49 protein-coding genes, 1 pseudogene and 3 riboswitches (2 of these 53 running past the window's edge) are annotated in these 57,671 nt (G+C 57.9%); of the genes and pseudogenes, 41 read left to right on the forward strand and 9 right to left on the reverse strand.

The window, feature by feature from the left end; all coding sequences use genetic code 11:
* The 23 genes from leuC to hisC all read left to right on the forward strand — a co-directional run.
* Positions 1–832, forward strand: partial view of a 3-isopropylmalate dehydratase large subunit gene (leuC, locus tag NMK_RS13435; protein WP_109016267.1) — the 3' portion only. It extends 578 nt beyond the left edge of the window; 832 of the gene's 1,410 nt are visible here — the last part of the coding sequence; its start codon lies beyond the left edge, outside the window; it ends in the stop codon at positions 830–832.
* 19 nt (positions 833–851) lie between these two features.
* Positions 852–1,013 carry an entericidin A/B family lipoprotein gene (locus NMK_RS13440; protein WP_370848813.1) on the forward strand — a complete coding sequence of 54 codons (162 nt, stop codon included), beginning with the start codon at positions 852–854 and terminating at the stop codon, positions 1,011–1,013.
* Between the two features lie 8 nt (positions 1,014–1,021).
* On the forward strand, positions 1,022–1,660 hold the full coding sequence (gene leuD / locus NMK_RS13445) for a 3-isopropylmalate dehydratase small subunit (RefSeq protein WP_109016268.1): 639 nt from the start codon (positions 1,022–1,024) through the stop codon (positions 1,658–1,660).
* 20 nt (positions 1,661–1,680) lie between these two features.
* Complete coding sequence (leuB, locus tag NMK_RS13450; RefSeq protein WP_109016269.1) at positions 1,681–2,736, forward strand: 3-isopropylmalate dehydrogenase; 1,056 nt, start codon at positions 1,681–1,683, stop codon at positions 2,734–2,736.
* 87 nt (positions 2,737–2,823) lie between these two features.
* The gene (gene asd, locus NMK_RS13455) at positions 2,824–3,936 is read left to right on the forward strand and encodes an aspartate-semialdehyde dehydrogenase (protein WP_109016270.1); all 1,113 of its coding nucleotides are present in this window, start codon (positions 2,824–2,826) and stop codon (positions 3,934–3,936) included.
* An 88-nt stretch (positions 3,937–4,024) separates the two neighbouring features.
* The gene (locus tag NMK_RS13460; RefSeq protein WP_181376286.1) at positions 4,025–5,029 is read left to right on the forward strand and encodes a type IV pilus assembly protein FimV; all 1,005 of its coding nucleotides are present in this window, start codon (positions 4,025–4,027) and stop codon (positions 5,027–5,029) included.
* Between the two features lie 130 nt (positions 5,030–5,159).
* The gene (locus tag NMK_RS13465) at positions 5,160–8,309 is read left to right on the forward strand and encodes a motility hub landmark protein FimV (RefSeq protein WP_442417750.1); all 3,150 of its coding nucleotides are present in this window, start codon (positions 5,160–5,162) and stop codon (positions 8,307–8,309) included.
* Between the two features lie 80 nt (positions 8,310–8,389).
* A complete protein-coding gene (locus NMK_RS13470) occupies positions 8,390–9,019 on the forward strand; it encodes an energy-coupling factor transporter transmembrane component T family protein (protein WP_109016273.1) in 630 nt (209 codons plus the stop codon).
* Complete coding sequence (gene truA, locus NMK_RS13475) at positions 9,016–9,795, forward strand: tRNA pseudouridine(38-40) synthase TruA (RefSeq protein ID WP_109016274.1); 780 nt, start codon at positions 9,016–9,018, stop codon at positions 9,793–9,795. The genes NMK_RS13470 and truA overlap by 4 nt, the downstream gene beginning before the upstream one ends.
* A 51-nt stretch (positions 9,796–9,846) precedes the next feature.
* Positions 9,847–10,470, forward strand: coding sequence for a phosphoribosylanthranilate isomerase (locus NMK_RS13480; protein ID WP_109016275.1), 624 nt, complete (start codon positions 9,847–9,849; stop codon positions 10,468–10,470).
* Positions 10,457–11,659, forward strand: coding sequence for a tryptophan synthase subunit beta (trpB, locus tag NMK_RS13485; RefSeq protein ID WP_109016276.1), 1,203 nt, complete (start codon positions 10,457–10,459; stop codon positions 11,657–11,659). Before NMK_RS13480 ends, trpB begins: the two co-directional genes overlap by 14 nt.
* On the forward strand, positions 11,656–12,453 hold the full coding sequence (gene trpA, locus NMK_RS13490) for a tryptophan synthase subunit alpha (RefSeq protein WP_109016277.1): 798 nt from the start codon (positions 11,656–11,658) through the stop codon (positions 12,451–12,453). The genes trpB and trpA overlap by 4 nt, the downstream gene beginning before the upstream one ends.
* 9 nt (positions 12,454–12,462) lie before the next feature.
* The gene (accD, locus tag NMK_RS13495; RefSeq protein ID WP_109016278.1) at positions 12,463–13,332 is read left to right on the forward strand and encodes an acetyl-CoA carboxylase, carboxyltransferase subunit beta; all 870 of its coding nucleotides are present in this window, start codon (positions 12,463–12,465) and stop codon (positions 13,330–13,332) included.
* Positions 13,333–13,341: 9 nt separating this feature from the next.
* The gene (gene folC, locus NMK_RS13500) at positions 13,342–14,688 is read left to right on the forward strand and encodes a bifunctional tetrahydrofolate synthase/dihydrofolate synthase (RefSeq protein ID WP_227871494.1); all 1,347 of its coding nucleotides are present in this window, start codon (positions 13,342–13,344) and stop codon (positions 14,686–14,688) included.
* Complete coding sequence (locus NMK_RS13505; protein WP_109016279.1) at positions 14,678–15,538, forward strand: SPOR domain-containing protein; 861 nt, start codon at positions 14,678–14,680, stop codon at positions 15,536–15,538. Before folC ends, NMK_RS13505 begins: the two co-directional genes overlap by 11 nt.
* A complete protein-coding gene (locus tag NMK_RS13510; protein WP_109016280.1) occupies positions 15,535–16,026 on the forward strand; it encodes a CvpA family protein in 492 nt (163 codons plus the stop codon). Before NMK_RS13505 ends, NMK_RS13510 begins: the two co-directional genes overlap by 4 nt.
* Before the next feature lie 21 nt (positions 16,027–16,047).
* Positions 16,048–17,586 (forward strand): amidophosphoribosyltransferase, encoded by a 1,539-nt coding sequence (gene purF, locus NMK_RS13515; protein WP_109016281.1) that lies wholly within the window; start codon positions 16,048–16,050, stop codon positions 17,584–17,586.
* A 33-nt stretch (positions 17,587–17,619) separates the two neighbouring features.
* Positions 17,620–17,692, forward strand: a riboswitch (SAM riboswitch).
* 54 nt (positions 17,693–17,746) lie between these two features.
* The gene (locus tag NMK_RS13520) at positions 17,747–18,934 is read left to right on the forward strand and encodes an O-succinylhomoserine sulfhydrylase (protein ID WP_181376287.1); all 1,188 of its coding nucleotides are present in this window, start codon (positions 17,747–17,749) and stop codon (positions 18,932–18,934) included.
* 226 nt (positions 18,935–19,160) lie between these two features.
* Positions 19,161–21,800: a DNA gyrase subunit A gene (gene gyrA, locus NMK_RS13525; RefSeq protein WP_109016282.1), complete on the forward strand. Its 2,640-nt coding sequence runs from the start codon at positions 19,161–19,163 to the stop codon at positions 21,798–21,800.
* A complete protein-coding gene (gene serC, locus NMK_RS13530) occupies positions 21,800–22,924 on the forward strand; it encodes a 3-phosphoserine/phosphohydroxythreonine transaminase (protein ID WP_109016283.1) in 1,125 nt (374 codons plus the stop codon). The genes gyrA and serC overlap by 1 nt, the downstream gene beginning before the upstream one ends.
* 3 nt (positions 22,925–22,927) lie before the next feature.
* On the forward strand, positions 22,928–23,992 hold the full coding sequence (gene pheA, locus NMK_RS13535; RefSeq protein ID WP_109016284.1) for a prephenate dehydratase: 1,065 nt from the start codon (positions 22,928–22,930) through the stop codon (positions 23,990–23,992).
* Positions 23,993–24,055: 63 nt separating this feature from the next.
* Positions 24,056–24,155: riboswitch (cyclic di-GMP riboswitch) on the forward strand.
* Between the two features lie 92 nt (positions 24,156–24,247).
* Positions 24,248–25,105 (forward strand): flagellar motor stator protein MotA, encoded by an 858-nt coding sequence (motA, locus tag NMK_RS13540; RefSeq protein WP_109016285.1) that lies wholly within the window; start codon positions 24,248–24,250, stop codon positions 25,103–25,105.
* 129 nt (positions 25,106–25,234) lie between these two features.
* The gene (gene hisC / locus NMK_RS13545) at positions 25,235–26,341 is read left to right on the forward strand and encodes a histidinol-phosphate transaminase (RefSeq protein WP_109016286.1); all 1,107 of its coding nucleotides are present in this window, start codon (positions 25,235–25,237) and stop codon (positions 26,339–26,341) included.
* Positions 26,342–26,344: 3 nt separating this feature from the next.
* Here the strand turns inward: hisC and NMK_RS13550 are convergent, their stop codons facing one another.
* Positions 26,345–26,968, reverse strand: coding sequence for a TetR family transcriptional regulator (locus NMK_RS13550; RefSeq protein WP_109016287.1), 624 nt, complete (start codon positions 26,966–26,968; stop codon positions 26,345–26,347).
* A gap of 99 nt (positions 26,969–27,067) precedes the next feature.
* On the opposite strand from NMK_RS13550, the gene NMK_RS13555 reads away from it, so the two are divergent.
* The 6 genes from NMK_RS13555 (at position 27,068) to NMK_RS13580 (ending at position 37,975) form a co-directional block, all read left to right on the forward strand.
* Positions 27,068–28,264, forward strand: a complete 1,197-nt coding sequence (locus tag NMK_RS13555; protein WP_109016288.1) for an efflux RND transporter periplasmic adaptor subunit — start codon at positions 27,068–27,070, stop codon at positions 28,262–28,264.
* A 12-nt stretch (positions 28,265–28,276) separates the two neighbouring features.
* Positions 28,277–31,459 (forward strand): efflux RND transporter permease subunit, encoded by a 3,183-nt coding sequence (locus tag NMK_RS13560; protein WP_109016289.1) that lies wholly within the window; start codon positions 28,277–28,279, stop codon positions 31,457–31,459.
* Positions 31,452–32,879, forward strand: a complete 1,428-nt coding sequence (locus tag NMK_RS13565) for an efflux transporter outer membrane subunit (RefSeq protein WP_109016290.1) — start codon at positions 31,452–31,454, stop codon at positions 32,877–32,879. Before NMK_RS13560 ends, NMK_RS13565 begins: the two co-directional genes overlap by 8 nt.
* A gap of 91 nt (positions 32,880–32,970) precedes the next feature.
* Positions 32,971–34,131 carry an HlyD family secretion protein gene (locus tag NMK_RS13570; protein ID WP_109016291.1) on the forward strand — a complete coding sequence of 387 codons (1,161 nt, stop codon included), beginning with the start codon at positions 32,971–32,973 and terminating at the stop codon, positions 34,129–34,131.
* Positions 34,092–36,857 (forward strand): ribosome-associated ATPase/putative transporter RbbA, encoded by a 2,766-nt coding sequence (gene rbbA, locus NMK_RS13575; RefSeq protein ID WP_305778757.1) that lies wholly within the window; start codon positions 34,092–34,094, stop codon positions 36,855–36,857. The genes NMK_RS13570 and rbbA overlap by 40 nt, the downstream gene beginning before the upstream one ends.
* Complete coding sequence (locus NMK_RS13580) at positions 36,833–37,975, forward strand: ABC transporter permease (RefSeq protein WP_370848818.1); 1,143 nt, start codon at positions 36,833–36,835, stop codon at positions 37,973–37,975. The genes rbbA and NMK_RS13580 overlap by 25 nt, the downstream gene beginning before the upstream one ends.
* Here the strand turns inward: NMK_RS13580 and NMK_RS13585 are convergent, their stop codons facing one another.
* A complete protein-coding gene (locus tag NMK_RS13585) occupies positions 37,976–39,796 on the reverse strand; it encodes an AMP-dependent synthetase/ligase (RefSeq protein WP_109016294.1) in 1,821 nt (606 codons plus the stop codon).
* Positions 39,797–39,803: 7 nt separating this feature from the next.
* Positions 39,804–40,535 carry a pseudouridine synthase gene (locus NMK_RS13590; protein ID WP_109016295.1) on the reverse strand — a complete coding sequence of 244 codons (732 nt, stop codon included), beginning with the start codon at positions 40,533–40,535 and terminating at the stop codon, positions 39,804–39,806.
* Positions 40,536–40,702: 167 nt separating this feature from the next.
* Here NMK_RS13590 and NMK_RS13595 point away from each other — a divergent pair, with 167 nt between their 5' ends.
* Positions 40,703–40,921: a hypothetical protein gene (locus NMK_RS13595; protein ID WP_227871495.1), complete on the forward strand. Its 219-nt coding sequence runs from the start codon at positions 40,703–40,705 to the stop codon at positions 40,919–40,921.
* A gap of 91 nt (positions 40,922–41,012) precedes the next feature.
* On the forward strand, positions 41,013–41,648 hold the full coding sequence (locus tag NMK_RS13600; protein WP_109016296.1) for a class II aldolase/adducin family protein: 636 nt from the start codon (positions 41,013–41,015) through the stop codon (positions 41,646–41,648).
* Positions 41,649–41,707: 59 nt separating this feature from the next.
* Here the strand turns inward: NMK_RS13600 and NMK_RS13605 are convergent, their stop codons facing one another.
* Positions 41,708–42,214, reverse strand: a complete 507-nt coding sequence (locus tag NMK_RS13605) for a peroxiredoxin (protein WP_109016297.1) — start codon at positions 42,212–42,214, stop codon at positions 41,708–41,710.
* A 292-nt stretch (positions 42,215–42,506) separates the two neighbouring features.
* On the opposite strand from NMK_RS13605, the gene NMK_RS13610 reads away from it, so the two are divergent.
* Together NMK_RS13610 and NMK_RS13615 are read left to right on the forward strand one after the other, a co-directional pair.
* Complete coding sequence (locus NMK_RS13610) at positions 42,507–43,550, forward strand: extracellular solute-binding protein (protein ID WP_109016298.1); 1,044 nt, start codon at positions 42,507–42,509, stop codon at positions 43,548–43,550.
* 2 nt (positions 43,551–43,552) lie between these two features.
* The gene (locus NMK_RS13615) at positions 43,553–46,417 is read left to right on the forward strand and encodes a bifunctional diguanylate cyclase/phosphodiesterase (RefSeq protein WP_109016299.1); all 2,865 of its coding nucleotides are present in this window, start codon (positions 43,553–43,555) and stop codon (positions 46,415–46,417) included.
* Between the two features lie 16 nt (positions 46,418–46,433).
* On the opposite strand, the gene NMK_RS13620 is transcribed toward NMK_RS13615, so the two are convergent.
* From NMK_RS13620 to NMK_RS13630, 3 genes are all read right to left on the reverse strand, one after another.
* On the reverse strand, positions 46,434–47,489 hold the full coding sequence (locus NMK_RS13620; protein WP_109016300.1) for an NADP(H)-dependent aldo-keto reductase: 1,056 nt from the start codon (positions 47,487–47,489) through the stop codon (positions 46,434–46,436).
* A gap of 13 nt (positions 47,490–47,502) precedes the next feature.
* Entirely contained in the window at positions 47,503–50,106 is a 2,604-nt protein-coding gene (locus tag NMK_RS13625) for an EAL domain-containing protein (protein ID WP_109016301.1), read from the reverse strand.
* Between the two features lie 99 nt (positions 50,107–50,205).
* Positions 50,206–51,123 carry a DMT family transporter gene (locus tag NMK_RS13630; RefSeq protein ID WP_109016302.1) on the reverse strand — a complete coding sequence of 306 codons (918 nt, stop codon included), beginning with the start codon at positions 51,121–51,123 and terminating at the stop codon, positions 50,206–50,208.
* A gap of 124 nt (positions 51,124–51,247) precedes the next feature.
* On the opposite strand from NMK_RS13630, the gene NMK_RS13635 reads away from it, so the two are divergent.
* From NMK_RS13635 to NMK_RS18545, 5 genes are all read left to right on the forward strand, one after another.
* The gene (locus NMK_RS13635; RefSeq protein ID WP_109016303.1) at positions 51,248–51,670 is read left to right on the forward strand and encodes a hypothetical protein; all 423 of its coding nucleotides are present in this window, start codon (positions 51,248–51,250) and stop codon (positions 51,668–51,670) included.
* A 1-nt stretch (position 51,671) separates the two neighbouring features.
* Positions 51,672–51,890, forward strand: coding sequence for a hypothetical protein (locus tag NMK_RS13640; protein ID WP_227871496.1), 219 nt, complete (start codon positions 51,672–51,674; stop codon positions 51,888–51,890).
* Complete coding sequence (locus tag NMK_RS13645; protein ID WP_109016304.1) at positions 51,890–52,693, forward strand: class I SAM-dependent methyltransferase; 804 nt, start codon at positions 51,890–51,892, stop codon at positions 52,691–52,693. The genes NMK_RS13640 and NMK_RS13645 overlap by 1 nt, the downstream gene beginning before the upstream one ends.
* Before the next feature lie 53 nt (positions 52,694–52,746).
* Entirely contained in the window at positions 52,747–52,965 is a 219-nt protein-coding gene (locus NMK_RS13650; RefSeq protein ID WP_109016305.1) for an RNA-binding S4 domain-containing protein, read from the forward strand.
* A 206-nt stretch (positions 52,966–53,171) separates the two neighbouring features.
* Positions 53,172–53,351 (forward strand): hypothetical protein, encoded by a 180-nt coding sequence (locus NMK_RS18545; protein WP_109016306.1) that lies wholly within the window; start codon positions 53,172–53,174, stop codon positions 53,349–53,351.
* 85 nt (positions 53,352–53,436) lie between these two features.
* On the opposite strand, the gene arsC is transcribed toward NMK_RS18545, so the two are convergent.
* A complete protein-coding gene (gene arsC / locus NMK_RS18795) occupies positions 53,437–53,799 on the reverse strand; it encodes an arsenate reductase (glutaredoxin) (protein ID WP_306419346.1) in 363 nt (120 codons plus the stop codon).
* Positions 53,782–54,642: pseudogene (ylqF, locus tag NMK_RS13660) on the reverse strand (ribosome biogenesis GTPase YlqF); the annotation flags it as partial. The gene arsC and the pseudogene ylqF, both read right to left, overlap by 18 nt.
* A gap of 154 nt (positions 54,643–54,796) precedes the next feature.
* Positions 54,797–54,880, forward strand: a riboswitch (cyclic di-GMP riboswitch).
* Between the two features lie 116 nt (positions 54,881–54,996).
* Here ylqF and NMK_RS13665 point away from each other — a divergent pair.
* The 3 genes in view from NMK_RS13665 to hrpA are tightly spaced (at most 45 nt apart) and all read left to right on the forward strand, a layout consistent with a single transcriptional unit that may run on beyond the window.
* The gene (locus NMK_RS13665; RefSeq protein WP_109016308.1) at positions 54,997–56,601 is read left to right on the forward strand and encodes an NAD(P)/FAD-dependent oxidoreductase; all 1,605 of its coding nucleotides are present in this window, start codon (positions 54,997–54,999) and stop codon (positions 56,599–56,601) included.
* 45 nt (positions 56,602–56,646) lie between these two features.
* Entirely contained in the window at positions 56,647–57,561 is a 915-nt protein-coding gene (locus NMK_RS13670; protein ID WP_109016309.1) for an adenylate/guanylate cyclase domain-containing protein, read from the forward strand.
* 42 nt (positions 57,562–57,603) lie between these two features.
* On the forward strand, positions 57,604–57,671 hold the start of the coding sequence (hrpA, locus tag NMK_RS13675; RefSeq protein ID WP_370848825.1) for an ATP-dependent RNA helicase HrpA. 3,991 nt of this gene lie beyond the right edge of the window; only the first 68 of its 4,059 coding nucleotides appear in the window; it begins with the start codon at positions 57,604–57,606; its stop codon lies off the right edge, out of view.

Here is a 57,671-nt window from a genome sequence, read left to right on the forward strand (position 1 = left end):
GATCGGCACGGCCGGCGGGACCGGTTACGCCATCGAATTTGCAGGCTCTGCCATTCGTGGGCTTTCAATGGAAGGCCGCATGACGCTGTGCAATATGGCGATCGAAGCCGGTGCACGTGCGGGGATGGTGGCGGTGGACGACATTACCATCGATTACGTCAAGGGCCGTCCTTTTGCGCCCAAGGCCGAACAGTGGGATGCGGCAGTTGCTTACTGGCGTATGCTGCACAGCGATGAAGGTGCGAAATTCGACGCCGTGGTTGAACTCAAGGCTGGGGATATCCAACCTCAAGTCACCTGGGGCACCTCGCCTGAAATGGTGGTCGAAGTCAGCGGCCGCGTGCCGGATCTGGCTCAAGCCAAGGACGACGTCCAGCGCGGGGATTGGGAGCGCGCCTATGCCTACATGGGTCTCCAGGCCAATATGCGGATCAGCGAGATCAATATCGATAAGGTCTTCATCGGCTCCTGTACCAATTCACGTATCGAAGACCTGCGCGCTGCGGCAACCGTGGCCAAAGGTCGCAAGGTGGCCGCCAACGTCAAGCTGGCGCTGGTGGTGCCGGGTTCAGGCCTGGTGAAGGCCCAGGCCGAGCAGGAAGGTCTGGACAAGATTTTCAAAGAGGCCGGTTTCGAATGGCGCGAACCGGGCTGTTCCATGTGTCTCGCAATGAATGCCGACCGTCTGGAGCCGGGTGAGCGTTGTGCTTCGACCTCCAACCGTAACTTTGAAGGTCGTCAGGGCCAAGGCGGTCGCACGCATCTGGTAAGCCCGGAAATGGCCGCTGCGGCTGCGATTGCCGGCCACTTCGTCGATGTCAGGAATTTCTAATTACATTCGGGGAATAATCATGAAAAAAACGGTGACAGTGCTGGTGATGAAGTTCATGGTTCTGGGCGTAATCGGCTCCGCGACCGTGACGCTGACCGGCTGTAACACCATGGAAGGCCTGGGCAAGGATATTTCCAAGCTGGGCAACAAGATCGAAAACAAGGCAGAAGAGAAGAAGTAACGGACGCAATGGACAAGTTTACAAAATTGGATGGTCTGGTTGCGCCGTTGGATCGTGCCAACGTCGATACCGATGCCATCATTCCCAAGCAATTCCTCAAGTCGATCAAGCGTAGCGGCTTCGGGCCGAATGCCTTCGACGAATGGCGTTATCTCAACCACGGCGAGCCGGGCATGGATAACAGCAAGCGTCCGGTGAATCCCGACTTTGTGCTGAACCAGCCCCGTTATCACGGTGCCAGCGTGTTGCTGACCCGCGAGAATTTCGGCTGCGGTTCGAGCCGCGAGCACGCACCTTGGGCGCTTTTGGACTACGGCTTCCGCGCCATTATCGCGCCGAGCTTTGCCGATATTTTCTTCAACAACTGCTTCAAGAACGGCATCCTGCCGATCAAACTGGATGCGGCGATTGTCGATCAGTTGTTTAACGAAGTGGCAGGGCAGGAAGGCTATAAGCTCACCGTTGATCTGGAAAACCAGGTTGTCGTGACGCCGTCCGGCCAGCGCATCGCTTTCGAGGTAGACGCGCACCGCAAATATTGTCTGCTGAACGGTTTCGACGACATCGGCCTGACATTGCGTCATGTCGATGCCATTAAGGCGTTCGAAGCTAAGTACAAAGTCGCGCAGCCTTGGCTGTTTAACTAACTGAAATCTGAAAGAGCTCCATGAAAATCGCAGTATTGCCGGGTGACGGCATCGGTCCGGAAATCGTTGCGCAGGCTGTCAAGGTCCTGAAAGCGCTCAACATCGGTCTGGAAATGGAAGAGGCCCCCATCGGCGGCGCGGGCTACGAGGCTGCAGGTGATCCGCTGCCGGAAGCGACGCTGAAGCTGGCCAAGGAAGCCGATGCAGTGCTGCTCGGCGCCGTAGGCGACTGGAAGTACGATACGCTGCCGCGCGACAAACGTCCCGAGCGTGGCCTGCTGCGTATCCGCAAGGAGCTCAGCCTGTTTGCCAACCTGCGTCCGGCACTGCTGTATCCGGAACTTGCATCCGCTTCCACGTTGAAGCCGGAAGTGGTTTCCGGTCTGGATATCATGATCGTGCGCGAACTCACCGGCGATATTTATTTCGGCCAGCCGCGCGGTATTTCGACTTTGGAAAACGGCGAACGCGAAGGCATCAACACCATGCGCTATAACGAATCCGAGATCAAGCGCATCGGTCGCGTCGCGTTCGAAATCGCCATGAAGCGCAACAAGAAGGTGTGTTCCGTGGACAAGGCCAACGTACTGGAAACCACCGAGTTGTGGCGCCAGGTCATGATCGAGCTGTCCAAGGAGTATCCGGAAGTCGAGCTCTCCCACATGTACGTCGACAATGCCGCGATGCAATTGGTGCGTGCCCCCAAGCAGTTCGACGTGATGGTGACCGGCAATATCTTCGGCGACATCCTGTCGGACGAAGCTTCCATGCTGACCGGTTCCATCGGTATGCTGCCGTCCGCTTCACTGGATGCGAACAACAAGGGCATGTACGAACCCAGCCACGGTTCTGCACCCGATATCGCCGGCAAGGACGTAGCCAATCCGTTGGCAACGATTCTTTCTGCCGCAATGATGTTGCGCTATACCTTCAACGACGAGGCGAATGCGACGCGTATCGAAGACGCAGTCAAGAAGGCCCTGGCGCAAGGTTATCGCACTGCGGATATCTACACGGATGGATGCAATAAGGTCGGTTGTAATGCGATGGGCGATGCCGTCGTGGCGGCGTTGTAATAAAACAGCCGAGAGGCAACATGGTTGAGAGCAATAGGCTCTTGATCTCGGGACATTGCTCTCGACTCTCTACTTTAGAGGTTTCAAATGATGCGAGTTGGTTTTACCGGTTGGCGTGGCATGGTGGGCTCTGTGTTGATGCAGCGCATGCGCGAGGAGCGCGATTTCGATCACATCGAGCCGGTGTTCTTCACTACTTCCCAACCAGGTGGCAAGGGGCCGGACGTCGGTCGTGAAGTTCCTCCGCTCAAGGACGCCCGTGAGCTAGCTGAACTCAAGGCTATGGATGTCATCGTGTCCTGCCAGGGCGGCGACTACACCACCGAAATCTTCCCCAAGCTGCGTGCCGAAGGTTGGGCCGGTCATTGGATCGATGCCGCTTCCACGCTGCGCATGGAAAAAGATGCTGTCATTATTCTCGACCCGGTCAACCGCAACGTGATCGATCAAGCGCTGGACGCTGGCGGCAAGAACTGGATCGGCGGCAATTGCACGGTTTCTCTCATGCTGATGGCGCTGGGTGGGTTGTTCCGCGAGAACCTGGTGGATTGGGCGACCTCGATGACTTACCAGGCCGCTTCAGGTGCTGGCGCACAGAATATGCGCGAGCTGTTGAAACAGATGGGCGAAGTCCACCGCGTGGCAAGTGATCTACTGGCGGATCCGGCTTCGGCGATCCTTGATATTGACCGCGAAGTGGCCGGTACGCTACGGGACGAAAAGCTTCCTACGGCGCACTTTGGCGTGCCGCTTGCAGGTTCGCTTATTCCTTGGATCGACAAGGACCTAGGTAATGGCCAAAGCAAGGAAGAATGGAAGGGCGCTGCCGAAACTAACAAGATTCTCGGTCGCGAAGCCAGTCCAACCCCGATCGACGGCCTTTGCGTGCGCATCGGTGCCATGCGCTGCCACAGCCAGGCATTGACCCTCAAGCTCAACAAGGATGTGCCGTTGGATGAGATCAACAGCATCATCGCTTCTGCCAATGGCTGGGTGAAAGTGGTGCCCAACGAGCGCGAAGCGAGCATGACGCAATTGACGCCTGCTGCGGTGACCGGAACATTAAGCGTACCGGTTGGCCGCTTGCGTAAAATGAGCATGGGACCTGAATACCTGTCGGCGTTTACGGTTGGTGACCAATTGCTTTGGGGCGCTGCCGAGCCGCTTCGCCGTATGTTGCGGATATTGGTCGAGCGCTAAACGTATAAGGTTCGCGAGGCATTGCTCCTGAGAATACACATAAAAACAGGGGACAAGATGCATTTAAATCATGTATCAGGGGGCAAAATTGAACAATTTCATTGGTAAACGCTTTTTTCCAGCTGTGATGCTGGCATTGGCATCTTTGGGTGCGGAAGCAGCCGGGCTAGGTCGATTGTCGGTCACTTCTGGCTTGGGCGAACCTTTGAGCGCTGACATCGAAGTGTTCGGTGACCCCAATGAACTCAATTCCTTGAGTGCGCGCTTGGCTTCACCTGAGGATTACGCAGCCATGGGTCTCGAACGCCCTGTTGTGCTCGACGCAGTGCGGATCGGGGTGGATAAGCGACCGGATGGTTCCGTGGTGCTCCACCTTAATTCCATCCGTCCAGTCGAAGATCCATTCATGGAGTTGGTGGTACAAGTCGAGTGGCAGAACGGCAAGCTCTCCCGCGAATACAACGCCTTGCTCGATCCCCCTGGATTCGGCGAACGAACGAATGTCGCTAAAGCATTGCCTGTCGTACCCGATAACAAACCGGGTAGTGCTGCGACACCAAAAGCTGCGGTGAATAAGGTAACAACACCTGCAGCTAGTGCTGCTCAAGATTCCGTGACAACGAATGATTCCGCTGTATCGCCGCAAACATACTTGACCAAGCGGGGGGATACACTCAGGCAGATCGCGGTAAAGCTGAAACTCGAAGATGCCAGCGTTGAGCAAATGATCGTGGGGTTGTATCGGGAAAATACTGGTGCCTTCGTCAAGGGAAACTTGAATCGACTCAAAGTGGGTCAAACATTGACGGTTCCTAATGCTGAAACGTTAGAAGGTATCAGCCAGGAGGACGCGGTAAAAGAGATCAAACTGCAAACCGCCAACTGGAGCGCTTATCGCGCGAGACTGTCGAGTATGGCTGCTCGCTCGACTGAACGCAGAAACCCGGTGACAAATACTGCAAAAACGAAAGCGACTGCCGAAGATGCTCAGAAACAAGAGGGGCAGTCACGTTATGTGCTGAAGGTGTCGCCGGGAGATGTCGAGTATTCCCTGGGGTCGAAAAATAGCAAAAACAACACCCAAAAAAATTGAAGTCGTTCACGGAATAAACTGTCGTATTTCTACGCAGCTTAGGCTGAAAATGTAAAGTGCAATCTGAGCTTGCAACTCTAACTATTTGATGTTAGCTTATTTGTGCTAATAGCTACAAAAGGGTGGGATAGTGCATAACGCCAAAATAAAACTGATTTCGCTAGCCGTTTGGCTCTCGTTGTCGCCTCTGGCGTCTGAGGCAGCCGGATTAGGCAAGTTGACAGTGATATCGGCGCTTGGGGAGCCTCTCAATGCAGAGGTCGAGCTGCTATCTACGACGAAGGAAGAGTTAGACGATCTAAACGCTCAGATTGCGCCTAGCGACGTGTTCGCGGAACAAGGTCTTGAGCGCGCTTCTATTCTTTCAGCTGTGCGTGTTGAAATCGGCAAGCGCCCGGATGGCAAGCCTGTGTTGCGGTTGACGTCAACACAACCCATTAACGACCCTTTCCTCGATATGCTGCTGCAGGTCGAATGGCCGTCCGGACGACTGCTGCGCGAATATACTGCATTGCTGGATCCCCCGGGATTCAGCAGCAACAAGAGCGCCAACAATCCATCGCAACCGGCAACACTTCCCGGCACAAGCGCTAAGCCAGTTCAGCAGGAAGTTTCCGCTGCAGATAAGGGCAAGGGTAAGACAGTTACGGCTAGCGCCGACAATGGCGCATCCAGTTCCGATCATGTCGTTCGTAAGGGCGATACCCTTCATGCGATCGCCAACCAGTCTCAGGTTGATGGCGTTAGCCTTGAACAAATGCTGGTTGGCATTTATCGCGCCAACCAGAATGCCTTCGCAGGTAACATGAACCGACTCAAAGTCGGCCAGATTCTTCGAATTCCAGAACAGTCAGAGCTGCAGTCAGTTTCCAAGGCTGAAGCCGCCAAGGAAATCCGTGTCCAAACCGCAAACTGGAATGCGTACCGCTCCAAGCTTGCGGGAATGGCGCAAACCTCTGCCCCTGCGCAAGAAGAGTCATCCCAATCTGCCAGCGGCAAAATCAGTGCGCCTGCTGAAGATAAATCGACTAAGCCCGCACCTGGTCCCCATGATGTCGTCAAGCTTTCCAAGAGTGAGGCTGCCTCGACGGCTAAAGCAGATGCCGATGCCGCAAAACGTCTGACGGCATTGCAAGAAGACGCCATCGCGAGAGAAAACGCGCTCAAGGAAGCCAATAGTCGTGTCGCAGCGCTGGAGAAACAGCTGCAGGACATGCAGAAGCTGCTCGAGATCAAGAATCAGGCATTGGCTGAAGCGCAGAAGGGCGCCAAGGCTACGCCTGAGCCGACTCCGCCAGCGCCACCGCAGGCACAACCAGCGCCTGCTCCGACCCCGGTTGCTGAGGCACCAAAGACACCTGAAGCTGCGACACCAGGAGCGCCGAAACCTGAGGCTGCGCCGGCACCCAAGCCCAAGAAAATCGTACGTCCAGCCCCACCGCCGTTACCAGAGCCGAGCCTCGTCGACACGATGCTTGATAACCCGTTGTTCCTGGCAGCAGGCGGCGGTGGGTTGATTGCACTGCTGGGTGGTGCATGGGTGTTCATGCGCAACAAGCGTAAAAAAGGATTGGATAGCTTTGAGCAGGGAATCCTGACCACGGGCGGTTTGAAGCCTGATACCGTGTTTGGTAATACTGTAGGTGGTACGGTCGACACTGGTACTACGTCATTCCTCACCGATTTCGGTCAAGGTGCGAATGCCGGCATGATCGATACCAACGATGTCGACCCAATCGCCGAAGCAGAGGTTTACATGGCCTATGGCCGGGACGCCCAGGCCGAGGAAATCCTCAAGGATGCCATTTCCAAGGATTCCAAGCGCTACGAACTGCATGTGAAGTTGCTTGAGATTTTTGCGCAGCGTAAGGATGTCGGCGCGTTCGAAACCTTGGCGGGCGAGCTTTATGCTGCCGTTGGAGCAGCGGACCCATTGTGGGCCAAGGCTGCTGAAATGGGGCGCGAACTCGATCCGAGCAATCCTCTCTATGGCTCAAGCAATGCGCCAGAAGCCAGCATTGCAGCAGCGGCTCAAGAGCCGGTTGATTTCGAAGCAACCATGATCCAGCAAGCGCCTGTAGCTCAGCCTGAAGAGGTTGAGTTCGCTGCGCCCAAAGAACCGCCTACGCTCGACTTTTCACTGGATGCGCCCGCTGCTGAAGCCGCGCCAGCACCTCAGGCTGAAAGCAACTCGCTCGACTTCGATCTTGGTGGCTTGGACTTGCCCGAAGAGTCTGCACCTGTGGCGACCGCTGCTACTGCTCCAGAGGAGTCGCTCCCCGATCTGGATGCATCGTTAGCGGCATTCGGCGCAAGCGCGGCGGAGGCAGAAAATATTTCAGCACCTGAGCCAGCAGTAGAAGCTCAATCTTCCGGCCTCGATTTCGAATTCGATTTGCCTGAGCCGGTGGCTGATACGACAGCGCAGCTCGATATGTCTGACCTTGAGTCTGACAAGAGTGCAACTGCTGACGTTGATTCAACAGCCTCGATTCCTGATTTGGAAATGCCGGAGTTGGAGATGCCAGCATTGGAGTCTTCGACTCCAGACACTGCAGCCTCTGCTAAGCCGGAGCCAGTGAGCGAATTGTCGCTGCCCGAGTTTGAACTGCCTGCGATGGATGGCCAACCTGATCTGGGAGCACCATCGGCTTCCGTGATGGAAGAAGCGACTGTTGCCGATCTCGATCTGACTGCTCTGGATTCACTGGAAGCTGCACCAGTTGCAACGCCTGTTGCCGATACGCCCACATTCGAATTCCCGACGGAGCCCGAGGCTGGCGTAGAAGAGGTGACATTGGCGCAGCCAGAAACTGATGCTGCTCCCGAGGTGGTTGCGGATTCTTCGGCATTCGATCTCGATTTGAGCGGATTCGATTTGCCGCAATCCAGCGAGGTCGAGGAAATTCAGGTGGAATCGCCCAAGCCTGCCGCTGGCGAGGAAGGCAACGGTTTGGACTTTAATTTCGATATCGACCTAGGTGATCTCGATACACCAGATCCGGCTTCGGCACCAGCCAGTAATGCAACTGAAATGCCTGATCTCGATTTGGCCGGGATTAGCCTGGATGTTGCGGATGATGCTCCTGCCGCCGTCAGTGATAGCGCCAATGTTCCCACTGCGGAGTCACCGGATGTCGATACCAAGCTTGACCTTGTCACGGCTTACATCGATATGGGAGACAATGAAGGCGCTCGCGAGTTGCTTGAGGAGGTCCTGAAAGAGGGCGGCCCGGGCCAGCGTGAACGTGCCCAAAAGCTTATTGCCAGCCTCGGTTGACCACTAGAACCACTCACACAAGGGCCGGGACTGTCCCGGCCTTTTTTATTTGGGGTCGATGATAGCGTCCTTAAATCGTCATGCATCCATTCGTCAGAATCCTTAGTTTGATCGTGTTTGCTGCAAGTTTGCATTGGATGTCGTGGCGACTATTACTCGTCGTCGGGGCGGTGATGACGGTGGCAGCATTTTATAGCGGGACAAGTCATTTCATTCGGCTGTTAAGGCGAGCACGATGGTTACTACTATCGATGTTAGTGATCTACGCTTATGCCACACCGGGAGAGTATGTTGGAGCGTTGCCGGAGTGGTTTGCACCAACCTATGAAGGATTGCGCGAAGGATGTGCGCAGATGCTGCGGCTCATACTGATGCTTGGGGCTCTCTCTCTTCTTCTGGCAACGACGGATCGATCCCGATTAATGTCAGGGCTGTACTGGTTGTTGCAGCCATTGCGGCTATTCAACATCGAGCCTTCTCGTTTTGCCGCAAGGCTGTGGCTGACGCTGCATTATGTGGAAACGATGCCGAAAGGTGTCTTTCATTTGTTAAGGCAGCAGGGCTGGCGGCTTGAATCGGTCCTGCGTTATGAGGCGGAGGCGCCGGAAACAGTGATGCTCAGTTTTCCAGTGATGCGTAGTTTCGATTGGGTCTGCATCGCAGGTTTGATCCCGTTTATGGTCGCGCTGGCTGCCGGTTGGGTACGATGAGAGTCGCATTGGGAATCGAATACGACGGAAGTCGCTTCTGCGGTTGGCAGAGTCAACCATCTAAAGAGGCGGTACAGGATCATTTGCAAGTAGCACTGGCGCAAATGGCGCAGCACGAAGTGAAAGTCTCAGCAGCAGGCCGCACCGATGCTGGAGTGCACGCGCTATCGCAGGTGGCGCATTTCGATACCACGACCAGCAGACCGCAAAACGCCTGGGTCCGGGGGGTGAATGCTTTTTTGCCAGCCGGCGTGCGAGTGTTGTGGGCGAGTGAGGTCGATCCAGAGTTTCATGCGCGGTTTAGTGCCGAGCGCCGCAGCTACCAGTATGTGCTGCAAGTCAGTCCGGTCGCGCCGGCTGTGCTATCAGGGAGAGTCGGTTGGTATCATCGTCCACTCGATATCGATGCGATGCGCAAGGCGGCTTCCTATTTGTTGGGCGAACACGATTTCAGCGCATTTCGCGCTTCCGAATGTCAGGCAAAAACACCGATCAAGCATTTGATACAAGCCGATATCCGGCAGTTCGGTAATGTGGTGCTGTTCGAGTTTACCGCCAGCGCTTTCCTGCATCACATGGTTCGGAATCTCGTCGGTAGCCTTGTATATGTGGGGAAGGGCGAGCATCCGCCGGAATGGATGCAGGTGCTACTGCTCCAGAAAGATCGCCGTCTCGCCGCGCCCACCTTCATGCCTGATGGGCTCTACCTGACCGGCGTGCATTACGATCCGCATTGGCAGCTGCCTGTTTGCCGCCGCACGGTTCCGCTTGGCTGACAGCATTTTCCGTTTCGGATACCCTACAGCTTTTTACTTTCCCGATATTCAATGCGCATAAGAGCGAAGATTTGCGGCATCACGCGAGTCGAGGATGCCTTGACAGCCGCCCGATGCGGTGCCGATGCCGTTGGGTTTGTGTTCTATGAAAAAAGCCCGCGCAATGTCGATGTGGAGCGGGCGGCACAAATTGTGGCGGCGCTTCCGCCTTTTGTAACGGCGGTTGGACTGTTCGTGAATGAAGATGCGGCGACGGTGCTGTCTATTCGCCAGCGTGTCGGTCTCGATCTGCTGCAATTCCATGGCGACGAAACGCCTGAATACTGTCAGTCCTTTAGTGCTCCCTACATCAAAGCGCTGCGAGTCCGGCCGGAGCTAAATTTGATACAATACGCGGCCGATTTTTCCAGTGCCCGTGCTCTGTTGCTGGATGCCTATCAAGAAGGTGTCGCTGGCGGTACAGGCAAAACCTTCGATTGGGACTTAATCCCCGCGGGGTTGTCCAAGCCAGTTATCCTGGCTGGCGGCTTGGATGCGGAAAATGTCGGTGAAGCCATTCGGCGCGTTCGTCCTTATGCCGTAGATGTGAGCGGTGGGGTCGAGCAAGACAAAGGAATTAAGGACGTGGCGAAAATCGCGGCGTTCATGCGAGGAGTGCTTGATGCAGAAGTATGATTTTCCGGATGCCCAAGGCCATTTTGGTCAGTTCGGCGGCATCTACATGGCTGAAACGTTGATCCCGGCGGTGGATGAGCTGCGCCGCCAGTACCTGCATTTTCGCGACGATCCGGATTTCAAGGCCGAGTTTGCGCATGAGCTGAAGCATTACGTCGGTCGTCCCAGCCCGATTTATCACGCCAAGCGCCTTTCAGAGCATTTGGGCGGAGCGCAAATTTACCTCAAGCGCGAAGACCTCAATCACACCGGCGCGCACAAGATCAACAACGCTATCGGCCAGGCCTTGCTTGCAAAGCGCATGGGCAAGAAGCGCGTTATTGCTGAAACCGGCGCCGGGATGCACGGTGTTGCAACCGCCACCGTGGCAGCCCGTTTTGGCATGGAGTGCGTGGTGTACATGGGGGCTGAGGACGTGCAGCGTCAAGCACCCAATGTTTTCCGTATGAAGCTATTGGGCGCCACCGTCGTGCCCGTAGAAAGCGGCTCCCGCACCCTTAAGGATGCTTGTAACGAAGCCATCCGCGATTGGGTCACTAACTGCGATAACACCTTCTACATTTTTGGCACTGCGGCTGGTCCGCACCCGTATCCCATGATGGTGCGCGACTTCCAGTGCGTCATCGGCAACGAAGCCAAGGTTCAGATGCCCGACATGATCGGCCGCCAGCCGGATGTGGTGATTGCCTGCGTGGGTGGCGGTTCCAACGCGATCGGGATGTTCTACCCGTATATCAGTGAAGAGAGCGTACAGCTTATCGGCGTGGAAGCTGGCGGGCATGGCATTGCCAGTGGCCAGCACGCAGCGCCGCTGACCGCCAACGCCAAGATCGGCGTATTGCACGGCAACAAGGTGTACCTGATGCAGGACGAAGACGGCCAGATCATCGAGACACATTCAATCTCCGCCGGCTTGGATTATCCTGGCGTCGGCCCCGAGCACTGTTTGCTCAAGGACATTCACCGTGCTCAATACGTCGCTATCAATGACGATGAGGCGATTGGCGGTTTCGATGCGCTGTGCCGTTTCGAAGGCATCATCCCCGCGCTGGAGTCGAGTCACGCGCTAGCTCATGCCATGAAGATCGCTCCGACCATGGGCAAAGAGCAGGCTATCCTGGTCAACCTTTCCGGTCGTGGCGACAAGGACATGAACACCGTAGCACGCATCAAGGGGATCACGCTGTGAGCCGTATCCAGACCGTATTCGACCAACTCAAACAACAAGGCCGCAAGGCGCTTATTCCCTTTATCACCGCAGGCGACCCCAATCCGCAACTCACAGTGCCGTTGATGCACGCACTTGTGGAAGGCGGTGCCGACCTCATCGAGCTTGGGGTCCCATTCTCCGACCCCATGGCCGACGGTCCTACTATCCAGCGCGCATCCGAGCGAGCCCTGGCGCACAAGGTGCGGTTGCGGGATGTGCTGGAGATGGTGGCGGAGTTCCGCAAATCCGATACCAATACCCCCGTGGTGTTGATGGGCTACGGCAATCCTATCGAGGCAATGGGCTGGGACAAGTTTTCCGAACGCTGCGCAGAAGTGGGGGTGGACGGTGTGCTCACTGTGGACTTCCCGCCCGAAGAGAGTTCGGAAGCCTTTTCCCAGCTGACCAAACATCAGCTTGATCCGATTTTCCTGTTGGCCCCAACATCGGCTCAGGAGCGAGTGGAAGCGGTGGTTAAGGCCGCTCGTGGGTTCATTTATTACGTTTCTCTGCGCGGCGTCACTGGTGCGGCAAATCTCGATTTGGTCGATGTTGCTGGCAAGGTCGCGGCGATTCGCGGCCAGACCAGCCTGCCTGTCGGCGTCGGTTTCGGTGTGCGCGATGCGGCAACCGCCAAAGCTGTGGCGGCCATTGCGGATGCCGTGGTGGTGGGCAGTCGTACGGTTCAGGAAATCGAAAACTCCGGCGAGCAGAATGCCGTCGCCAATGTCAAGAAACTCATTGCCGAGCTGCGCGCGGCTATCGATAGTTAAGGAGCAGGCATGAGCTGGTTGCAAAAACTTCTACCCCCCAAGATCAAACGCGGCGATAGCGGCACGGCGCGTAAAGTCGTGCCGGAAGGCTTGTGGAGCAAGTGCCCCAACTGTGATTCGGTGTTGTATCGGACCGACCTCGAAAAAAACCAGGAAGTCTGCCCAAAATGCGATTTCCATAACCGCATCAATGCCCGCACACGCCTCGATATCGTGCTCGATCCAGAAGGCCGCTTCGAGATCGGTTCTGAAGTAACCCCGCTCGACCCGCTCAAATTCAAGGATAGCCGCCGTTATGCAGACCGCATCAAGGCGAGCCAATCGGAAACCGGTGAAACCGATGCGCTGATCGTCATGCAAGGCAGCATCAAGACGGTGCCTGTCGTGGCAGCGGCCTTCGAATTCAAATTTCAGGGTGGGTCCATGGGCTCGGTCGTGGGCGAGCGCTTCGTGCGCGGCGTCAATACCTGCCTGGAAAACAACTTGCCGTTCATTTGTTTCTCGGCTAGCGGCGGTGCCCGCATGCAAGAAGGCCTGTTCTCGTTGATGCAGATGGCCAAGACCAGTGCTGCGCTCACCGCATTGGCGCGGGCCCGGCTGCCTTTCATTTCCGTCTTGACCGACCCGACCATGGGTGGTGTGTCGGCGAGTTTTGCCATGCTGGGCGATGTCATCATCGCCGAACCCGGTGCGCTGATCGGCTTTGCCGGTCCTCGCGTGATCGAACAGACGGTGCGTGAAACCTTGCCGGACGGCTTCCAACGTGCCGAGTTCCTACTGGAGCACGGGGCCGTCGATTTGATCGTCGATCGCCGCCAGATGCGCGACAAATTGGCAACCTTGCTCACTGGCATGATGCGGCTGCCCGCAGTCGCCTAAGTCTTATGAATGATGGGCAGGGCTGTGCCGTGGCCAGTTCCTGCCGATATCCTGGCTATTTTGATTCCGTCACGTTCTCTTTCCGAATGGCTTTCGTATCTCGAAAGCCTCCATCCCAAAGCCATTGAACTTGGCCTTGATCGCGTTGAACGCGTCAGGCAAAAACTTAACCTGTCGCCGACGTTCCCCATCATCACGGTGGGTGGAACCAACGGAAAGGGCTCCACTTGCGCGATGCTGGAGGGCATCCTGACCGAGGCCGGTTATCGTGTTGGCTGCTATACCTCACCACATCTGCTGCGTTACAACGAGCGGGTGCGGGTCGCCGGCGTTGAGGTCGATGACGCGTCGCTTTGCCAAGCATTTGCCGAAATCGAGCTGGCGCGCGGTGATATTCCGTTGACCTATTTCGAATTCGGTACGTTGGCGGCCGTCTGGTATTTCATGCATGTCGGCATTGATGTCGCCGTGCTGGAAATCGGGTTGGGCGGGCGTCTTGATGCCGTCAACGTTTTTGATCCCGATTGCGCCATCATTACCAGCATCGACCTGGATCATACCGACTATCTCGGCACGACGCGTGAGAGCATCGGTAACGAGAAAGCCGGCATCTTTCGTCCCGGCGTCGCTGCTATTTGTGGCGATACACATCCCCCTATCACTGTGCCGCAAAGAGCGAAGGAGATCGGGGCCCGGTATTTGCAAATCGGACATGACTTCGGTGCTGCGCGGGCGGCAACAAATTGGGCATTCTGGAACCAGGGATCGCGGATTGAAGCGCTGCCAATGCCGGCTCTCAACGGGGATTTCCAGTTCGACAACGCCTGCTGTGCGATCATGGCACTCAATCAACTTGAGGCTCAATTGCCTGCAGTCACTCACGACCACATTCGTACAGGATTGGCGCATGTCGTACTGACCGGACGCTTCCAAAAGTTGTGTGAAAATCCGGATATTTTCCTCGATGTCGCGCACAATCCCCATGCTGCCGAAGGGCTGGCTGAAAACCTGAGAAAATCGCGCCGTGCCGGGGGTAAGACGTTGGCGGTATTCGGCATGTTGGCGGACAAGGATGTCGCCGGTGTCGTTGAAGCATTGGCCGGGGAGATCGACGGCTGGTTTGTCATCGGGATCGACAATTACCGTGGACTTTCCGCCGTTGATCTGGAAAAAGTGGTGCGCGCACATGCTTCCGATGTACCGGTAATCGTATGCCCATCCATGGACGAGGCGCTGCGTCAAGCCTGTCGAAGCGCAGGCGAAGGTGATAGAATTGCGGCCTTCGGCTCGTTCTATATCGTCGCCGACGTGCTTCGCGCATTGCCAACCACTGGAACAGGCTCTTATGGCTGCTGAACAGCTGACTGACAAGGAAAATCAATTCAAGAGGCGTGCGCGCCGGCGTTTGGTGGGGGCAGTAGCATTGGTTCTGCTCATGGTGACTGTTCTGCCGTTGGTGTTGGACGATCGCAACAGTCATTCGCCTTCCCAGCCGGAAATAGCGATTACTATTCCTAGCCAGGACGGTCCCGAATTCAATTCCAAGATCATTCCTGTTGCCGCGCCGCAACAGACTGAATCCCCCAAAAGCAATCCCAATCCTCCGTTGATGACTCAACAGCCCGTTGCCGATACGCATCAAGCAGCGGAACCAAAGCCGGCAGCCGTTGCCGAAAGCATGGTGAAACCACAGTCCCAGCCTGAGCCGAAAGCCCCTGCCGATAAGCCGCAGGAGAGCGCTAAAGCTGCACACGAGCCCGCCAAGAAGGCGGATGAGACCAAGCCGCACGAAGCCGCGCCTGTGGCGGAAAAACCCGAGTCAAAACCTGCTGCCAAGCAGGAAGCTAAATCCAGCGAAGCTAAGCCAACTGTATCAAAGCCAGCCGAATCCAAAGTCGCCGAAGCAAAATCATCGGAAATCAAACCGGCTGAAAGCAAGTCCAACGAATCTAAACCTACCGCTGCCGCCAAGAAGGGCAGCGTATCGATCCAGATCGGCGTGTTCTCGGATGCCGAGAAGGTCAAGGCGTTGAAAGGCAAACTCGCCGACAAGGGCGCGCATTGCTATACCGAGAACCTCGATACGGCCAACGGCGTCAAAATCCGTCTGCGCTGCGGGCCGTATGCGGACAAGCCACAGGCTCAACAGGTGCTTGAGCGCGTCAAGAATGCCGGGTTCGACGGAATTCTGGTGACGAACCAGTGACGGAATTCGATTATGCAGTGCTCGGTATCATCGGCGTATCCATGGTGCTGAGTCTGATGCGAGGATTCGTGCGCGAGTTCCTCGGTTTGGCGAGCTGGGTCATCGCGGCTTATGTCGCAAAGTCTTATGCCGTCGATGTGGCTGTGATGCTGCCGGCTAGTGTTTCCAACGAAGGCGTGCGCTTGATCGCCGCTTTCCTGATTGTGTTTTTCGGCATCTTGCTCGTGACCAGCTTGCTTGCGATTGCAATCGGCGAGTTGTTCAATAAGGTGGGTTTAGGCTGGGTAGATCGTTGCCTGGGCGGGTTGTTCGGTTGCGCGCGCGGTGTGCTGATTGCATGCGTACTCGTCCTGCTCGGTGGCCTCACCTCGCTGCCGCAAGATCCGCGCTGGCGCAATGCGATGTTCAGTGCGCCGCTGGAAGCCATGGTGATGTCTGCCAAGCCTTGGCTGCCGCCGGAAATGGTGAAACATCTCAAGTACGATTAATCAGGCTCAGAGTTTTCAATTATGTGTGGAATTATCGGTATTGTCGGCAAGAACCCTGTGAACCAGATGCTCTACGACGGGCTTTTGGTTCTTCAGCATCGGGGGCAAGATGCAGCAGGCATCGTGACCACCGACGGCCCTACATTCTTCATGCACAAGAACAACGGCCTTGTGCAGGACGTGTTCCAGACGCGCCACATGCGTAACCTGATCGGCAATGCCGGTATTGCCCACGTGCGGTACCCCACGGCCGGCAGTTCTTCCGCCGCTGAAGCGCAACCGTTCTACGTGAATTCGCCGTTCGGTATCGTGCTGGGCCACAACGGCAACCTGACTAATTCCGATCAGTTGAAGCGCGAGATGTTCCGCCAGGATTTGCGCCACATCAACACCAGCTCCGACTCCGAAGTGCTGCTCAACGTGCTGGCACATGAGATCGAAGACGCAGCCAAGAATTCCTCACTCGATCCGGATACCATTTTCAAAGCTGTAGCCGGCGTCCATCGCCGTTGCCGCGGTGCTTATGGCGTTGTGGCGATGATTGCCAACTACGGCTTGCTGGCTTTCCGCGATCCGTACGGCATCCGCCCCCTCATCATCGGCAAGGCCCAAACCGAGAAGGGCGTCGAATACATGGTGGCCTCCGAAAGCGTGGCGCTCGACGTGCTGGGCTTCCAGGTCATGCGTGACGTGGCTCCGGGCGAAGCTATCTTCATCGACCTGGAGGGCAATTTCTATTCCCGCCAGTGCGCCGATAATCCGTTCCTGAGCCCCTGTATTTTCGAGTACGTCTACCTGGCTCGTCCCGATTCGGTTATTGACCAGGTGTCGGTGTACCAGACCCGCCTGCACATGGGTGAGAGCCTGGCCGAAAAGATTCACAAGCAGTGGGCACATCATGACATCGATGTGGTGATCCCGATTCCTGATACCAGCCGTCCCAGCGCACTGCAACTCGCGAATGCGCTCAACCTGACCTATCGCGAAGGTTTCATCAAGAATCGTTACATCGGCCGTACCTTCATCATGCCGGGCCAGGCGCTGCGCCAAAAGTCAGTGCGTCAGAAGCTTAATCCCATCGGGATGGAATTCAAGGGCAAGAACGTACTGCTGGTAGACGACTCCATCGTGCGCGGCACGACTTCCGAGCGCATCGTGCAAATGGCGCGCGAAGCCGGTGCTAACAAAGTGTTCTTCGCTTCCGCTGCGCCTCCGGTACGTTTCCCCAACGTCTACGGCATCGATATGCCGAGCCGCGACGAACTGCTCGCTACGGGACGCGACGACGACCAGATTCGCCGCGAAATCGGTGCGGATGCGTTGATTTATCAGGATCTCGACGCGTTGATCCACGGCGTCAAGCTTAGCAATCCAGATATCCAGCGCTTCGATTGTTCCTGCTTCGACGGCGATTATGTAACGGGGGATGTGACCGAAGGCTATCTGGCTGCGATCGAGGCGGCTCGCCGCGATGGCGCCAAGTCGCCACGGCCCGCCAACTCCAGCACGCAGCTCGACCTCAACCTGGTCGGCTCCACGGCGCCGGACGACGGGCAATAGCCGTTTGACAGAAAGCCCTGTCCGGGCGGACAATTCGATTGAAGCGCCGATTTGAAATCAGCTTGCGGGCGCGTTAAAAATACAGCTAAAGCGAGGGAAACCCGATTTAGCGCAAGCTGGTCGGGTTTTTTATTGCCCATTTGAGATCAAGGTGAACAAGATGAGCGATCACAAAATAAACGAACAATGGCATTTCGATACCAACGCCGTCCGTGCAGGAAGCCTGCACACGGAATTCGGCGAAAATTCCGAGGCGATGTTCCTGACCTCGAGCTTCGTCTTTGAAAGCGCAGCCCAGGCTGCCGCGCGCTTCGGCGGACAGGAACCGGGCAATATCTACGCCCGCTTTACCAACCCAAGCGTCACCATGTTCCAGGACCGCCTAGCCGCGCTGGAGGGCGCCGAATTTTGCGTGGCGACCTCGAGCGGCATGTCGGCCATTCTGGCGTGCGTGATGGGGCTGTGCTCGGCAGGCGATCACATCGTCGCGTCACGCAGCGTCTTCGGTACCACGGTGCAATTGTTCGGCAACATCCTCAAGCGCTGGGGGTTGGAAACGACCTTTGTTTCGCTGACCGACCCGGCCGAGTGGGAGGCCGCCATCAAGCCCAATACCAAGCTCTTCTTCGTGGAAACACCATCCAATCCACTGACGGAAATCTGCGATATCAGCCTCCTGGCCGATCTTGCACATCGCCACAACGCCAAGCTGGTTGTCGATAATTGCTTCTGCTCCCCGGCGTTGCAGCAGCCCATCCACCTTGGCGCCGATATCGTCGTGCATTCCGCGACCAAGTACATCGACGGTCAGGGGCGCTGCCTGGGCGGGGCTGTGTTGGGGAAGAAGGACGTATTGGAGCCGGTGTACGGCTTTTTACGTACTGCCGGCCCCAGCATGAGCGCGTTTAATGCCTGGGTGTTCCTCAAAGGGTTGGAAACCTTGCCGCTACGCATGGAAGCGCATTCCCGCAATGCGCTGACCCTGGCCCAATGGCTGGAGGCCCAACCGCAAGTCGCGCGCGTCTATTACCCTGGTTTACCGTCACACCCTCAGCATGATCTGGCGAAAAAACAGCAGAAAGCCGGCGGCGGTATCGTCGCCTTCGATCTCAAGGGCGGCAAGCATGCGGCCTGGAAGCTGATCGATGCGACCCAGCTATTGTCGATCACGGCTAATTTGGGCGATGCCAAAACCACGATTACCCATCCGGCCACCACCACCCACAGCCGCGTTACGGCTGAGGCACGGGCAGCGGCAGGTATCGGCGACGGTTTGGTGCGGATTGCCGTAGGACTGGAAAACGTCGAGGACATCCAGCGCGATCTGGAACGCGGCCTGCGATCCTAATCGTAAAACCTGGTTGATTTTCTTCTCAAAGCCCCCGTTTTCGGGGGCTTTTTTCTGGGAGTGGGGCGTGCAATGTCAAGCTTTTTTCAATTTCGGCTGGCACTACCCGGAAACATCCGAAAAAACCTATCGAATGCGTGTTGAAAGCCGACTTGGAGAGGGTAAAAGCGACCCCATCTCATGCTAAAATTGACGACTTTATGTCGTGGTCAATTCACAAGAATTTATGGATCAGTTCGCCAAGGAAACTCTCCCTGTAAGTCTCGAAGAGGAGATGCGTCGCTCCTATCTTGATTACGCCATGAGCGTGATCGTGGGACGAGCATTGCCGGACGTTCGCGATGGCCTGAAGCCCGTGCATCGGCGCGTGCTTTACGCCATGCACGAGCTCTCCAACGATTGGAACCGTCCCTACAAGAAATCGGCTCGTATCGTCGGCGACGTCATCGGTAAATACCACCCGCATGGCGATACGGCTGTCTACGACACCATCGTCCGCATGGCCCAGGATTTCTCCTTGCGCTACATGCTGGTCGACGGCCAAGGTAACTTCGGTTCTGTGGACGGCGACAACGCGGCTGCGATGCGATATACCGAAATCCGCATGGCCCGAATCGCCCATGAACTGCTGGCCGATCTCGACAAGGAAACCGTCGATTTCGGCCCCAACTACGACGGCTCGGAGCAAGAGCCGCTGGTCCTCCCGGCCAAGATTCCCAACCTGCTCATCAACGGCAGCTCGGGCATTGCCGTGGGCATGGCGACCAATATCCCGCCGCACAACCTCAACGAAGTTGTCGATGCCTGCTTGGCGCTGTTGCAGAACCCGGAAATGAGCCTGGACGAGTTGATCGACATCGTGCCTGCTCCCGATTTCCCCACGGCGGCCATTATCTACGGTACGGCCGGCGTCAAGGAAGGCTACCGTACCGGTCGCGGCCGTTGCGTAATGCGCGCTCGCACCCATTTCGAAGAGATCGGCAAGGGCGACCGCCAGGCCATCATCGTCGACGAACTGCCGTACCAGGTTAACAAAAAGACCTTGATCGAGAAGATCGCCGAACTGGTCAACGAGAAGAAGATCGAAGGCATCTCCGACCTGCGCGACGAGTCCGACAAGTCCGGCATGCGCATGGTCATCGAGCTAAAGCGCGGCGAAGTGCCGGAAGTCGTGCTCAACAACCTCTACAAGCAAACCCAGCTGCAAGACACGTTCGGCATGAACATGGTGGCCCTCGTTGATGGTCAGCCGCGTCTGCTCAATCTGAAGCAGATGCTGGAAGCATTCCTGCGCCATCGCCGCGAAGTGGTGACGCGCCGGACGGTATACGAACTCAAGAAGGCGCGCGACCGCGGGCATATCCTGGAAGGCTTGGCTGTAGCGTTGTCCAACGTGGACGAGATCATCGCCCTCATCAAGGCCGCGCCTACGCCTTCGGTTGCCAAGGCCGGCTTGATGGAACGTGAATGGCATTCGCCGTTGGTGGAAGAAATGCTGTCCCGCGCCGAGGTCGATAGCGCATCGTTCCGCCCCGAGGGGCTGCCCGCCGAGTTCGGCTTGGGCAAGAACGGTTACCGCTTGTCGGATGCTCAGGCGCAAGCGATCCTGGAACTGCGCCTGCAACGCTTGACCGGCCTGGAGCAAGACAAGATCGTCAACGAATACAAGGACGTGATGGCGAATATCGCCGACCTTCTGGATATTCTGGCCAAGCCCGAACGCGTGACCGAAATCATCGTCACCGAACTCGCCGCCATCCGGCAGCAGTTCGGCGACAAGCGACGTAGCGAGATCGTGCACGATGCGCAGGATCTTTCCCTCGAAGACCTCATCACGCCGCAAGATGTGGTGGTGACGCTTTCCCATACCGGCTACGTCAAATCCCAGCCGCTGGACGAGTACCGCGCCCAGCGTCGCGGCGGACGCGGCAAACAGGCTGCTGCCACCAAGGAAGACGATTTCATCGACAAGATGTTTGTCGCCAATACGCACGATTACATCCTGTGCTTCTCCAGCCGCGGCCAGGTCTACTGGCTCAAGGTCTATGAAGTGCCGCAAGGCTCGCGCATCAGCCGCGGCAAGCCCATCGTCAACCTGTTCCCGCTGGAAGATGGCGAAAAGATCAATGCCATCCTGCCGGTCAAGGAGTTCGACGAGAACCATTTCATCTTCATGGCGACCGCCATGGGGACGGTGAAAAAGACGCCGCTGACGGACTTCTCCAACCCGCGTCGTGCCGGCATCATCGCTATCAACCTCGATGAAGGCGACTACCTCATCGGTGCCGAGATCACCAACGGCACGGACGATGTCGTGCTGGTGTCCGACGGCGGCAAAGCGGTCTGGTTCGATGAAGAGGACGTGCGCCCCATGGGCCGTGCGACCCGAGGTGTGCGCGGCATGCGCTTACAGGACGGCCAGCGCGTGCTATCCCTGCTTATCGCCTCCAATGACCAGCAAAGCGTCCTGGTGGCGACCGAGAACGGCTACGGCAAGCGTACCGTCCTGGCTGATTTCCGCCATTCCGGCCGCGGCACGCAAGGTGTCATGGCGATTGCTACCTCTGCACGCAACGGCAATGTCGTCGCCGCCAAGCTCGTGAGCGACGAAGACGAGATCATGCTGATCACCACCGGCGGCGTACTGATTCGTACCCGAGTCCGCGAGATTCGCGAACTGGGGCGCGCCACACAAGGTGTGACTCTTATCAACCTCGGTGATGGCGAAAAGCTTTCCGGCATGGAAAAGATCGTCGAGTCCGATGACGAGGGCGAAGAGGGGCTTGAAGGCGAGTCCGACCTGAACGAAGACGGCGGTTCGAACGAAGAATCCGGTACTGAAGAAAGCGGCGAGGGCGAAGCATAATGGCTCGCGTGTGGAATTTCAGTGCGGGCCCATCTGCACTTCCGTTGGAAGTGCTGGAACAGGCCCGCGATGAGCTGACCGACTGGCATGGCAGCGGCATGTCCGTGATGGAAATGAGCCATCGCGGCAAGGATTTCGGCACCATTATCGATGCTGCCGAGGCAGACCTGCGTGACTTGCTGGACGTACCAACCAATTACAAAGTGTTGTTCTTGCAAGGCGGAGCGACGCAATTGTTTTCGCAGATTCCGCTTAACCTGGCGGACAGCCGTTCTGCCGATTACCTAGTCACCGGTTCCTGGTCCAAGAAGGCCGTGGAAGAAGCGCAGCGCGTGGCTCCGATTGCCGGTGCAGTGCGTGTGGCCGGTAGCACGGCTGCCAAGGGCGCTGTGGCCGACGGGTTTACTCGTTTCCTGCGCGACGAAGAAATCAGCCTCGATCCGCAAGCCGCGTTCCTACATGTGTGCACCAACGAGACCATCTACGGTGTCGAGGTACAGGACGATTGTGCGCATCTTGCTGCACGCGCCGGCGCAGTACCGCTGGTGGCGGACATGAGTTCCCACATCCTGTCGCGACCGGTCGATGTTTCCCGCTACGGCATGATCTACGCCGGAGCGCAAAAGAACATCGGGCCTTCCGGCTTGGTCATTGCCATCGTGCGCGAGGACTTGCTGGGACGTGCGGTCAAGACGATGCCCAGTACCATGGATTTCGCCATTGCGGCGGAAAACGGCTCCATGCTCAACACGCCGCCGACCTTCGGTATCTATGTCTCAGGCCTCGTATTTCAATGGCTGAAGCGCCAGGGCGGCGTGGCGGCAATGGAGCAGATCAACCGCCGCAAGGCCGAGTTGTTGTACGGTTATATCGACGGCAGTAACGGCTTCTATCGCAACCCGGTGGATGTCCCTGATCGTTCACGCATGAACGTCCCGTTCACACTACAAAATAGTGCGCTTGACGATGTATTCCTCAAGGAAGCCCAAGCCGCCGGATTGCATGCGCTCAAGGGTCACAAGTCCGTCGGCGGCATGCGAGCATCCATCTACAACGCAATGCCGCTGGAAGGGGTACAAGCCCTGGTAGAATTCATGCAGGACTTTGCACGTCGGAACGGTTAAAGCATGAGCGACGAACTCAAGAAATGCCGCGAGCAAATCGATAGCATCGACGACCAGATGCTGAAACTGGTCAGCGAGCGCGCACGCCTCGCTCACGAAATTGGCATGCTCAAGAACGGCGGCCCGATTTATCGGCCCGAACGCGAAGCGCAGGTGCTGCGCCGTTTACTTTCACAGAACGATGGGCCGTTGCCTGAAGCCTCCGTTACCGCCATCTTCCGCACAGTCATGTCGCATTGCCGGGCGCTCGAAAAAGAGCTTGCCGTGGCTTTCCTGGGGCCGCTAGGCACGTATAGCGAGGAGGCCGCGAACAAGCAGTTCGGCGGCGTTTCCAGCCCCGTGCAATGTGCCTCGTTCGACGAAGTATTCCGCACCGTAGAAGCAGGGCAGGCTGACTACGCCGTGGTGCCGGTCGAGAACTCGACCGAGGGCGCCGTCGGTCGCACCCTGGATCTCCTGGTGCAAACCTCGCTCAAGATTTGCGGCGAGGTGGAGTTGCCAGTCCACCATAACCTGCTTTCCAAGAGCGATTTGTCGTCGATTCGCAAAATCTATTCGCATGCCCAGTCCCTGGGGCAGTGCCATGAGTGGCTCAACCGCAACATGTCGGGCATCGAGCGTATTGCGGTAGCCAGCAACGCAGAAGCAACCCGTCTGGCCGCCGAAGAGCCCGGCACTGCCGCCGTTGCAAGCAAGCGCGCTGGCGAGTTGTTCGGCCTCAATTTGCTGGCAGAGCACATCGAGGACGATCCGCGCAACACCACGCGGTTTTTGATCCTATCCAATCACGACGTCGCGCCTTCCGGCAAGGACAAGACTTCGCTGGTCATGGCCACGCGCAACGTGCCGGGGGCGGTGGTGCAACTGCTTTCTCCACTGGCTGAGAACGGCGTCAGCATGACCAAGCTTGAGTCGCGGCCGCTCTATACTGGCATGTGGGAATACGTGTTTTTCGTGGATATCGAAGGTCATCGTGACGACGAAAAGGTCGCCAAGGCCCTCGCGGAGCTGGAAGCACGCGCCGCCTTCGTCAAAATCCTCGGCTCTTATCCTGTCGCCGTCGTCTAAGCACTAACCCAGGCAGAGCATGCGGAGTTGACACCTCCGCATGCTCAAGTAGAATTCCCTCATCACTGTTAACGGCTAACTTGTCGAAAGGCAAGGGCGCAAAGTCACCGGTCTAACGAGAGAACTCCTTGCGAGATTTCTCCATGACGGCGGGACCGCCAGTATCAAAGGATGGACCGTAGCGTCCCATCCAGGCTGTCTCTCATTCGGGCTCCCCGAAGCGGTGAATAAGCCCCTTTCGACAATAACAAGAAAATGAAATTGATCCTCGGGGCGATGGTTATCATCGGCTGTATTCTCGGCGGTTACGTCTGGGAAGAAGGCAAAATTCTTGCACTGGTACAACCTGCCGAATTAGTCATTATCGGCGGTTCGGCGCTGGGTGCGTTCATCATTTCCAACTCGGTTCACACCCTGAAAAAATGCCTGCATGGGCTGGGAGAGCTGTTCACGGGGTCTAAATATAACCGCGCGCTTTATACCGAAACCCTGTCCCTGCTTTATGCCATCCTGCAGAAAGTACGCAAGGAGGGCATGATGGGGATCGAGTCGGATGTCGACGATCCTTATCGTAGCCCGGTATTCGCGCGGTTTCCCAAGGTGCTGGCGCACAAACGTATCGTCGATTTCATCCGTGATTACTTCCTGATCATGACCAGCGGTGTCATGAATGTGTACGAGATCGAAAACCTGATCGAGGTCGACATGGAAGCTTCCGCTCATGCTGCCCGGAAGCCGCACCAGGCCTTGACCTTCCTCTCAGACTCATTGCCTGCGTTCGGGATCGTCGCAGCAGTGATGGGCGTGGTTGTCACCATGGGTGCCATTGGCGGGCCGCCGGAAGTGCTGGGGCACAAGGTGGCCGCCGCACTGGTAGGTACTTTCCTGGGCATTCTGCTCTCTTACGGTTTTCTGGGTCCGGCGGCCAAGTACATGGAAAGCATCGCCGAGGATGAGGAGCAATACTTCACCTGCATCAAGACCTGCATCATCGCGCATCTCAACGGTTATCCGGCCAAGATGGCGATAGAGTTCGCTCGCGTCTCTATTGCACCCGATATCAGGCCTTCTTCGACAGAGCTCGACCAGCTCCTGCAATCAGCTAAATATTAATGTCTGATCGGCGGCGGCTAAACTAGCCAGCCGCCGCTTGCCTCCATTAAAATGAAGCGTCTTGGGTGGGATGATTTCCACCCAACTCGCATTGGTGCGCCGATGCTTCTGCCAATTACAGGACGCTTCATGAAGAATCTCACCCAAATCGTTCCATCCCATGTGCGCGGAATTGCGCCTTATCAGCCGGGCAAGCCTATTTCAGAGCTGGCACGGGAAATGGGGTTGGAGGAGGGGAGCATCGTCAAGCTTGCGTCCAACGAGAATCCGCTAGGAGTTAGCCCGAAAGCCTTGGCAGCCATGGCGGCAACCCTGCAGGATATTGCCCGCTATCCCGACGGCAACGGTTTCGTGCTTAAAGACGCTATCAGTCGCAAGTACGGCATTGCACAATCGCAAATCGTCCTGGGCAACGGCTCCAACGATGTCCTGGAATTGGCTGCACGCGCTTTCCTGTCGCCAGGAACGGAAGTGGTGTTCTCCCAGCATGCTTTCGCGGTGTATCCATTGGTGACGCAAGCGATCGGTGCAGTCGGCGTCATGACGCCTGCCAAGAACTACGGGCACGACCTTGATGCGATGCTGGCCGCTATAACGCAAAATACGCGCATGATTTTCGTGGCCAACCCGAACAATCCGACTGGGACGTGGATTGACAAGCAAGCGCTGCATGCATTTCTCTCCAAGGTTCCTAACGATGTCATGGTGGTACTGGACGAAGCCTACGACGAATACCTGCCCGACGATCTCAAGTCCGAGGCCATCGGCTGGATCGCCGAATTCGACAACCTTATCCTGACGCGGACTTTGTCCAAGGCTTACGGATTGGCGGGGTTGCGCGTGGGGTTCCTGGTCGCCAATGCAGCGGTGGCCGACATGATTAACCGCGTGCGCCAGCCTTTCAACGTCAACAATGTTGCTCTGGCTGCAGCTGCAGCTGTGCTGGACGATGAGGATTTCGTGCGCCGCACACGCGAACTCAACGATGCTGGCATGAAGCAGCTGACCGAGGGGGTGGCGCGTCTTGGGCTGGAATACATTCCATCCTACGGCAATTTCGTTTGCGTTCGCGTCGAGAACGCCATGGAGGTCTACCGCAAGCTGTTGCAAAAGGGCGTGATCGTGCGCCCCGTAGGCAATTACGAATTACCCGATTTCCTGCGTGTCAGCATTGGGCTTGAAAGCGAGAACGCGCGCTTTCTCCAAGCGCTAGAAGAGGTGTTGCAGGGCCGCTAAGCGTTATTCCTCGCGCTTGCGAAGACCATTCAGTAGCATGTCTATCATGCCCGGCGCTTCGTCTGCTAGCGAAAATAAACCGGGATTCAGCACCCAGCATGTAATCAGGCCGCTAATGTAGGCATACCAGGCGAACGCGGTAATTTGCGGGTTAATCGTGGCAGGGATGAGCCCCTGTTCCCGTGCGGTAGTAATGGCTGTTTCAATGCTGCAAATGCATTCGCTACGACGTTGCAGCTCATGCTCACGGCCGATTTCCATGTCGGCCACCAGTTCGCACTTGTGCTTCACGATATCGAATACGCGACAGGTTTGCGCATCCTGTGCCACCAGCGACAGCACGCTGATAGCGGAGTTGCGCAAATAATTCAGTGGGTCGTCCAACTGATTCGCACTTAACTTGTCTACCATCTCATCGATGGGCAGCTTCACGCGCTCCAGCATGGCATGGACGAGGTCAGCCTTATCCTTGAAATGCCAATAAATGGCCCCGCGCGTGACGCCTGCTGCACTGGCGATTTCTGCCAGCGAAGCACGAGCCACCCCTTTTTCATTAAAAACTATTTCCGCCGCGTCCAGTAACTGGCTACGTGTGACCTCGGCATTTTCTTTGGTGCGCCTAACCATCGATAAGAATCATCCTTAGGAATTTCTTTACATACATGCGTGTATGTATGTAAGATTAGCATAATACTGCCGCTCAAGCAATATATCAAGGATGCTAACATGCTGATTGTGAATAAGAAGTTTTATCTACGCCCTGTATTGGCCGCGACTGCGGCTGCTTTGGCAATCGGCCTAGCCGGTTGCAAAGGTAAAAATAACGACGCCCAGCACAGCGGCATGGAAAGGCCCACCCCTGAAGTGGCGGCGCTTACCGTTCAGTCGCAGACCGTGCCTGTAACACTGGAATACACCGGACAAATTGCCGGCGTGCGCGACGTCGAAGTGCGCGGCCGCGTCACCGGTATCCTTCTTAGACGTAACTACACAGAGGGCGCCCCGGTGAAAGCCGGACAATCCCTGTTTACCATCGATCCTGCACCTTACCAGGCAGCGTTGGCCCGCGCCGAGGCCGATCTCGGCAGTGCCGAAGCCCGCAAGGCCCAGGCCGAACGAGATGCTGCACGCCTCAAGCCTTTGATCGAGGCTCACGCCATTGCCCAGAAGGACTACGACGATGCGGTCTCCGCGGTGCAAATTGCCGCTGCCGACGTTAAGTCTTACCAGGCACGCGTCACGGATGCCAAGCTTAACCTGACCTATACGCGCGTCGATGCGCCGATTTCCGGCATCGCCAGCCGCAATCTCGTCACGGAAGGCACGCTGGTCTCCGGCCCCGACGTGTTGCTCACCACGGTGACGCAGATGGACCCGATCTACGCGAGCTTCGGCATTTCCGACAACGAGCGCCTGCGCCTCGATGCCGATGCCAATAGCGGCCGCCTCGTACTGCCCAAGGACGGCAAGTTCGACGTAGCGGTCAAGCTCGCCGACGGCAGCATGTACCCCAAGCAGGGCAAGATGAATTTCAACGATATCCGGATCAGCACCGCGACGGGGACCAGCGACGCCCGTGCCGAACTGCCCAATCCCCATGGTTTCCTGCGGCCGGGACAATTCGTGCGTGTCGAGCTGAGCGGCGCCAAGCGCGTGAACGCCATCCTGGTGCCACAGCGTGCAGTGCTGGAAGGCCCACAAGGCAAGTTTGTGTACGTCGCCACCGCCGACAACAAGGCCGAGTCTCGGCCCGTGGAAGTGGGCGAATGGACGAACGAGTCGTGGGTCATCAACAAGGGGCTGCAAGCCGGCGACCGCGTGATCGTGGACGGCGTGCTCAAGATCGGTCCGGGCGCCCCCGTGAAGGTATCCAACCTCAGCGCACAATCCACGACTGCCCCGGCGCCTGCCGGCAAGCATTAAGGAGCGCGGCGCATGTTCTCCAAATTTTTTATCGACCGCCCGATTTTCGCGGCGGTGTTGTCCATCTTCATCGTCATCGCCGGCCTGGCGTCGATCAAGATTTTGCCGATCGCGCAATATCCTGAAATCGCGCCGCCGGTCGTCACAGTGCGCGCCGTGTATCCGGGTGCCTCGGCCGAAGTTATCGAGCAAACCGTTGCTTCTCCGCTGGAGTCGCAGATCAACGGCGTGGAAGACATGATGTATATGAGCTCCACCTCGGCCTCCAACGGTGTGCTCGAAATCCAGGTGACGTTCAACATCGGTGCCGATGCCGACAAGGCGGCGCTCAACGTCAATAATCGCGTCAAGCAAGCCGAAGCGCGGTTGCCGGAAGAAGTGCGGCGGCAGGGCGTGACGGTGGAGAAGGGTTCGTCGTCCTTCCTGCAGGTGATCGCCTTCTATTCGCCCAACGACCGCTACGACAACCTGTTCATCAGCAACTACGTCACGATGAACGTGCTGGACCGCATCAAGCGCATTCCCGGCACCACCAACGTGCAGATTTTCGGCGCGAAGGACTACGCCATGCGCATCTGGCTGAAGCCGGAACGCATGACCAACCTGGGTGTTTCGGTCGCTGAAGTCGCCGCGGCCATCCGCGCCCAGAACGCGCAGTTCGCGCCCGGCAAGATCGGCCAGCCGCCGACCGAGCACGGGCAGGAGCTGGTCTATACCATCACGGCACAAGGCCGCTTGTCCGATCCCAAGCAGTTCGAGCAGATCATCGTGCGTTCGGACAACAAGGGTTCGCAGATTCGCCTGAGCGACATCGCTCGCGTCGAGCTGGGCTCCAAGGATTACGACTTCGTCGGCCGGGTGAACGGCAAGCAGGCCACGCTAGTCGGCGTGTTCCTGCAGCCAGGCTCCAATGCGCTTGGCGTCGCGGACGAAGTCAACAAGACCGTGGCCGAGCTGGCGCAAAGCTTCCCGGCTGGGCTGGAACGTGCCGTGGTGTATGACACGACGCGATTCGTGCGCGTCTCCATCCACGAGGTGGTGAAGACGCTGTTCGAAGCCATGGTGCTGGTGTTCCTGGTGGTGCTCTTGTTCCTGCAGAACATTCGGGCCACGCTGATCCCTACGCTGGCCGTGCCGGTGTCGCTCATCGGGACGTTCGCCGGGTTGCATATGCTCGGCTATTCCATCAATACGCTGACCTTGTTCGGCATGGTGCTCTCTATCGGTATCGTGGTGGACGACGCCATCGTGGTGTTGGAAAACGCTGAGCGGCTCATGCACGAACACAACATGACGCCGCGCGAGGCGGCCATTGAGGCCATGCGTGAGGTGACCGGCCCTGTCATCGCCATCATGCTGGTGCTGACGGCCGTGTTCGTGCCTATCGCCTTCATGGGCGGCCTGGCGGGCGAGCTGTATCGCCAGTTTGCGATCACCATTTCCATCTCGGTGATCATTTCCGCCATGGTGGCGCTGACGCTGACGCCCGCACTGTGCGCCATCATCCTGCGTCCGGAGCACAAGCAGGTAGGGCGTTTCTTCCAAGCTTTCAACCGCTTCTTCCACTGGCTCACGCATCGCTATACTGGCGGTGTGGCTTGGTTGATCCGCCGCAGCGCCATCGGTGTGCTGCTGTTCCTTGCCATGGTCGCGGTCACGGTGCAGCTGTGGCGCACCACGCCGACCTCGCTGGTGCCGGACGAAGACCAGGGCTATTACATCGCCGCCGTATTCCTGCCGGACGGCGCCAGCCTGGAACGTACCGACCGCGTCGTGAATCAGGTGACGGACATCATCCATTCCAACCCCAACAGCCAGTACTCAGTGGCCTTCACCGGCATGGACTTCCTCGGCGGTTCGTTCAAGAACAGCGCCGCGACGATCTTCTCGTCGCAAAAGCCCTGGGAAGAACGCAACATGCCGAGCGCCGCAATGGTGGGCGAATTGTTCGGCAAGACCGCGGGCATCAAGGAAGCGCTGGTGCTGGCTTTCAACCCGCCTGCCATCTTCGGCCTGGGGAATGCGGGCGGCTTCGAGGTCAACATCCAGAACAAGGGGGAGGGCGGTGCCAAGCGCTTGAGCGAAGTGACCCAGGAATTCATCGGCAAGGCTTCCAAGGATCCTAGCTTCGCCTTCGTCCAGACCTTGTGGCGCGCCAACACGCCGCAGCTTTACGTGGACGTGGACCGCAGCCGTGCCGCGGCGTTGAACGTCAACTTGCAGGATATCTTCGATACCTTGTCGGCCACGCTGGGGACCTTCTACGTCAACGACTTCAACAAGTTCGGCCGCACCTGGCAGGTGCTGATGTCTGCGGACGAGCAATACCGCCGCAAACCTGAGGACATCAACAACCTCTACGTCCGCTCGGCCACGGGGAAAATGGTGCCGATGTCGGCCGTGGCAACGGTCAAATACAGCACCGGTCCGGATACATTGACGCGCTTTAACAACCTGCCTTCGGTCAAGTTGTTCGGTAATGCTGCGCCCGGTGTCAGCTCCGGCGAAGCGATCGCCCGTGTCGAGAAGTTGATGAAGGAAACGCTACCGGCCGACTTCACTTACGAATGGAGCGGTGCGTCGTACCAGGAAAAACGCACGGGCGGGGCGTCCAACGTGGCGCTGGTCCTGGCGGCTATCATGATGTTCTTTATCCTGGCCGCACTGTACGAGCACTGGCTGCTGCCGTTCTCGGTGCTGCTGGCGCTGCCGTTCGGCGTGTTCGGCGCGCTCGCCATCGTCTGGTTGCGCAATCTGGTGTTCGGCCTGCTGTTCCCTGGCGTGCCGATCCCGCCGCTCACCAACGACGTGTATTTCCAGATCGGCCTGGTGACGCTGCTGGGCCTGGCAGCCAAGAACGCGATCCTGATCGTTGAATTCGCGCTGATGAAACAAAAGGAAGACAACATGCCGATCCGCGAAGCCGTGCTGGAAGCAGCCCGTCTGCGCTTCCGTCCGATCTTGATGACCTCGATGGCCTTCATCCTGGGCGTGGTGCCGCTGGCGCTATCGACCGGGGCGGGCGCCGGGGCGCGACAATCGGTGGGTACGGGCGTCATGGGCGGCATGCTGGCCGCGACCTTCCTGGCGATCTTCTTCGTGCCGCTGTTCTTCAAGCTGCTCGACGTGCAGCACGAGACACCGGAACAAAAAGACGCCCGCAACGGCAACTCCAAGGACAATACGCATGAATAAGATCCGCGCCGCGACTTTAGGCGCAGTGCTGGCCCTGACCGGCTGCGCCAACCTGAACCCATTTACGCCGTACGAGCAGCCCAAGGTGGAAATGCCCGCCGCATGGACGGGGCTGCCGCAAAACGCCAAGGCCTACGACAACGCCCAATGGTGGAAGGTATACGGCGATGCCACGCTGGATCAACTGATCGACGAAGCGCTGGCACATAACGAGGATATCAACGTCGCCACTGCCCGCATTGACGAAGCCCGTGCCAGAGTCGTGCTGGCCGACGCCGATCGCGATCCGACAGTGACGGCGAATTTCCAGCCTTCCATCACGCGCATCACCAAGCGCGGTTCGGCTCCGACGTTTCCCGGCCAGCATTTCACCAATACCGACTATCTGGCGACGATCAACGCATCGTATGAGCTGGACTTGTGGGGCAAGCTGCGCGGCGCGACCGACGTGGCCCGGGCCAACCTGCTGGCGACCGAAGCGGCGCGCGACACGGTGCGCAACAGCCTCACCGCCCAGGTCGCGCAAGGCTATTTCGCGCTGCTCGCACTTGATGCCCAGATCGATACCAGCCGTCGCACGCTGGAAACACGTCAATCCGCGCTCAAGCTGCAACAGCTGCGCATGAACAGCGGCGTTGCTTCCGAGTTCGAAGTCCGCCAGCGCGAAGCGGAAATCGCTGCGGTAGAGGCGCAAATCCCGTCGCTGGAGCGCAACCGCAAGGCGCAGGAAAACGCGCTTTCCGTGCTGCTGGGCCGCTCTCCCCGCGCCGTAATGGAAGGCAATATCGCCCGTGGCACGCCGACTGCACCGGCCGACGACGTGGTGCCGGAAGGGCTGCCCTCCGAGTTGATGTTGCGCCGCCCCGACTTGCGCCAGGCCGAGCAGCAGCTCATCGCCGCGCACGGCAATGTGGGCGTGGCGCGTTCGGCCTATTACCCGTCGATTTCGCTGACCGGCTATTTCGGCGGCGAGAGCAAGCATCTGGCCGACCTGTTCATCGGCCCGGCGCGCATCTTCCAGTTTGCGGCGGCGATCAACGAGCCCATCTTCTCCGGCAAGCGCATCGGCGCTTCGGTCGATGTCGCCAAGGCCCAGGAAGAACAGGCGCTTGCGCAGTATCGCCAGGCCATCGCCAATGCCTTCAGCGACGTCAGCAACGCGTTGGCGGCCCAGCAAGCGGCGCGCGAAGTACGCGTGGCGGAAACGGCTCATGTCGATGCCCTGCAAAAATCGCTGGCACTTGCCAAGCTGCGTTTTGAAAACGGTATTTCCAGCCAGCTGGATGTCCTGGATGCCGAACGCAACCTGCTGCAAGCCCAGCTCAACCTGACCGACGCCGAGCGTGCGCAACGTGCCGCCGCAGCCGATCTCTTCAAGGCGTTGGGTGGAGGCTGGAAGGCCCAGGAGGCGAGCCGTTAACCCACTTTCCAGATGCGGCGCAATCAAATAGGATGATGGAATCCTATTCATATCCAGAATCTATGATCGCGTCACATCAGGAGTCCCGGCCATGAGTCCCGCCAGACGGCGGCTCATGGTCTTTTTGTTGGCAGGTGCCGGCCTGGCTCTGGCGGGCGGATGGGCCTGGCAGCATTTCAAACCCGCGGCCTTGCCTTCAAGTATTGTCTCCGGCAACGGCCGTATCGAAGGCACGGAAGTCGATATCGCGGCCAAGTCTGCCGGTCGGTTGCTAGACGTGCTGGTGAACGAGGGCGATTTTGTCGAAGCCGGTCAAATCGTGGCGCATATGGATACTGCGGCACAGCAGGCCGAGTTGCGGCAGATGCAGGCCAAGGTGATGGAGGCCAAGAGCGCCATTGCCGCGGCTGATGCGCAGACAGCGCAGCGCCGGCAAGCTGAGGCGACTGCGCGGTCGTTGATTGCACAGCGCAAGCGTGCCAAAACGACGGTCCAGGCCCAACTGGCCCAGCGCCAAAGCGAAGTCGAGTTCGCCCGCAACGAACTCAAGCGTTCCGAAGAGCTGGTTGCCAAGGGCTTTATCACTGAACAGCGCCTGGATAGCGATCGCACCCGATTGCAAAGCGCCAATGCAGCGCTGGACGCAGCCCAATCGCAAATGGCTGAGGCCGATGCCGCCATCGATGCCGCTAGCTCGCAAGCGGCCGAGGCGAACGCCGCCATCAGCGCATCGATCTCTCAGGTCGAACAAGCGAAGGCCGCCCTGGTTGCGGCACAGGCCGCCGCCGACAAGCTCGCCACCGACATCGAGGACGGCGTACTCAAGGCCACGCGCGGCGGCCGCGTGCAATACCGGCTGGCAGAGCCGGGCGAGGTGCTGGGGGCGGGCGGCAAGGTGTTGACCATCCTCGACGTGAGCGATGTCTACATGACCTTTTTTCTTCCCGAGACCGTCGCCGGCAAGGTCGCCATCGGCGCCGAGTCGAGGCTGGTGCTAGACGCGATTCCGCAATACGTCATTCCGGCGCAAGTTTCGTTTGTCGCCAGCAGCGCGCAATTCACTCCCAAGACCGTGGAGACGCGCACCGAGCGCGAAAAACTGGTCTTCCGCGTTAAGGCGCGCATCGAACCGCAATTGCTGCAAAAGTATCGAACGCGGGTCAAAACCGGCTTGCCTGGGGTTGCGTATGTGCGGCTCGATGATGCCACGCCATGGCCGGCGCAACTCCAAGTGAAGCTGCCGCCGCCATGAGCGGCGAACCGCCTCCTGTCGCGCGGCTTACTGCCGTTTCCCATCGCTACGGGGATACCGTCGCGCTCGATGCCGTCGATCTTGCGCTTCCTTCCGGTTGTATGGTCGGGCTCATCGGCCCCGACGGCGTGGGAAAATCCACGCTGCTCGCCTTGCTTTCCGGCACGCGCAAGATCCAGCAAGGGCAAATCGAGGTGCTGGGCGGCGACATGGGCGAGGCCGCGCATCGCAACGCGGTTTGTCCCCGTATTGCCTACATGCCGCAGGGGCTGGGCAAAAACCTCTACGCCACGCTGTCGGTCCATGAAAACATCGATTTCTTCGGCCGCTTGTTCGGGCTTTCGGCCAGGGAACGCGCCTGGCGGATCAAGGAATTATTGGCGAGCACCGGTCTGGCACCGTTTGCCGATCGCCCCGCGGGCAAGCTCTCGGGCGGCATGAAGCAAAAGCTGGGGCTGTGCTGTGCCCTCATCCACGATCCTGAACTGTTGATTCTCGACGAACCCACCACCGGGGTGGATCCGCTCTCGCGCCGCCAGTTCTGGCAGCTCATCGGGCGCATCCGCAAGCGCAACTCCGGCATGAGCATCCTGGTCGCTACCGCCTACATGGAAGAAGCCGAGCAGTTCGATTGGGTGGTGGCGATGAATGCAGGGCGCGTACTTGCCAGCGGCACGCCGCAAGCGCTGAAGGACGGCCATGCCACCTTGGAACAAGCCTTTATCGCGTTACTCCCGAATACCCAGCGCGACGGCTATCACCCGCTCGAAATACCCCCGCAACAGCCTTGGGAGGGCGAGCCGGCTATCGAGGCACATGCGCTCACCAAGCGCTTCGACAGCTTTACCGCCGTGGAAGCCGTGAGTTTTCGCATCCGTCGCGGAGAAATCTTCGGTTTCCTGGGTTCCAACGGCTGCGGCAAGACCACCACGATGAAGATGCTCACCGGCTTGTTGCCGGCCAGCGAGGGCGAAGCTTTCCTGTTCGGAAAGACTGTTTCCGCGGGCGACCTGGAAACGCGTCGCCGGGTCGGCTACATGTCGCAGTCGTTCTCGCTCTATTCGGAGCTTACGGTGCGGCAGAACCTGGAACTGCATGCGCGCCTGTTTCAACTGCCCGCCGAGCGCATTCCGGCTCGACTCGGGGAGATGCTCGAGCGTTTCGGCCTCGGCCCCTATATCGATGCCCGGGCGGAAAGCCTGCCCTTGGGCATCCGCCAGCGTCTATCGCTTGCCGTGGCGGTGATCCACGGGCCCGAGATGCTGATCCTGGACGAACCCACCTCTGGAGTGGACCCCGTTGCGCGCGACAGTTTCTGGCAACTGCTGATCGACCTCTCGCGCAACGACGGGGTGACCATCTTCATCTCGACTCACTTCATGAATGAGGCCGAGCGCTGCGACCGCATCTCGCTCATGCATGCCGGCAAGGTCCTGGCACAGGGGGTGCCGGCTGAGCTGGTGCGAAAGCGCCATGCAGAAAACCTGGAGCAGGCGTTCATCGCCTGCCTGGAAGAAGCCGGGCAGGAGGAGCCGGGCGAGATGGCTTTCGAAGAGCCTGCCCAGCATTCCCAGTCGGTGCGTGTTGGTCCATTCATCCCCTGGTTCAATCGGCGCCGTTGGTGGGCCTATGCCTGGCGAGAGGCGCTGGAAATCCGGCGCGACCCGATTCGACTCGCTTTTGCGCTGCTGGGGCCGATTTTGCTGACCATTGCTTTCGGCTACGGAATTTCGTTCGATGTGGAAGACCTGACCTACGCTGCACTCGATCGCGACGGTTCGCCTGAAAGCCGGGCTTACCTGGAAAACTTTTCCGCCTCGCGCTATTTCAAGACCATGCCGCCACTGCACGACGAGGCCGAGCTGGAGCGCCGTATGCGGGGCGGCAAGATCAAGCTCGCACTCGAAATCCCACCCGGCTTCGGCGAAAAGGCACGGCACGGCCATCCGGTCGAAATCGGTGCCTGGATCGACGGCGCGACGCCGTTCCGCGCCGAGACCCTGCGCAGCTATGTCGAAAGCATTCACCAGGGCTATCTGCAAAGCTTGGCGCAACGTGAGGGCAAAGTCGTGGCTGCCTTGCCTGCGACCATAGAAACGCGGTTCCGCTACAACCAGGATTTCAAGAGCGTGTACGCCATGGTGCCGGGTATCGTCATGCTGATGCTGGCGCTGATTCCCGCCATGATGACCGCCGTGGGCGTGGTGCGGGAGAAAGAAATGGGCTCCATCATCAATTTTTACGCCACGCCGGTGACCGGGCTGGAGTTTCTGCTGGGCAAGCAGTTGCCTTATGTCGCGATCGCGTTCGCCAGCTATTTCACCTTGCTGCTGCTGGCAATTTTCCTGTTCCAGGTGCCCATCAAGGGCAGCGCTTTTTCGCTGACGGCCGGTGCGGCGCTTTATGTCGCAGCTACGACGGGCTTTGGGTTGCTGGTGTCGTCCTTCGTCAAAACCCAGATCGCGGCGCTGTTCGGGACGGCTGTGCTCATCATGCTGCCGGTGATCCAGTTTTCCGGCTTGTTCACGCCGGTGTCTTCGCTTTCGGGCGGCGCGCGGCTGATGGGGCTGGCGTTTCCCAGCACTTATTTTCAGCACATCAGCCTGGGGGCCTTTACCAAGGGGCTGGGCGGGCAGGATCTGCTCACCGACTTTATGGCGTTGGGGGCGATCGTTTGCGTCTATTGGCTGTTGAGCCTCAAATGGCTGAAGGGGCAGGAGGCGTGATGCGGGCCTTGCGCAACATCTACCGCTTGGGTTTGAAGGAACTGGCGAGCCTGCGCTACGACACGGTGCTGGTCGTGCTCATCGTCTATTTCTTCAGCTATGCGGTGTATGCGCCAGCCAAGGGCACGCAGATGGAACTCATCAACGCGTCAGTCGCTGTGGTGGACGAGGACCGGTCTGTGCTCTCCCAGCGCATTTTCGATGCCTTGCTACCCCCGCATTTCCTGCCGCCGCAGCATCTCGAAGCATCGCAGATCGACCGTGCCATGGAGCGCGGAAAATATACGTTCATTGTCGATATTCCGCCCGATTTCGAGGCCGACGTGATGCGAGGACGCAAACCGGTGATCCAGGTCAACGTGGACGCCACGGCCATGATCCAGGCAGGGAGCGGGGCCGGGCACCTGCAATCGGTCATTGCACAAGAGATATTGGCGTTTACGCATACCAAGGTCGATACGCCGGTGAACCTGGTGCTGCGTAGCCAGTACAACCCCAACCGCGAATCTGTCTGGTTCGTGGCACTGATGCAGGTGGTCAACAACATCACGCTGCTGGCGATTTTCCTGACCGGCGCGGCGCTGATCCGCGAGCGGGAGCACGGCACTATCGAACACCTGTTGGTCATGCCGCTGACCCCGGCTGAAATCATGCTTGCCAAAATCTGGGCGAACGGTCTGGTGGTCGTGGTGGCCGCCAGCCTCTCGCTCGAACTCATGGTGCGAGGGGTGTTGGGCGTGCCGATTGCCGGATCGCTGCTGCTATTTATCTCAGGGGAAGTGATCTATCTGTTTTCGGTCACGGCGTTGGGGATATTCCTCGCCACCCTGGCACGTTCCATGCCGCAGTTCGCGCTGCTAGCGATGCCGGTGTTCATCGTCATGAACCTGCTTTCCGGCAGCAATACGCCGTTTGAGAGTATGCCCGCTGCGGTGCAGCACATCATGCGTTTTTCACCCTCGACGCACTTCGTCAGCCTGTCGCAAGCCATTTTGTTCCGCGGAGCGGGCATCGATGTGGTGTGGCCGGAGTTCCTGGCGACCGCAGGCTTGGGCGTGGTGTTTTTCTTCGGTGCGCTGCTGCGATTCCGCAAGACCATCAGCCAGATGCAGGCGTGACTAAATACTGGTGGATAGATAGCCGTCGTACAGTTTCTGGTATTCCTGCTGGTAGCGTGACAGCACCTGGTTGCGTTTGATTTTCAGGGTTGGCGTCAGCAGGCCGTTCTCGATCGTCCAAGGCATAGCCAGCAACGCCACGCGACGAATACGGGTGTAGCCGGGAAAGTCGCGGATTTGGCGTGAAATGCGGCCGAGGGCCAGCTGTTGCCCGGCCTTACTTTCCAATGCTTCCGGCCAGGGCTCGACTTCGCCCCAGGCCATCGGCGTGGCTTCCCATTGTTCGCGATTAACCACGACCAAGGCGCTCAAATAGGGTTGGCCTTCGCCTACCACCATCACCTGGTCGAATAGCGCGTCCTGCAAAATGGCGGCTTCCAGGTCGCCCGGCGGCACCTTTTCGCCGTTGGACATGACGATGATGTCTTTCACCCGGCCGACGATGGTGATGTAGCCGTCTTCGTCGATCCGCGTAATGTCGCCGGTCTTGAGCCAGCCGTCCTCGGTAAAGATCTCCCGCGTGGCGGATTCGTTCTGCCAATACCCTTGCATCACTCCCGATCCGCGTACGAGCAGTGCGCCGTCCTCATCCTGTCGGACTTCCACGCCAGGAATGGGCGGCCCGACGGTGGCCGGTTTATTGTTGTGATCGAGGTTGACGCTGACCACCGGCGAGGCCTCGGTCAATCCGTAGCCTTGCAGGATTTCCAACCCTAGCGCGATGAAAATACGCGCCACCTCAGGGGAGAGGGCCGCACCGCCGGAAAGCGCCTTGCGCAGCCGTCCCCCTAGGCGGTCGGTGAGTTTTTTCGCCACAAGCTGTTGCAGCACCGGCCACAGCAGGAACGAAGGGTGCCAGGAAGCGCGGCCCTGGTGATGTTCGAAACGGCGATAGCCGATGTCTACGGCCAGCTCGAACATTTGTCGCTGCAAGGGCGTGCCTTTTTGCAGCCGATTGCGTAACCCGGCATAGATACGTTCGTAGATGCGCGGCACCGAGACTAGCAGCGTCGGCCGGAGGATGGAGAAATCTTCCTGCAATTGCTGGAACGAGCGCGCAAACCCCACCGAGGCGTCGGCCATGATGGGGATGTAGTAGCCCACGGTGCGTTCCAGCATGTGCGAAAGCGGGAGGAAAGAAAAAAACTGATCGTCCCGTTGCACGTCGAAGGTCTGCAACGAATCCCAACCGTTATGCAGAATATTGCGATGGCTCAGCATCACGCCCTTGGGGCGTCCCGTAGTGCCGGAGGTGTAGACGATGGAAGCGAGGCGATCGGCGTCCGGTTCAATGGGGGGATTACCATCTCCAGCCTCCGGAAGCCAGTCTTCGAGAGCCATGATGCGACTGTCGGGCGAGTATTCAGGGGCCTGCGTGATGGTGACAATGCGCCTTAGCAGGAAAGGATTGTCCAAGGTGCGGCGAATCGCCAGCCACGACTCGGCATGGGCGCATAGCAGAAGTTGCACGCCTGCATCTTGCAGGACGTAGGCGGCGTTATCGGGACGATCGCTGGTGTAGAGCGGTACGGTGATGAGGCCCAGGCTCAGCGCTGCCTGGTCGAAGATGATCCAGTCGGGACCATTCTTCAGCATGACGGCGACATGGTCGCCGGGAAGCAGGCCTTCGTTGCGTAGTGCTGCCTGCCAACGCAAGACCTCCGCGTTGACTTCTCTCCAGGTTATGGACCGCCAGGATTGCGTGCGATCGTCGAAATAACGGTATGCGAGACGGTTGGGGGAGCGGCGAACGCGCTCTCGGAACAAGCCGTCCAGCGTGACTGCAGCTTCCGGGGAGATACGATGAGACTGCAATGTCACGACGGGTCTAGAACCGTTCGTCTTCGCGCAAGTAACGCCATTGGCCGGGAGGCAGATGGCCGAGCATGACTTTACCGATACGGATGCGCTTCAGCCCGGTGACTTTCAACCCCACCATCTCGCACATGCGGCGAATCTGGCGCTTTTTGCCCTCGCGCAGGATAAAACGCAGTTGGTCCTTGTTTTGCCACGTCACCTTGGCGGGCTTCAGCGCCTCGCCGTCCAGCGACAAGCCATGGTTGAGCAGTGCAAGACCGCGTTCGGATAGCTGACCTTCAACCCGCACCAGGTATTCTTTGTCGATCAGAGAATCCTGGCCGATGAGCTGCTTGGCGATGCGGCCGTCCTGTGTCAGCACCAGCAAGCCCGTGGAATCGATATCCAAACGGCCGGCAGGCGCCAGGCCTTTTGCCTGCATGGGGTTGAAGCGTTGCGGCGCGGTATCTTCCTGCCAGCGGTTATCGGCAGTGAACAGCACGGCTGCCGGCTTGTAGCCTTGTTCGGCTTGACCGGACACATAGCCGACAGGTTTGTGCAGGAGGATGGTGACCCTCGATTGCTGGTTGCTTTTAGCTGCCTTGTCCAAGGTAATTTTCTGCGAAGGAAAAATCTTGGTGCCGAGTTCTGAGATGCGCTCGCCGTCGACATATACCCAGCCCCGCTCGATATAGGCGTCGGCTTCGCGGCGCGAGCACAGCCCTTGTTCTGACATGAGTTTGGATAGGCGTACTTTTTCCATGCGGCAAGCGAGTTTTCTAAAACCGCAATGATGAAGGTTTGGCCGGCCGAGGGCAAGGCGCGAAGCGGTGGAGCGGCAAGGTGCATGGCGGCAATCGATATGCTTTGCTCTATCATGCTGTTCATGCAGTCGGTGCTATCCGGCTGTAAAGGTTTAAGGAGACGCCGTTGCAACTGCAATATCAACTACTGATTGCCTATTTCATCTCACTGGGAATTTGTTCGCTCTCGACCATCTACAAGACCTCCTGCTTCAAGAACATGTTGTGCAGGCAAATACTTGGCAACATGTTCTGGAGCGTCATTCCGTTGGTGAATACGTTCAAGGCCTTGCTATGGCTGGCCTCGTTGGTGGTGGAGTATAGAAACAACAAGGTGTGTGAGTAATAGCCGAAAGACTGACGCCACTGTGGTCTGCCCAACGCACCTGTGAAGGCCAAGCTGGGTAGGATGGACCTTATTGTTCCAGGGAACGTCCATGATCACCGCCATTTGCGATGTCTTGAAAACCTGCTACGACCGAGGCTGGGTATCGACGCGAGACGGCAACGGCTCGGTGCGGCGCAAGCACGAAAACTGGATATACATCACCCCTTCAGGGGCCAAGAAGCATCGGCTGGACGCTGAAAACCTCATCAAGCTCGAATTCCAGGCCGATGGCTCGCTCGTCAAAGTGCCGCAAGAAGCGACGGGCAAGCCGAGCGGCGAGTTGGAACTGCACCGTCGGTTGCTGAGGGAAATCCCCGATACCCGCACCGTGGTCCACGCGCATCCCACCTATACCATCGCCGCCATGTATGCGGGCTTCGACCTGCAAGCCTTGTCGGAGGAATTTCCCGAAATTCACCGCTATACGAGGGTCGCTGCAAACGTCCCCAACGTACCGGCCATCAGCCGCGAATTGGCGGAAGCGACTTGCGAAGCGCTTGAACTGCAAGCCGACGGGAGTATTTCGGCCGATATCGTGGGGTTGGACCGGCATGGTGTCATTGCCGTGGCACGCGACCCGTGGGGTGCGTTCGAGCACGTCGAACGGCTGGAACATGTGTGCCAGATCGTGCTTGCCAGTGGGAAAAGACCACATGAGATTGGCTCGATCGACGAGGACAAATGAAGTAGAGAAACGAGGAAGGCGCGACCCGCGAGGTAGGGCCGCGCCCGGATGAAGCAGGCTTACAGCTTGGCGAGGATGGTTTCTGCGTTGGAAACCTCGAACTTCCCGGAGGCTTCGACGGCGACGTATTGCACCGTGCCGTTGTTTACGATCATGCCGTAACGGTAGCTGCGTACACCCATGCCGTTGGCGGTGAGGTCGCGTTCGAGACCGAGTTTCTTGATGTATTCGGCGCTGCCGTCGCCCAGCATGCGTACCTTGCCGGTCGCACCTTGGTCGCGGCCCCAGGCGGCCATGACGTAAGCGTCGTTGGCGGCAATGCACCAGATTTCGTCGACTCCCTTGGCCTTGAGTTGGTCGTAATGATCGACGAAGCCGGGGAGGTGGCGTTGTGAACAAGTAGGTGTGAATGCGCCGGGTACGCCGAAAATGGCAATCTTCTTGCCCTGAGCGGCTTCGACGACGTTGACGGGTTGAGGATTGAGCGGGCAGCCGACGGCGGGATCGAATTCGTTGGCTTCCATCAGCGTGCCTTCGGGGAGTTTTTCTCCGACTTGGATGGTCATGGGCATCTCCTGAATGATGTTGTTGGGGTGAGCGGAGCTGTTGAGCATTGCACAAGCCCAAGATCGTGTCAAAAATAGAATAGATTAAACCTCTTATATTTCATGGTCTTGTCGCGGTTTTTATGAATTTCCACCGGGCATTGGCCATCGGTACGACTTGACGCCGAACGCCGGCCGTCTAATCATTCGGCATAAGCTCGTCTGATGACAAAAAAACCAATTAGAACCAGTCACTGACCCTCCCATCGCCCAACTAACAATTGCGGGGGTTTCTATTTTTTTTCAGCAGGGAATGGTCAAATCGCTGACCTTACTCATTCAATGCACTGCGGCGATCCTGCTCGGCCTGGCCGCAGGCTCGGCTGTTGGTGCAGAAACGCTGCGGGTTGCAACCTGGGACGGCTATGCCGATGCCGATCTCGTGGCCGAGTTCCAGCGCCGATTTCGCGTCAAGGTCGAGGTAACGATTGTCAATTCGGATGATGACCTGTGGGAGAAAATCAATCGTCACGATGGCCGCGACTACGATGTTTTTGCCGTCAATACGGCGGAGCTTCAGCGGTACATCGATGCCGGCCTCAGCGTGCCGTTGGACTTGGGAGCGATCCCCAATCATGCCCGGCAATTGCCGCGTTTTCGCGATCTCAACAATATTCCGGGATTGATACGCGAGAACAAGGCCTATGCCGTTCCTTACGCCTATTCCGAGATGGGCCTCATCTATAACCGCAAGGAAGTAAAACGTATCCCCGACTCCATGGCCGAAATGTGGAATCCGGAGTATCGGGGAAAAGTGCTGGCCTTTAACACCAGCAATCATAATTTTTCCATCGCGGGATTATTGATGGGCATCGATAACCCGTTTCACATGAGCGAAATGGAGTTGTCCCAGGCTGCGAAGCGCCTGGTGGCTTTACGCCGAAATGTGCTGACTTTCTACAGCACGCCTGAAGAGGCGGTCAAACTGTATAACCGCAATCATATCGCGCTGGTGTTCGCCAATTACGGCACCCAGCAGGTGAAGGCACTGCAGGAGGCCGGAGCCGATATCGGGTATGTCATCCCTCGCGAAGGCGCCATGGCGTGGCTTGATTGCTGGACTATTACTCGCGGCGCCCGCAATACTAAGTTGGCGCAAACCTGGATCAATTTCATGCTGGAGCCGCACGTCAGCGAACGCTTGACCCGCGTTCATGGTCTCGCCAATACCGTCACGCCTTATCCTTCCACCCGGCCCGAGGACAAGATTATCTGGCTCGAACCGATCGGCCATCCTAAAACACGCAAGGATCTATGGGATCGCATCATGTCCGGTGAAGGGCCGGACAGATTCTAGCCATGCGACTGAGTATCGGACTGAAACTCGGCTTCTGGCTGGCGATCCTGGGATTAATGTCGACGGCGCTGACCGGCTACTACGTGTATTACCAGGGGCGCCATTTGCTGATCGAGTCCTCGCAGGAAAAGCTGCTGACCTCGACGCGGGTGCAAGCGCATCGCTTCACGGACTTACTTGCCAGTATTTCCAGCGACGTTCGCTTGATCGGCGCCTTGCCGGTCGTGGAGAAAATGGCGCGGGACCATGGGGAAGGCCTGTTTGCCAGCGCGCAAAAAGCCGAACTGGCGGAACTCTTCACCGGTTTGATGCAAACCCATCCCGTGTATTCCCAGATTCGATTGATCAAGGCAGCGGATTACGGCAAGGAAATGGTGCGGGTCGACCGCGACCAAGGCGGTATCAAGATCGTTGCCGATCGCGACCTGCGTGAGAAAAGCCATTTTGCCTATGTCTTCGAAACCTTGCGCCTGCCTGCCGGCACCCTCTATACCTCGGATATCAACCTTAACCTGGAGCAAGGTTCGCACGAGGGGTACGGCAAACCCACATTACGCATTGCCATGCCGGTCTACGCGCCGGACGGCAAGATATTCGGGCTGGTGGTCGTGAATATCGCCTTGCAGGAGATGTTCGACATGATCCGCGGAGATTTGCCCGATCAAGTCAATATCCTGCTGACCAACGACCAGGGCGACTACCTTATCCACCCCGATGCCGCTAAAACCTTCGGATTCGATTTGGGGCAACGATTCCAGATTCAGGACGATGCGCCAGAGACAGCGGCGCTTTATGCCACATCCAACGACCATGCAGTCATTCAGACCAAGGCTGCATTGGTTGGAAAACCCGCGTTGGCGGCATTCGTGAAAGTCCCTTACGGAAGTCCCGCCGAGCATCGCTTCGTGCTGCTGGGGCTTTATACGCCGATCGCAAGCGTGCTCCAGCAAACCCATGCGCTGGGGCTCAACGTGGTGCAGATGACGGCCGCATTCGCTTTTGCCGCCATGTTGATCTCGCTTCTGCTAGCGAGAATCCTGGCTAAACCGCTCAACCTGATGGAAAAATCGATCAGCAATTTTGCTATCGGCAAGCCTCTGGCTGAGTTGCCGGTGGACCGCGACGACGAAATCGGCTCGCTGGCGCGCGGTTTCCAATCCATGACCCACAAGCTCAACCAGCAGGTGGTCGAACTTTGGGCGAGCGAGGAACAACTGCGTGCCATGTTCCAGCTCTCTCCGCTGGGGATGGCACGCAATGCCATGGATGGACGCTACATGGAGGTTAACAAGGCATTGCTGGACATGCTGGGCTACACGATGGAGGAGTTGAACAGGCTGAGCTATTGGGATCTGACACCGCCAGAATATGCCGAGCAGGAAGCATTGCAACTGGAAGCCTTGCACCGGAGCGGACGCTACGGCCCCTACGAGAAGGAATACGTCCGCCACGACGGATTGCGCATTCCCATCCGTCTTAACGGTGTGCTGATTGTGGGGAGCGACGGGGAAAAATACATCTGGTCCATCATCGAGGACATTACCCAACGCCGAGAGTCGGAAGAATTGATCTGGAAACAGGCCAATTTCGATCCGCTCACCGGCTTGCCTAATCGACGCATGTTCCATGACCGGCTGGAGCAGGAGCTCAAAAAATCTCATCGCAGTAGCACTCGCATGGCGCTGATGTTTCTAGACCTCGACCACTTCAAGGAAGTCAACGACACTTTGGGCCATGCCATGGGCGATGTTCTCCTGAAGGAGTCGGCAGAACGGCTGGTGCATTGCGTGCGCGAATCCGACACCGTGGCGCGACTTGGCGGCGACGAATTCACTGTCATTCTGAGTGAACTCGACGATGCAGAAGCCGTGGAGCGTGTTGCCCAGAACATGCTGCGACGCCTCTCGGAGCCGTATCTGCTGGGCGACGAGATGGCGTATGTGTCGGTCAGTATCGGGGTGACGCTGTATCCCGAGGATGCCGGGGATATCGAGACGCTGCTCAAGAATGCCGACCAGGCCATGTACGCCGCCAAGCGGCTGGGCCGCAACCGTTGCAGCTATTTCACGCCATCGATGCAGGAAGCCGCCCAGGCCCGCATGCGGCTCGCTGTCGACCTGCGGGCGGCGCTGGCCCAGCAGCAGTTCCGCGTGCTGTATCAGCCTATCGTCGACCTGGCGACGGGTGATGTGCACAAGGCTGAGGCGCTGTTGCGCTGGGAGCATCCGACGCTGGGGTTGGTCAGCCCGGAAAAATTCATCCCGCTGGCGGAAGAAACCGGCATGATCGGCGAGATCGGGCATTGGGTATTCAGGCAGGCAGCGAATCAGGTGCAGCATTGGCGCAAATTCCGCGAGGATTTCCAGATCAGCGTCAATAAATCGCCGGCACAGTTTATGAGCGAGGACCGCGTGCACGATACGTGGTTCGACTACCTGCGCGAACTCCAGTTGGAAGGTAACAGCGTGGTGGTGGAAATTACCGAGGGCTTGTTGCTGGATGCGAGTCCTGCGATTACCAACAAGCTGCTAGGCTTCCGCGATGCGGGCATGCAGGTAGCCATCGACGATTTCGGCACCGGCTACTCGTCGCTCGCCTATCTCAAGAAGTTCGACATCGATTATCTCAAGATCGATCGTGCCTTCATCCGCAACCTGGCCCCCAATTCCGACGATATGGCGTTGTGTGAAGCCATTATCGTCATGGCGCACAAGCTGGGGATCCAGGTGATTGCAGAAGGTATCGAGACCGAGGCCCAACGTGACTTGCTGGCTGCGGCAGGCTGCGATTACGGCCAGGGTTACTTGTTCTCGCGGCCGATCGCCGCAGAGGCGTTCGAGCAGCTGTTCGCAAGTACGACCGCTTGATCCGGCTGTTGGGGTATTACGGCGCCGGGTTCATGTAGCGGAGATGCAGCGCCTCGATCTCGCACAGCAGGTCTTCCGATAGCGGTTTGTTCCACGCGCCGATGTTTTCCTCGAGTTGCTGCAGGCTGGTGGCGCCGACAATGGTGCTGGCGACGAACCAGCGGCGATAGACGAACGACAAGGCCATTTCTGCAGGGCTCAGGCCGTGCCGGTGGGCGAGGGCAGCATAGGCCTGGGTTGCCGGCAGCACGTTGGGCTTCTCGTAACGTTGGGCAAATCCCTTGAACTCCGTGACACGCCCGGCAGCTTGCGGGTTGGTTGCATATTTGCCTGACAGATGCCCGAACGCGAGCGGCGAATAGGCCATCAGGCCGAGTTTCTCGCGGTAAACGATTTCGGCCATACCGAACTCGAAGCCGCGGTTGATGAGGTTGTAGCAATTCTGAATGCTGACGATGCGGGGCAGCTTGTATTCCTCGGCCAGCTTGAGGAACTGCATGATGCCCCAGGGTTGCTCGTTGGACACCCCGATATAACGAATCTTGCCTTCCGCCACCAGCTCCGCCAGCGCCTCCAACTGCTCGCGGATCGGTACCCAGTGTTTTTCCTCGCCGTTTTCGAATTCCTGCGTCGGATCAAACTGGTACTGCCCGAACATCGGCACGTTGCGTTCCGGCCAATGCAGTTGGTAAAGGTCTACGTAATCGGTTTGCAGGCGTTGCAGCGAGCCTTCCAGCGCCTCGCGGATATTGGTGCGGTCGAGTGATGCCGGCCCGTTGCGAATCCAGCGCATATTGCGGCGCGGGCCGGCCACCTTGGTGGCGACGACGACCTGATCGCGCGGATTTTTTTTGAGCCAAGTACCCACGATGGATTCTGTACGCGTCACCGTTTCGGCACGCGGCGGCACGGGATACATTTCCGCTGTATCGATGAAATTGATGCCTTGGGTGAAAGCGTAATCCAACTGCTGGTGCGCTTCGGCCTCGGTGTTTTGCTGGCCGAAAGTCATCGTGCCCAGACTGAGGGCCGAGACGTTGAGATCGCTATGGCCGAGGCGGCGGTAATCCATGATGTCCTTTCGGTTAAGTCAGCGGTTTCCAGTCCGCCAAATGTCGTGCAAAATCGTCGGCCAGCATGGGGTGGCCCAGGAAATAGCCTTGCACCTCGTCGCAGGACTGACGGCGCAGGGCGTCCAATTGCTGGGAATTTTCCACGCCTTCGGCGATGGTGCGCAATTTAAGACTCTTCGCCATCTGGATGACGGCTTGCACAATGGCGGCATCGTCCGGGTCATCGTTGAGGTCGCGCACGAAGGATTGGTCGATCTTCAGCTTGTCGACATTGAGGCGGTGCAAATACATCAGGCTGGAGTAGCCGGTACCGAAATCGTCGATGGAAAGTTTCACGCCTATCGATTTCAGGCGATCCACCGTCGCCAGCACGTTGTCCGTATCCTGGATCAGGATGGATTCGGTAAGTTCGAGTTCCAGCAGCGGCGCCGGTATGCGATGGGCGAACAAAGCGTTTTCAACGGTTTCCACCAGGTTGCCGCGCTTGAACTGGATGGCGGACAGATTGACCGCCATGGTCAGCTGGGGCAATCCGGCCTCATACCAGGCCGCAGCTTGGCGGCAAGCCTCCTGGATCACCCATTCGCCGATGGGTACGATCAGTCCGCTGTTTTCGGCGATACCGATAAAACGGTTAGGCGGTACAAGTCCCAGATCCGGATGTTTCCAGCGTAGAAGCGCTTCTGTGCCCATAATGCGACCGGTTTCAAGGTCTACCTGCGGCTGGTAGTGCAGTACGAATTCCTGCCGCTCCAGCGCCCGTGCCAGGCCGCTGCGCAACATGAGCGTCTGTGTGGCATCCGCGTTCATTTGACTCGTGAAGAAATTAAATGCGTTACGACCCGATTCCTTGGCGTGATACATCGCCGTGTCGGCTTTTTTCAGCAAGGTGTCGAAATCTTCCCCATCGGTGGGGTACATGCCGATCCCGATGGAAAGCGAGATGGAGAGCTCATGATGTTCGAGCCGGATCGGTTGTGACAGACGCTCGAGCATCTTCGCGGCCACGTTGGCGGCGTCGTCGGCACTGTGCTGGTCGGTAAGCAGCACCAGGAATTCGTCACCGCCCTGGCGGCTAATGGTATCGGTATCGCGCACGCAGCCGCGCAGGATCTTGACCACGGCACATAGCAGTTCGTCGCCGACGGCATGACCCAGCGAATCGTTGATGTTCTTGAAGTGGTCCAAATCCAGTACTAGCAGCGCGACGCCCAGGTCGGAGCGGTTCGCATGAGCCACCGCCATGTCGTAATGCTCGCGGATCAGCAGTCGGTTGGGGAGTCCGGTCAGGGGGTCGTGATAAGCGAGAAACTGGATGCGCTGTTCCGAAGCCTTTTGTTCGCTGATATCGGTGAGGGTCCCGATGAAACCGGAAAAACGACCGTCGCCGTCGTCCATCGGCCTGGCTTGCATCAATACCCATAGCGCGCTGCCGCCGATGCGTTCGAAGCGGAGTTCGCGCTGGAACACCTGCCGCAGGCTCAGGCTTGCACCCCAGGCCGCGCAACTTTCGTCGCGATCTTCCGGGTGCAGCAAGTGCTGCCAATGGTTGCCGCGCAATTGTTCGAAGCGTGCGCCCAGCATGCGCAAGCCACGCTCGTTCATAAATACGAACAGTCCCTGCGCATCGGTTTCGAATACGCCGACCGGGCTGGTCCCTACCAGTGCCTGATAATGCTGCTCGCTGGATTTGAGCGCTTGCAGCGCCGACTCGAGCTCGCCTGTCCTCAAGGCGACTCGTCGTCTCAAGGTACGGTTCCATAGCAGCATGGCAAACGATAGCAAGGCTGCGGTCGCCATGGCGTAGAGGACATAAGGTGCGATCACTGCAGCAGGGCGAGCCAGGGGACTGCCCATCCATTTTTTCTCGATAGCGTCGATTTCAGTTTGGGGCACCTGTTCGAAACCACGGTTCACTGCCTTGAAAGCGCTTTCGCTGCCTTTGAAGACCGCCCAATGCAGTTGCCCCTTGTAAAGCGGCTTGGAGTAGCGGAAGTGCGTTTCTGCATCGCGTTTGGTCAGGAAGTAATTGGCGAGCGGTTTGTCGATGCACATGACGCGGATGTCATTGCGTACAGCAGCATCAACCAGTTCGCCGAAGCTTGGGTAATCGTGGGTGCTAAATATGCCGTGGGCGTGCAGCCAATCTTCGCAGGCATCTCCGGCTTTTACGCCGACCGTAAAGCCGTGCAGATTTTCTGCACCCGTAATGCCGCTGATGCTTTGATGGAAAAAGATCGGTACGTCGATGTCGGCGTACGGACGTGAGTAGGTGTACAACGACTCGCGCTCGGGCGTCTCGAAAATGGTGTCGATGACATCGGCTTGGCCCGTATTCATGTAGGCCAGGGCTTTGGCCCAGTCGGTTGCTACAACACGCACTTCTATTCCGTTGTGCGCCGCCCATGCATCCCAGATTTCCTTGCGGATGCCCTGCAGACGGCCTTGGTCGTCCCGGAAGCTGTAAGGCGGATAGTTATCGTCCATGACCACGGTGAGCCATGGATGCTTGAAAACGGCTTCTGCACTGGATGCCGGGCCTGTCGCAAGCAGCAGTAATACAGGAACAGCGCGGAGGCAGCAGGCGATGGTATGTTTAATTATTCTAATAATCATGAACCTGCAATCGGAAAAAGAGGTATCGCTCCTCTATATTTTATGAGGGAAGCAGAAGTTTGAGAATCATTGATTTGTAACGGTTGGGTGCTGAGGTCTTCAGTGCTTTTGCAGGCTGGTTGCCAGGACCCCCGCCATCACCAGCGCCGTGCCAAGGATTTGCAGCGGCGTAATCATTTCTCCCAGGAAGAAATATGCCAGCACGATGGTGGAAACCGGACCGATGGTGCCGACCAGCGAGGCACGGGTGCTGCCGATACGATGGATCCCAGCGCTTAGCAGGATAGCCGGCAGGAAGGTCGCCACGATCGCCATCAACAAGCCCAGCCCGTAAACCGGCGCCGGCAGGTGCAGCACGCTGGAGACGGGATGCGTGAGTATCAAGTGGGTTGCGGCAGAGACGCTGGCGACCAGCATGCTGGCTGCTGCGAAACTGGCCGAACCGATCCGCGGAATCACGCGTCCGCTAAATACGATGTAGCTGGCGTAGGTCAGTGCACTCATCAACACCAACCCCGCGCCAGCCAAGGTGAGTGCCGCGCCGGATTTCAATACTGCCATGTCGTGCCCCACGGCCAATGCGACGCCGGCATAGCTCGCGACCAGGGAAAAAATCTCGCGCCGACCGATATGCTGGTGGTAGCGAACGGCGCCGATCAACAGCACCATGGTCGGATAAAGGTAGAGCAATACGCGCTCCAGGCCCGCTGTCACATAAACCAACCCGGCGAAATCGAACCACATGGGCGCATAGCCGCCCAATACGCCGAAAAACAGCAGCAGGCCGGTATCGCGGCGACTGATGGGCTTGGCATCCGGCCGCGAGCGAGCCCAGATCCACAGCCCCATGAACAACGGTGCCGCAAACGCCATACGCAGCGCCAGCATGACCTCGGGATCTGGAACATAAGCGTAGGCCAACTTGACGATGACGGCCTTGGACGAAAATCCAATGGCCGAGATGAACACCATGAGCGCGCCGAGCAGCGCATGCCGATGCGGCAGGTGCATCGTCATGAGACGATCCTGGAAAGGGTCGGTAGGCGGGAGGGCGTCGGCATTGGTCGAGGACTCTACTGTAGGGCGAAGCCGAGCGTCAATAGACGGTATAATTCTCGCTTTAATCTTGTCTGGAATAACAATGAAGAAGTTCGCATTTTTTGCTGCTGTTCTGGCAGCGAGCCTGTCTGCACAGGCGCAACCAGCTTTCACCGGCACCGATTACAGCGGTGTCTACGATTGCACCGGCAACGACGCGCATGAGGGCAAGTACACGGGTACCGTCACGCTGAAGCTCAACAAAACCCAAAGCACGGGCAAATACGGCGCATACGACTTCAAGCTGGAAGTGCCGGGTTTTGGCGTGTATCCGGGCGAAGCCGCCGCCGAGGGCGACAAACTGGCTATCCACTTCGGTCTCAACCAACCTAATTCTCAGGACCACGGCACCGGCATCGCCACTATCAAGAAGAACAAGCAAGGCAAGCTGGCCTTTACCAAGTACTACTACGAGCCGGAGTACAAGGGCGGCAACTACGGCACCGAAGCGTGCGTGAAGAAGTAACATGGACATGCCGAGCCCAGCCAATCTGTTCGGCATGCTGGTATTCGGCATTGTCGGGCTCGCCGCATTCCGCTACGGCAAAAAGCGGCATAGCGGCTTGCCCATGATCATCGGGACACTCTTGATGGTCTACCCTTATTTCGTTTCGACCACTGTGTTGATGTACCTCGTCGGCCTGGCCTTGTGCGCCGGGCTGTATTTTTTGCGGGACCGTTTTTGATGCACGACATACGCCCCGGGCAATCCATCGAACTGCTTAAGGAGCTCCATATCCTGACGCGCGACGGCAAGCTCAACCAGGACAGCCGCCGCAAGCTCAAGCAGATTTACCACCTGTACCAGTTCATCGAGCCGCTGCTCCAGGATTTGGGGCAAGACATTGCGCTGGTGGACCATGGTGCAGGCAAGTCGTACCTGGGCTTTATCCTCTACGACCTGTTTTTCAAGGAACGCCAGGATCAGTCCCATATTTACGGGATCGAAACACGTGAGGAACTGGTGCAGAAGTCTCTCGAACTGGCGCAGCAGCTCGGTTTCGAGCGCATGAGCTTTCTGCATCTCTCGGTGGCGGACTCCATCGTCTCCAAGGCATTGCCGGATCAAGTCGATATCGTCACCGCGCTGCACGCTTGCAATACGGCGACCGACGACGCCATCCGATTTGCGCTGGAAAAGCACGCCAAATACGTCGTGTTGGTGCCGTGCTGCCAGGCGGAGATCGCCGCCGTGCTGCGCAAGAACAAGGGACGGGCGCTCAAGAGCCCGCTCACCGAAATCTGGCGGCATCCCATGCACACGCGGGAGTTCGGCAGTCACCTCACGAATGTGCTGCGCTGCTTGCAACTCGAAGCCCATGGCTATCAGGTCACGGTCACTGAATTGGTCGGCTGGGAACATTCGATGAAGAACGAGCTCATCATTGCCCGCAAGCACCAACAGTCCAATGTCGCTGCAGCGGCGCGTCTGAACGAGATTCTGGAAACCTTGGGGCTAGAAGAAATGGCCGAGCGTTTTTATTGTTGAATCGACTGGCGTCGCCAGCGATCTAAAGGCAGGCCTCGCGCCTGAAAATTTTCATGCAAACCATCGATTTTGAACTCAACGGCGAATTCGTCGAGTTGAACCAACTGCTCAAGCTGGCGGGGCTTTGCGACAGCGGCGGAGCAGGCAAGCAGATTGTCGCCAGCGGTGACGTGACCGTGGATGGACAACAGGAGTTGCGCAAGACGGCTAAGATCCGCGCAGGGCAAGTGGTTCGCCTCGGTGATGCGGAAATTCGCGTCAAGGCAGCATGACGACAAAACTCCTGTACGCTACCCAGTTGCAATTCCAGATTAAATTACTAAACTATTAATCGTTGGTACGGCCGCACCAATAAAAATCTTTGGCGTCTTGTTTTGATGCCCTGGTGTCACCGGGGTGTCGATGGGATGACATTGGGCCAGTTCAACATGCGTGGATAAATATTCCAATTTCTGGACTTGATGTTTGGAGGTGTGTAATGGATAAGTACAGCAGCATGATGAATTCCCGGAAACTCAACAGAGTTAACACGTCGGCGCTGGTCAAGACGGCTGGTCTATCCGAGGAATCCAGTCGGCCCGCAGGAGATGCGCGCGTCTCCATGCAGGACCGCAGGAAAATGTCGGACAGACGGCGCGCCAGCAGCATGACCGTTTGATGTGAACTCAAGGTTGGTAATAAAAAAGGCCCGGAAAGATTTCCGGGCCTTTTTTAATTTGAGCGAGGATGAATGGAATGCTGGGTTAAAGCAGTTCCAGGATTTTCTCCGGCGGACGCCCGATGACGGCCTTGTCGCCTACTACCACGATAGGGCGTTCGATTAGCACCGGGTGGGCGATCAGCGCATCCAGCCAGGCCTCGTCGTCCAGATTTTTTTCGGCATATTCTTGCCGGTAGATTTCCTCGCTATGCCGCACGATGTCGACCGGCTTCATGTCGAGTTTCGTCAATAGCGCGCGTAGTTCTTCCTTGGTGGGTGGTTGCTTGAGGTATTCCACTACCTCGGGCTTGATGCCTTTTTCTGCCAGCAGGTCGCAAGCGCCGCGGCTCTTGGAGCAGCGCGGGTTGTGATAGATGCGGACTTGCATGGCAGCTGCAGCTAGCATGGCAATGCGCGATTCCGGCGATTCCAGGCTGATGCGGCCCAGTACGCCAGTGCGGTAATCGACCAGTAGCATGAGCGCGGCTTTTTCGAAATCGACTGCGCCGCCTTTCAAGCGGTAGCCGCGCCGTTGTGCGATGGCTTCGATAAGTGCAGTGCCGTCCAGGCCTTCCAGGTCAACCTTGTAGCGTTCAATAAGCAGGTTGGGATAACGCTGGATGAGCAAGTCGGCGAGATAGACCGCGACTTCTTCCTCGATCACGGCATTGGTGCCGATGGCGTGGCTGGCGGCCAGCATATAGCCGTCGCTTTCGTGTGCGATCTTGGGCCACATCATCCCTGGGGTATCGGTCAGGGACATTTGCGCGTTGAGGTCGTAGCGCTGCTGGTGCTTGGTCACGGCCGGCTCGTCGCCGACCTTAGCTACGCGGCGATTGAGCAGGGCGTTGATGAGCGTGGATTTGCCGACGTTGGGAATGCCCATGATCATCATGCGCAGCGGCTTCAAATTGGTTCCGCGATGCGGGGCCAGGCTGCGGCACAGTTCGGGAATCTTGGCAGCCTCACCGGGCTTCTTGCAGGAGAGCGCCACGGCCTTTACATTCGGCAGGCGGTTGAAGTAATCGAGCCAGGCCTGGGTCACCGCCGGGTCGGCGATATCGGCTTTGTTGAGGACCTTTAGGCATGGACGCTGACGTTGCAGGCGCAATTCGTTCAGCATGGGGTTGTGGCTAGCCTCTGGCAGGCGGGCATCCAGTACTTCGATCACGACATCGGTGGTCTCCATGTTTTCCGCTGCTTTTTTGCGAGCGGAGTTCATGTGACCGGGGAACCATTGAATGGCCATGGGTTTTACTTGCTAATCAAAAGCTTATTTTAGCAGATCGGACATTTATTCGGGCTGCATAACAAGGCGGCGAGAGACCGAAGAAACCGGAAAGTGCCAGGGGATGATTGCCTAATCTCTGGATTTTTCAGGGAAAATCCTCTATTCTATTGAGTAAGAACAAAGGCAAACTTGCTGAAAGGCAAGGGCGCAAAATTACCGGCCTAAAGGCAGTGCCAAAGGTAGCGGGGTTGCGGTTCATCATGTCTCTATCCGCCTCTTTCCCTTTCCCTATAGCGCTTCACCTGCGGGTCTGTCAGCAAAGCCCCTTCTATCCGGCTTGCTGTTGCTACGGAATAACTTACATAAAACGCGATGTTACGCATCACAGAAATCAAGCTCCCCCTCGATCATCCTGAGAGTGCCTTGAAGGCCGAAATAATCCGCCGCCTCGGCATTGCTTCGGACGATCTCGTACATTATTCAGTGTTTCGGCGCAGCCACGACGCTCGCAAGCATGATGCCATCGTGTTCATCTACAGCGTCGACGTCGAGGTAAAAAACGAGGCGGCGCTGCTGCAGAAATTCAAGAAAAACAATCATATCGGCCTGGCACCGGATATGAGCTATCAGTTCGTCGCAAAGGCCCCTGCCACACTCAAGGAACGTCCCGTCGTGATCGGCCTCGGGCCATGCGGGATGTTTGCGGGACTTATCCTGGCGCAGATGGGCTTCCGGCCCATCATCCTGGAGCGCGGCAAGGCAGTGCGTGAGCGCACCAAGGATACCTGGGGGCTTTGGCGCAAGCACAAGCTTAATCCTGAATCCAATGTCCAGTTCGGCGAGGGCGGGGCGGGAACGTTCTCCGATGGCAAGCTCTACAGCCAGATCAAGGATCCGAAATACCTCGGCCGCAAGGTGCTGACCGAGTTCGTCAAGGCTGGCGCACCGCCGGAAATCCTGTACGTCGGACGTCCCCACATCGGTACGTTTCGCCTAGTTGGGATGGTGGAGCAGATTCGTGCTTCCATCGAGGCCTTGGGCGGCGAAATCCGCTTTCAGTCGCGTGTGGACGATATTGATATCGAAAACGGCAAGGTGCGTGGGGTGAAGCTCGCCAGCGGCGAATATCTCGAAACCGGCCATGTGGTGCTGGCCCTAGGCCACAGCGCTCGCGACACTTTCCAGATGCTCTACGACCGCGGGGTGTATATTGAAGCCAAGCCGTTCTCCATCGGTTTCCGCATCGAGCATCCGCAGACCATGATCGACCGCTGCCGGCTCGGCCCCAACGCGGGCAATCCCGTCCTCGGCGCAGCGGACTACAAGCTGGTGCACCATTGTTCCAACGGGCGTTCCGTCTACAGTTTCTGCATGTGCCCCGGCGGCACGGTGGTAGCGGCGACTTCCGAGCCCAACCGCGTAGTGACCAACGGCATGAGCCAGTATTCGCGCAACGAACGCAACGCCAATAGCGGCATTGTGGTGGGAATATCGCCGGAGCAGGACTATCCCGGCCATCCCCTGGCCGGCATCGAGTTCCAGCGTCGATGGGAGTCGCGTGCGTTCGAACTGGGCGGCGGTACCTATGAGGCGCCGGGGCAACTGGTGGGCGATTTTCTCGCAGGGCGGCCTTCGACCAAACTGGGCGAAGTCGTGCCGTCCTATACGCCGGGCGTGCATTTGACCGACTTGGCGACCGCATTGCCGGACTATGCCATCGAGGCTATTCGTGAAGCCCTGCCTGCGTTCGACAAGCAGATCAAGGGGTTTGCTCGCGAAGATGCAGTGCTGACTGGCGTCGAGACGAGGACTTCTTCGCCTATCCGCATCAAGCGGCACGACGACACGCTGCAAAGTCTCAACGTGCAGGGGCTATATCCGGCAGGCGAGGGCGCTGGGTATGCTGGCGGTATTCTGTCCGCCGCGGTGGACGGTATTAAAGTGGCCGAAGCCGTGGCTTTGGACATGACGCGTTAATTGCAAGCGGCATCACAAACAATAATTCGCAGAAGAACTACAACCATGAGCGAAAGACTGAACAAAACCTCTATTTGCTGCATCGTTTTCCTCGATATCGTTGCTTATTCGCAGAAAGCCGATTCCGAGCAGCTCGCCTACAAAAACCGTTTCAATCAGTTGCTCGCCGATGCCGTTAAAGACATCGCGCAGAACGACCGCATCATTCTCGATACCGGCGACGGTGCTGCGATCGCCATGATGGGTTCCCCGGAAGATGCCGTATTCGTCTCCATGACGATCCGCGACGGTATTCTCCAGGGCAACCGAGAGCACCCTGAAGCTCCGCTTTTCGTTCGTATCGGCATCAATCTCGGACCGGTGCGTGTGGTCAAGGACATCAATGGTCAGATGAGCATCATCGGCGATGGCATCAATGTTGCCCAGCGCATCATGAGTTTTGCCGAACCCAACCATATCCTGGTTTCTCGATCCTATTATGAAATCGTCTCGCGCCTGAGCGATGAGCTTACGCAAATATTCACCTATTCCGGTATCAAGCACGACAAGCATGTGCGCGAGCACGAGGTGTATGCGATTCGGCAGTCCGGCGATGCCCCGGTGGGCGATTCCGCTTGGGCGGAAGATCAGCCTAATGCCCATTCAAGGGCTGCTACTGGCTTGTCTAACGGCGTAAAAATCGCCATTTTCGCCAGCCTTCTGCTTGGGTTGGTGGCGATAGGGTTCGGTTTTTCTCGAGTAAAAACGACCGCAGTAGAACCTGTTGAAGCCGCAGGTAAGCCTACTCAGGCCGCCGAAAAACCCACTCAAGCAACCACCGTCACATCTGAACGCGAACCCAAAAAAGCCGAATCGCATCAGAACGCTTTCAAGAAGTTTTTCCAGCGTCAAACGACTACGCGTCCATCGAAGGAAAGTAGTGAATGCACTCCGGCGATGCGCAGCCTCAACCAGTGTTAATGAACCGAGGGCTGGGGAGCGCGTGATAAAATTGCGCCGCTTATGACCCAGTCTTCCTCACTTTCTCCCAAACAATTCATTTCCCAATTGCAAGCGCAACTGCCGCAATG

Origin of the sequence: Novimethylophilus kurashikiensis (assembly GCF_003112435.1) — a bacterium.
Classification (GTDB): domain Bacteria; phylum Pseudomonadota; class Gammaproteobacteria; order Burkholderiales; family Methylophilaceae; genus Novimethylophilus; species Novimethylophilus kurashikiensis.

Bases quoted from the DNA above. Each gene is read 5' to 3' on its own strand.
- NMK_RS13590 (WP_109016295.1), bottom strand. From the start codon at position 40,535: ATGGAAAAAGTACGCCTATCCAAACTCATGTCAGAACAAGGGCTGTGC.
- NMK_RS18545 (WP_109016306.1), top strand. From the start codon at position 53,172: ATGGATAAGTACAGCAGCATGATGAATTCCCGGAAACTCAACAGAGTT.
- NMK_RS13570 (WP_109016291.1), top strand. From the start codon at position 32,971: ATGAGTCCCGCCAGACGGCGGCTCATGGTCTTTTTGTTGGCAGGTGCC.
- trpB (WP_109016276.1), top strand. From the start codon at position 10,457: ATGCAGAAGTATGATTTTCCGGATGCCCAAGGCCATTTTGGTCAGTTC.
- NMK_RS13650 (WP_109016305.1), top strand. From the start codon at position 52,747: ATGCAAACCATCGATTTTGAACTCAACGGCGAATTCGTCGAGTTGAAC.
- NMK_RS13630 (WP_109016302.1), bottom strand. From the start codon at position 51,123: ATGACGATGCACCTGCCGCATCGGCATGCGCTGCTCGGCGCGCTCATG.
- arsC (WP_306419346.1), bottom strand. From the start codon at position 53,799: ATGCTAGCTGCAGCTGCCATGCAAGTCCGCATCTATCACAACCCGCGC.
- NMK_RS13600 (WP_109016296.1), top strand. From the start codon at position 41,013: ATGATCACCGCCATTTGCGATGTCTTGAAAACCTGCTACGACCGAGGC.
- NMK_RS13520 (WP_181376287.1), top strand. From the start codon at position 17,747: ATGAGCGATCACAAAATAAACGAACAATGGCATTTCGATACCAACGCC.
- NMK_RS13555 (WP_109016288.1), top strand. From the start codon at position 27,068: ATGCTGATTGTGAATAAGAAGTTTTATCTACGCCCTGTATTGGCCGCG.
- NMK_RS13565 (WP_109016290.1), top strand. From the start codon at position 31,452: ATGAATAAGATCCGCGCCGCGACTTTAGGCGCAGTGCTGGCCCTGACC.
- NMK_RS13665 (WP_109016308.1), top strand. From the start codon at position 54,997: ATGTTACGCATCACAGAAATCAAGCTCCCCCTCGATCATCCTGAGAGT.
- NMK_RS13440 (WP_370848813.1), top strand. From the start codon at position 852: ATGAAAAAAACGGTGACAGTGCTGGTGATGAAGTTCATGGTTCTGGGC.
- folC (WP_227871494.1), top strand. From the start codon at position 13,342: ATGATGGGCAGGGCTGTGCCGTGGCCAGTTCCTGCCGATATCCTGGCT.
- NMK_RS13605 (WP_109016297.1), bottom strand. From the start codon at position 42,214: ATGACCATCCAAGTCGGAGAAAAACTCCCCGAAGGCACGCTGATGGAA.
- serC (WP_109016283.1), top strand. From the start codon at position 21,800: ATGGCTCGCGTGTGGAATTTCAGTGCGGGCCCATCTGCACTTCCGTTG.
- NMK_RS13645 (WP_109016304.1), top strand. From the start codon at position 51,890: ATGCACGACATACGCCCCGGGCAATCCATCGAACTGCTTAAGGAGCTC.
- rbbA (WP_305778757.1), top strand. From the start codon at position 34,092: ATGGCCGGCGCAACTCCAAGTGAAGCTGCCGCCGCCATGAGCGGCGAA.
- NMK_RS13580 (WP_370848818.1), top strand. From the start codon at position 36,833: ATGGCTGAAGGGGCAGGAGGCGTGATGCGGGCCTTGCGCAACATCTAC.
- leuB (WP_109016269.1), top strand. From the start codon at position 1,681: ATGAAAATCGCAGTATTGCCGGGTGACGGCATCGGTCCGGAAATCGTT.
- motA (WP_109016285.1), top strand. From the start codon at position 24,248: ATGAAATTGATCCTCGGGGCGATGGTTATCATCGGCTGTATTCTCGGC.
- NMK_RS13610 (WP_109016298.1), top strand. From the start codon at position 42,507: ATGGTCAAATCGCTGACCTTACTCATTCAATGCACTGCGGCGATCCTG.
- hisC (WP_109016286.1), top strand. From the start codon at position 25,235: ATGAAGAATCTCACCCAAATCGTTCCATCCCATGTGCGCGGAATTGCG.
- NMK_RS13615 (WP_109016299.1), top strand. From the start codon at position 43,553: ATGCGACTGAGTATCGGACTGAAACTCGGCTTCTGGCTGGCGATCCTG.
- leuD (WP_109016268.1), top strand. From the start codon at position 1,022: ATGGACAAGTTTACAAAATTGGATGGTCTGGTTGCGCCGTTGGATCGT.
- truA (WP_109016274.1), top strand. From the start codon at position 9,016: ATGAGAGTCGCATTGGGAATCGAATACGACGGAAGTCGCTTCTGCGGT.
- NMK_RS13620 (WP_109016300.1), bottom strand. From the start codon at position 47,489: ATGGATTACCGCCGCCTCGGCCATAGCGATCTCAACGTCTCGGCCCTC.
- NMK_RS13505 (WP_109016279.1), top strand. From the start codon at position 14,678: ATGGCTGCTGAACAGCTGACTGACAAGGAAAATCAATTCAAGAGGCGT.
- gyrA (WP_109016282.1), top strand. From the start codon at position 19,161: ATGGATCAGTTCGCCAAGGAAACTCTCCCTGTAAGTCTCGAAGAGGAG.
- asd (WP_109016270.1), top strand. From the start codon at position 2,824: ATGATGCGAGTTGGTTTTACCGGTTGGCGTGGCATGGTGGGCTCTGTG.
- NMK_RS13670 (WP_109016309.1), top strand. From the start codon at position 56,647: ATGAGCGAAAGACTGAACAAAACCTCTATTTGCTGCATCGTTTTCCTC.
- accD (WP_109016278.1), top strand. From the start codon at position 12,463: ATGAGCTGGTTGCAAAAACTTCTACCCCCCAAGATCAAACGCGGCGAT.
- purF (WP_109016281.1), top strand. From the start codon at position 16,048: ATGTGTGGAATTATCGGTATTGTCGGCAAGAACCCTGTGAACCAGATG.
- NMK_RS13480 (WP_109016275.1), top strand. From the start codon at position 9,847: ATGCGCATAAGAGCGAAGATTTGCGGCATCACGCGAGTCGAGGATGCC.
- NMK_RS13470 (WP_109016273.1), top strand. From the start codon at position 8,390: ATGCATCCATTCGTCAGAATCCTTAGTTTGATCGTGTTTGCTGCAAGT.
- NMK_RS13550 (WP_109016287.1), bottom strand. From the start codon at position 26,968: ATGGTTAGGCGCACCAAAGAAAATGCCGAGGTCACACGTAGCCAGTTA.
- NMK_RS13635 (WP_109016303.1), top strand. From the start codon at position 51,248: ATGAAGAAGTTCGCATTTTTTGCTGCTGTTCTGGCAGCGAGCCTGTCT.
- NMK_RS13625 (WP_109016301.1), bottom strand. From the start codon at position 50,106: ATGATTATTAGAATAATTAAACATACCATCGCCTGCTGCCTCCGCGCT.
- NMK_RS13640 (WP_227871496.1), top strand. From the start codon at position 51,672: ATGGACATGCCGAGCCCAGCCAATCTGTTCGGCATGCTGGTATTCGGC.
- NMK_RS13560 (WP_109016289.1), top strand. From the start codon at position 28,277: ATGTTCTCCAAATTTTTTATCGACCGCCCGATTTTCGCGGCGGTGTTG.
- pheA (WP_109016284.1), top strand. From the start codon at position 22,928: ATGAGCGACGAACTCAAGAAATGCCGCGAGCAAATCGATAGCATCGAC.